This is a genomic window from Streptomyces sp. NPDC096310 (assembly GCF_044763125.1).
Taxonomy (GTDB): domain Bacteria; phylum Actinomycetota; class Actinomycetes; order Streptomycetales; family Streptomycetaceae; genus Streptomyces.
Genome location: NZ_JBIWFO010000005.1, coordinates 1 through 55,291, shown reverse-complemented (window position 1 = coordinate 55,291; position 55,291 = coordinate 1). Strand labels below are relative to the sequence as shown.

The 55,291-nt window shown below is 72.3% G+C and carries 52 protein-coding genes and 1 pseudogene (1 of these 53 cut by a window edge); 24 read left to right on the top strand and 29 right to left on the bottom strand.

Annotated elements, in window-relative coordinates; translation table 11 throughout:
- Window positions 1–114, bottom strand: the beginning of a protein-coding gene (locus tag ACIQ7D_RS13865; protein ID WP_403937103.1) for a carbohydrate ABC transporter permease. It extends 834 nt beyond the left edge of the window; only the first 114 of its 948 coding nucleotides appear in the window; it begins with the start codon at window positions 112–114; its stop codon lies off the left edge, out of view.
- Window positions 115–116: 2 nt separating this feature from the next.
- Entirely contained in the window at window positions 117–1,040 is a 924-nt protein-coding gene (locus ACIQ7D_RS13860) for a carbohydrate ABC transporter permease (RefSeq protein ID WP_403937102.1), read from the bottom strand.
- Between the two features lie 312 nt (window positions 1,041–1,352).
- Here ACIQ7D_RS13860 and ACIQ7D_RS13855 point away from each other — a divergent pair, with 312 nt between their 5' ends.
- Together ACIQ7D_RS13855 and ACIQ7D_RS13850 are read left to right on the top strand one after the other, a co-directional pair.
- A complete protein-coding gene (locus ACIQ7D_RS13855) occupies window positions 1,353–2,348 on the top strand; it encodes a LacI family DNA-binding transcriptional regulator (protein ID WP_403937469.1) in 996 nt (331 codons plus the stop codon).
- Between the two features lie 130 nt (window positions 2,349–2,478).
- On the top strand, window positions 2,479–3,336 hold the full coding sequence (locus tag ACIQ7D_RS13850) for an SMP-30/gluconolactonase/LRE family protein (RefSeq protein ID WP_403937100.1): 858 nt from the start codon (window positions 2,479–2,481) through the stop codon (window positions 3,334–3,336).
- Window positions 3,337–3,339: 3 nt separating this feature from the next.
- Here the strand turns inward: ACIQ7D_RS13850 and ACIQ7D_RS13845 are convergent, their stop codons facing one another.
- Genes ACIQ7D_RS13845 through ACIQ7D_RS13835 form a run of 3 tightly spaced genes read right to left on the bottom strand, consistent with a single transcriptional unit; the run spans window position 3,340 to window position 5,964 of the window.
- A complete protein-coding gene (locus ACIQ7D_RS13845; RefSeq protein WP_403937098.1) occupies window positions 3,340–3,930 on the bottom strand; it encodes a hypothetical protein in 591 nt (196 codons plus the stop codon).
- 29 nt (window positions 3,931–3,959) lie between these two features.
- Entirely contained in the window at window positions 3,960–4,865 is a 906-nt protein-coding gene (htpX, locus tag ACIQ7D_RS13840; RefSeq protein WP_403937096.1) for a zinc metalloprotease HtpX, read from the bottom strand.
- Window positions 4,855–5,964: a hypothetical protein gene (locus ACIQ7D_RS13835; RefSeq protein WP_403937094.1), complete on the bottom strand. Its 1,110-nt coding sequence runs from the start codon at window positions 5,962–5,964 to the stop codon at window positions 4,855–4,857. Before ACIQ7D_RS13835 ends, htpX begins: the two co-directional genes overlap by 11 nt.
- On the opposite strand from ACIQ7D_RS13835, the gene ACIQ7D_RS13830 reads away from it, so the two are divergent.
- Window positions 5,963–6,613, top strand: coding sequence for a hypothetical protein (locus tag ACIQ7D_RS13830; RefSeq protein WP_403937092.1), 651 nt, complete (start codon window positions 5,963–5,965; stop codon window positions 6,611–6,613). The genes ACIQ7D_RS13835 and ACIQ7D_RS13830 overlap by 2 nt on opposite strands.
- Before the next feature lie 355 nt (window positions 6,614–6,968).
- Here the strand turns inward: ACIQ7D_RS13830 and ACIQ7D_RS13825 are convergent, their stop codons facing one another.
- Both ACIQ7D_RS13825 and ACIQ7D_RS13820 read right to left on the bottom strand, forming a co-directional pair.
- A complete protein-coding gene (locus tag ACIQ7D_RS13825) occupies window positions 6,969–8,705 on the bottom strand; it encodes a glycoside hydrolase family 6 protein (RefSeq protein WP_403937090.1) in 1,737 nt (578 codons plus the stop codon).
- The gene (locus ACIQ7D_RS13820; RefSeq protein ID WP_403937088.1) at window positions 8,702–10,195 is read right to left on the bottom strand and encodes a cellulose binding domain-containing protein; all 1,494 of its coding nucleotides are present in this window, start codon (window positions 10,193–10,195) and stop codon (window positions 8,702–8,704) included. Before ACIQ7D_RS13820 ends, ACIQ7D_RS13825 begins: the two co-directional genes overlap by 4 nt.
- Before the next feature lie 348 nt (window positions 10,196–10,543).
- On the opposite strand from ACIQ7D_RS13820, the gene ACIQ7D_RS13815 reads away from it, so the two are divergent.
- The 4 genes from ACIQ7D_RS13815 (at window position 10,544) to ACIQ7D_RS13800 (ending at window position 18,099) form a co-directional block, all read left to right on the top strand.
- A complete protein-coding gene (locus ACIQ7D_RS13815) occupies window positions 10,544–13,423 on the top strand; it encodes a glycoside hydrolase family 48 protein (protein ID WP_403937086.1) in 2,880 nt (959 codons plus the stop codon).
- Between the two features lie 430 nt (window positions 13,424–13,853).
- A complete protein-coding gene (locus ACIQ7D_RS13810) occupies window positions 13,854–15,410 on the top strand; it encodes a M4 family metallopeptidase (RefSeq protein ID WP_403937467.1) in 1,557 nt (518 codons plus the stop codon).
- A gap of 116 nt (window positions 15,411–15,526) precedes the next feature.
- Window positions 15,527–17,074, top strand: a complete 1,548-nt coding sequence (locus tag ACIQ7D_RS13805) for an MFS transporter (RefSeq protein ID WP_403937084.1) — start codon at window positions 15,527–15,529, stop codon at window positions 17,072–17,074.
- Window positions 17,074–18,099: a glutathione S-transferase family protein gene (locus ACIQ7D_RS13800; RefSeq protein WP_403937083.1), complete on the top strand. Its 1,026-nt coding sequence runs from the start codon at window positions 17,074–17,076 to the stop codon at window positions 18,097–18,099. The genes ACIQ7D_RS13805 and ACIQ7D_RS13800 overlap by 1 nt, the downstream gene beginning before the upstream one ends.
- A 57-nt stretch (window positions 18,100–18,156) precedes the next feature.
- On the opposite strand, the gene ACIQ7D_RS13795 is transcribed toward ACIQ7D_RS13800, so the two are convergent.
- The 7 genes from ACIQ7D_RS13795 to ACIQ7D_RS13765 all read right to left on the bottom strand — a co-directional run bounded on the left by ACIQ7D_RS13795 (window position 18,157) and on the right by ACIQ7D_RS13765 (window position 26,135).
- Complete coding sequence (locus ACIQ7D_RS13795) at window positions 18,157–19,350, bottom strand: MFS transporter (protein ID WP_403937081.1); 1,194 nt, start codon at window positions 19,348–19,350, stop codon at window positions 18,157–18,159.
- A 31-nt stretch (window positions 19,351–19,381) separates the two neighbouring features.
- Window positions 19,382–20,311, bottom strand: a complete 930-nt coding sequence (locus ACIQ7D_RS13790) for an ion transporter (RefSeq protein WP_403937079.1) — start codon at window positions 20,309–20,311, stop codon at window positions 19,382–19,384.
- A gap of 190 nt (window positions 20,312–20,501) precedes the next feature.
- A complete protein-coding gene (locus ACIQ7D_RS13785; RefSeq protein ID WP_403937077.1) occupies window positions 20,502–21,536 on the bottom strand; it encodes a hemolysin family protein in 1,035 nt (344 codons plus the stop codon).
- Entirely contained in the window at window positions 21,533–22,867 is a 1,335-nt protein-coding gene (locus ACIQ7D_RS13780; RefSeq protein WP_403937075.1) for a hemolysin family protein, read from the bottom strand. The genes ACIQ7D_RS13785 and ACIQ7D_RS13780 overlap by 4 nt, the downstream gene beginning before the upstream one ends.
- A gap of 247 nt (window positions 22,868–23,114) precedes the next feature.
- On the bottom strand, window positions 23,115–24,422 hold the full coding sequence (locus tag ACIQ7D_RS13775) for an LCP family protein (RefSeq protein ID WP_403937465.1): 1,308 nt from the start codon (window positions 24,420–24,422) through the stop codon (window positions 23,115–23,117).
- A gap of 252 nt (window positions 24,423–24,674) precedes the next feature.
- Complete coding sequence (locus ACIQ7D_RS13770) at window positions 24,675–25,625, bottom strand: M56 family metallopeptidase (protein WP_403937073.1); 951 nt, start codon at window positions 25,623–25,625, stop codon at window positions 24,675–24,677.
- A 3-nt stretch (window positions 25,626–25,628) separates the two neighbouring features.
- Entirely contained in the window at window positions 25,629–26,135 is a 507-nt protein-coding gene (locus ACIQ7D_RS13765) for a BlaI/MecI/CopY family transcriptional regulator (protein WP_403937071.1), read from the bottom strand.
- Window positions 26,136–26,325: 190 nt separating this feature from the next.
- Here ACIQ7D_RS13765 and ACIQ7D_RS13760 point away from each other — a divergent pair, with 190 nt between their 5' ends.
- The 3 genes from ACIQ7D_RS13760 to ACIQ7D_RS13750 all read left to right on the top strand — a co-directional run bounded on the left by ACIQ7D_RS13760 (window position 26,326) and on the right by ACIQ7D_RS13750 (window position 28,114).
- Window positions 26,326–26,901, top strand: a complete 576-nt coding sequence (locus ACIQ7D_RS13760; RefSeq protein WP_403937070.1) for a TerD family protein — start codon at window positions 26,326–26,328, stop codon at window positions 26,899–26,901.
- A 103-nt stretch (window positions 26,902–27,004) separates the two neighbouring features.
- A complete protein-coding gene (locus tag ACIQ7D_RS13755; protein WP_403937069.1) occupies window positions 27,005–27,583 on the top strand; it encodes a TerD family protein in 579 nt (192 codons plus the stop codon).
- Between the two features lie 75 nt (window positions 27,584–27,658).
- Window positions 27,659–28,114 carry a tellurite resistance TerB family protein gene (locus ACIQ7D_RS13750; protein WP_382888223.1) on the top strand — a complete coding sequence of 152 codons (456 nt, stop codon included), beginning with the start codon at window positions 27,659–27,661 and terminating at the stop codon, window positions 28,112–28,114.
- A gap of 70 nt (window positions 28,115–28,184) precedes the next feature.
- Here the strand turns inward: ACIQ7D_RS13750 and ACIQ7D_RS13745 are convergent, their stop codons facing one another.
- Window positions 28,185–29,066: a YhjD/YihY/BrkB family envelope integrity protein gene (locus ACIQ7D_RS13745; RefSeq protein ID WP_403937067.1), complete on the bottom strand. Its 882-nt coding sequence runs from the start codon at window positions 29,064–29,066 to the stop codon at window positions 28,185–28,187.
- Window positions 29,067–29,132: 66 nt separating this feature from the next.
- Window positions 29,133–29,489 carry a PRC-barrel domain-containing protein gene (locus ACIQ7D_RS13740; protein ID WP_403937065.1) on the bottom strand — a complete coding sequence of 119 codons (357 nt, stop codon included), beginning with the start codon at window positions 29,487–29,489 and terminating at the stop codon, window positions 29,133–29,135.
- Window positions 29,490–29,658: 169 nt separating this feature from the next.
- Here ACIQ7D_RS13740 and ACIQ7D_RS13735 point away from each other — a divergent pair, with 169 nt between their 5' ends.
- Window positions 29,659–30,147, top strand: a complete 489-nt coding sequence (locus ACIQ7D_RS13735; RefSeq protein ID WP_403937063.1) for a GNAT family N-acetyltransferase — start codon at window positions 29,659–29,661, stop codon at window positions 30,145–30,147.
- Between the two features lie 39 nt (window positions 30,148–30,186).
- Here ACIQ7D_RS13735 and ACIQ7D_RS13730 read toward each other — a convergent pair whose 3' ends face one another.
- The 4 genes from ACIQ7D_RS13730 to ACIQ7D_RS13715 form a co-directional block, all read right to left on the bottom strand.
- Window positions 30,187–30,558, bottom strand: a complete 372-nt coding sequence (locus ACIQ7D_RS13730; protein ID WP_403937463.1) for a VOC family protein — start codon at window positions 30,556–30,558, stop codon at window positions 30,187–30,189.
- 65 nt (window positions 30,559–30,623) lie between these two features.
- Window positions 30,624–31,349 (bottom strand): phosphatase PAP2 family protein, encoded by a 726-nt coding sequence (locus ACIQ7D_RS13725; protein WP_403937061.1) that lies wholly within the window; start codon window positions 31,347–31,349, stop codon window positions 30,624–30,626.
- Window positions 31,346–31,969 (bottom strand): phosphatase PAP2 family protein, encoded by a 624-nt coding sequence (locus ACIQ7D_RS13720; protein ID WP_403937059.1) that lies wholly within the window; start codon window positions 31,967–31,969, stop codon window positions 31,346–31,348. The genes ACIQ7D_RS13725 and ACIQ7D_RS13720 overlap by 4 nt, the downstream gene beginning before the upstream one ends.
- A complete protein-coding gene (locus ACIQ7D_RS13715; protein WP_403937057.1) occupies window positions 31,966–32,658 on the bottom strand; it encodes a DedA family protein in 693 nt (230 codons plus the stop codon). Before ACIQ7D_RS13715 ends, ACIQ7D_RS13720 begins: the two co-directional genes overlap by 4 nt.
- 114 nt (window positions 32,659–32,772) lie before the next feature.
- On the opposite strand from ACIQ7D_RS13715, the gene ACIQ7D_RS13710 reads away from it, so the two are divergent.
- On the top strand, window positions 32,773–33,144 hold the full coding sequence (locus ACIQ7D_RS13710; protein ID WP_403937055.1) for a BlaI/MecI/CopY family transcriptional regulator: 372 nt from the start codon (window positions 32,773–32,775) through the stop codon (window positions 33,142–33,144).
- Window positions 33,141–34,088, top strand: a complete 948-nt coding sequence (locus tag ACIQ7D_RS13705) for a M48 family metalloprotease (protein ID WP_403937053.1) — start codon at window positions 33,141–33,143, stop codon at window positions 34,086–34,088. Before ACIQ7D_RS13710 ends, ACIQ7D_RS13705 begins: the two co-directional genes overlap by 4 nt.
- 198 nt (window positions 34,089–34,286) lie before the next feature.
- Here the strand turns inward: ACIQ7D_RS13705 and ACIQ7D_RS13700 are convergent.
- Window positions 34,287–34,673, bottom strand: a pseudogene (locus ACIQ7D_RS13700) (hypothetical protein); the annotation flags it as partial.
- 315 nt (window positions 34,674–34,988) lie between these two features.
- Here ACIQ7D_RS13700 and ACIQ7D_RS13695 point away from each other — a divergent pair.
- The 3 genes from ACIQ7D_RS13695 (at window position 34,989) to ACIQ7D_RS13685 (ending at window position 37,457) form a co-directional block, all read left to right on the top strand.
- Complete coding sequence (locus tag ACIQ7D_RS13695) at window positions 34,989–35,306, top strand: ArsR/SmtB family transcription factor (protein ID WP_384926637.1); 318 nt, start codon at window positions 34,989–34,991, stop codon at window positions 35,304–35,306.
- On the top strand, window positions 35,303–36,175 hold the full coding sequence (locus tag ACIQ7D_RS13690) for an SRPBCC family protein (RefSeq protein WP_403937051.1): 873 nt from the start codon (window positions 35,303–35,305) through the stop codon (window positions 36,173–36,175). The genes ACIQ7D_RS13695 and ACIQ7D_RS13690 overlap by 4 nt, the downstream gene beginning before the upstream one ends.
- A gap of 229 nt (window positions 36,176–36,404) precedes the next feature.
- Window positions 36,405–37,457, top strand: a complete 1,053-nt coding sequence (locus tag ACIQ7D_RS13685; protein WP_403937460.1) for an acyltransferase family protein — start codon at window positions 36,405–36,407, stop codon at window positions 37,455–37,457.
- Between the two features lie 94 nt (window positions 37,458–37,551).
- Here the strand turns inward: ACIQ7D_RS13685 and ACIQ7D_RS13680 are convergent, their stop codons facing one another.
- Window positions 37,552–38,007: a tellurite resistance TerB family protein gene (locus ACIQ7D_RS13680; protein WP_403937050.1), complete on the bottom strand. Its 456-nt coding sequence runs from the start codon at window positions 38,005–38,007 to the stop codon at window positions 37,552–37,554.
- Window positions 38,008–38,220: 213 nt separating this feature from the next.
- Between ACIQ7D_RS13680 and ACIQ7D_RS13675 the strand changes: the two genes are divergently transcribed.
- On the top strand, window positions 38,221–38,922 hold the full coding sequence (locus ACIQ7D_RS13675; protein WP_403937048.1) for a dienelactone hydrolase family protein: 702 nt from the start codon (window positions 38,221–38,223) through the stop codon (window positions 38,920–38,922).
- Between the two features lie 51 nt (window positions 38,923–38,973).
- On the opposite strand, the gene ACIQ7D_RS13670 is transcribed toward ACIQ7D_RS13675, so the two are convergent.
- Window positions 38,974–39,852 (bottom strand): UbiA family prenyltransferase, encoded by an 879-nt coding sequence (locus ACIQ7D_RS13670; RefSeq protein WP_403937046.1) that lies wholly within the window; start codon window positions 39,850–39,852, stop codon window positions 38,974–38,976.
- Between the two features lie 157 nt (window positions 39,853–40,009).
- Between ACIQ7D_RS13670 and ACIQ7D_RS13665 the strand changes: the two genes are divergently transcribed.
- The 3 genes from ACIQ7D_RS13665 to ACIQ7D_RS13655 all read left to right on the top strand — a co-directional run bounded on the left by ACIQ7D_RS13665 (window position 40,010) and on the right by ACIQ7D_RS13655 (window position 42,673).
- Window positions 40,010–41,062: a type III polyketide synthase gene (locus ACIQ7D_RS13665; RefSeq protein WP_403937044.1), complete on the top strand. Its 1,053-nt coding sequence runs from the start codon at window positions 40,010–40,012 to the stop codon at window positions 41,060–41,062.
- A gap of 64 nt (window positions 41,063–41,126) precedes the next feature.
- Entirely contained in the window at window positions 41,127–41,651 is a 525-nt protein-coding gene (locus tag ACIQ7D_RS13660) for an isoprenylcysteine carboxyl methyltransferase family protein (protein WP_403937043.1), read from the top strand.
- Window positions 41,648–42,673, top strand: a complete 1,026-nt coding sequence (locus ACIQ7D_RS13655) for an NAD(P)/FAD-dependent oxidoreductase (protein WP_403937041.1) — start codon at window positions 41,648–41,650, stop codon at window positions 42,671–42,673. The genes ACIQ7D_RS13660 and ACIQ7D_RS13655 overlap by 4 nt, the downstream gene beginning before the upstream one ends.
- Before the next feature lie 15 nt (window positions 42,674–42,688).
- Here the strand turns inward: ACIQ7D_RS13655 and ACIQ7D_RS13650 are convergent, their stop codons facing one another.
- Both ACIQ7D_RS13650 and ACIQ7D_RS13645 read right to left on the bottom strand, forming a co-directional pair.
- Window positions 42,689–43,945, bottom strand: coding sequence for a DUF4032 domain-containing protein (locus ACIQ7D_RS13650; RefSeq protein WP_403937040.1), 1,257 nt, complete (start codon window positions 43,943–43,945; stop codon window positions 42,689–42,691).
- A 112-nt stretch (window positions 43,946–44,057) separates the two neighbouring features.
- Complete coding sequence (locus ACIQ7D_RS13645; RefSeq protein WP_403937038.1) at window positions 44,058–45,806, bottom strand: TIGR03767 family metallophosphoesterase; 1,749 nt, start codon at window positions 45,804–45,806, stop codon at window positions 44,058–44,060.
- A 1,259-nt stretch (window positions 45,807–47,065) separates the two neighbouring features.
- On the opposite strand from ACIQ7D_RS13645, the gene ACIQ7D_RS13640 reads away from it, so the two are divergent.
- Window positions 47,066–48,073, top strand: a complete 1,008-nt coding sequence (locus ACIQ7D_RS13640) for a hypothetical protein (RefSeq protein ID WP_403937035.1) — start codon at window positions 47,066–47,068, stop codon at window positions 48,071–48,073.
- 109 nt (window positions 48,074–48,182) lie between these two features.
- Window positions 48,183–49,712, top strand: a complete 1,530-nt coding sequence (locus ACIQ7D_RS13635; RefSeq protein ID WP_403937032.1) for an amino acid permease — start codon at window positions 48,183–48,185, stop codon at window positions 49,710–49,712.
- A 90-nt stretch (window positions 49,713–49,802) separates the two neighbouring features.
- On the opposite strand, the gene ACIQ7D_RS13630 is transcribed toward ACIQ7D_RS13635, so the two are convergent.
- The 3 genes from ACIQ7D_RS13630 to ACIQ7D_RS13620 all read right to left on the bottom strand — a co-directional run bounded on the left by ACIQ7D_RS13630 (window position 49,803) and on the right by ACIQ7D_RS13620 (window position 52,057).
- Entirely contained in the window at window positions 49,803–50,654 is an 852-nt protein-coding gene (locus ACIQ7D_RS13630) for a glycoside hydrolase family 75 protein (protein WP_403937029.1), read from the bottom strand.
- A gap of 153 nt (window positions 50,655–50,807) precedes the next feature.
- Window positions 50,808–51,302 (bottom strand): NUDIX domain-containing protein, encoded by a 495-nt coding sequence (locus ACIQ7D_RS13625; protein ID WP_403937026.1) that lies wholly within the window; start codon window positions 51,300–51,302, stop codon window positions 50,808–50,810.
- Window positions 51,303–51,616: 314 nt separating this feature from the next.
- Window positions 51,617–52,057, bottom strand: a complete 441-nt coding sequence (locus ACIQ7D_RS13620; protein ID WP_403937024.1) for a hypothetical protein — start codon at window positions 52,055–52,057, stop codon at window positions 51,617–51,619.
- Window positions 52,058–52,242: 185 nt separating this feature from the next.
- On the opposite strand from ACIQ7D_RS13620, the gene ACIQ7D_RS13615 reads away from it, so the two are divergent.
- Both ACIQ7D_RS13615 and ACIQ7D_RS13610 read left to right on the top strand, forming a co-directional pair.
- Entirely contained in the window at window positions 52,243–52,923 is a 681-nt protein-coding gene (locus ACIQ7D_RS13615; protein WP_403937022.1) for a GntR family transcriptional regulator, read from the top strand.
- A gap of 30 nt (window positions 52,924–52,953) precedes the next feature.
- Window positions 52,954–53,802 carry a hypothetical protein gene (locus ACIQ7D_RS13610; protein ID WP_403937020.1) on the top strand — a complete coding sequence of 283 codons (849 nt, stop codon included), beginning with the start codon at window positions 52,954–52,956 and terminating at the stop codon, window positions 53,800–53,802.
- 107 nt (window positions 53,803–53,909) lie between these two features.
- Here the strand turns inward: ACIQ7D_RS13610 and ACIQ7D_RS13605 are convergent, their stop codons facing one another.
- Window positions 53,910–54,803 (bottom strand): ABC transporter substrate-binding protein, encoded by an 894-nt coding sequence (locus ACIQ7D_RS13605; RefSeq protein WP_403937018.1) that lies wholly within the window; start codon window positions 54,801–54,803, stop codon window positions 53,910–53,912.
- Window positions 54,804–55,291: the final 488 nt, after the last annotated feature.

Sequence of the window (55,291 nt, the reverse complement as noted above, 5' to 3'; positions counted from 1 at the left end):
GCGCGGGCTGTTGACACTGTGCCGCTGTCCGGACCGGGGGGTGCGCAGCCGGGTGACGGGGCGGGGCGCGCGCTTCTCGCCCGGGGCAACGGGGGCAGGGGCGGTGGCTCCCATCGTCACGCTTCCTTTCGCATGCCGCGGAGCTGTACGGCATACGCGATGATCATGGTGAAGATGCCCATGATGATCGCCACCGTGGCCGCGTAGTTGTGCTGCTGGCCCGAGAAGGCCAGCGAGTAGGTGTAGAAGTTCGGCGTGAAGTCCGTGGTGATCGTGTTGGGCGCCAGATTCCTGAGGATGCTCGGCTCGTTGAAGAGCTGGAAGCTGCCGATGATCGAGAAGATGGTGGCGATGACCAGCGCGCCCCGGATGGCGGGCAGCTTGATCGCGCCGATGATCCGGAGCTGCCCCGCGCCGTCGATCTCCGCCGCCTCGTAGAGCGAGTGCGGGATCACCCGCAGCGCCGAGTAGAAGATCAGCATGTTGTAGCCGACGAACTCCCAGGTCACGATGTTGCCGATGGAGGCCAGCACCAGGCCGGAGGAGAGCGGGTCGGGCAGTGAGACCCCGAGGGCGTCGTTGATGTTGCCGACCAGGCCGAAGCGGGTGCCGTACATGAAGCCCCACATCAGGGCGGCGACCACGGCGGGTACGGCGTACGGCAGGAAGATCGCGATCCGGAAGAAGTTCTTCCCGTAGAGCCTGCCGCTGTCGATGGCCAGCGCGACCAGCAGCGCGATCCCGAGCATGACCGGCACCTGGACGGCGAGGAAGAGGGTCACCCGGCCCAGCGCCGCCCAGAAGTTCGGATCCTCCAGCGCGCGCTGGTAGTTGTCGAACCCGACGAAGGAGGTGCCGCCGACGAGCTGGGTCCGGAAGACGCTCAGATAGATCGAGTAGCAGATCGGCGCGAGGAAGACCAGGGCGAAGACCGCCATGAACGGGCCGATGAAGCCCCAGCCGATCAGGGCCCGCCTGCGTCGTGGGCCCCGTGGCAGGGCGGGGCCTTCCGCTGTGGAGGGCGGTGACAACGTCGTCATGGCTGTTCCTCGCTGGTCGTCGGCACCCGGCCGCCGGGTGGAAACGTCCGTATCGAGCCGTGGCCCGAAGCGGGCACCGGCGCTGATGTTTACGTAAACATCGATGAGTGGGATGCTTGCATCGGCCCGGCGGGGCGTCAAGATTTCGGCTGGTCTCAGTTGAATCAAGCAGGTCGCGGCGGTAACGGCGACGGGAAGCGCGGGCGCGGAGTGGAGGAGACGGTGGACGGCGTTGAGCGGGCGGAGGCGGACGAACGGCCGCCGCCGGCCGAAACGGGCCAGGGGCCCCGGGGCCGGCGGCGCAGGGTGTCCATGGCGGACGTCGCCCGGCGGGCCGGTGTCTCCTCGCAGACCGTCTCCCGGGTCTCCAACGGCCACCCCGGCGTGGTCGACGCGACGCGCCAGGACGTGCTCGCCGCGATGAAGGAGCTGGGCTACCGGCCCAACAGCGCGGCCCGCGCCCTGAAGAGCGGCGAGTTCCGCACCATCGGCATCATCCTGTTCACCCTCTCCACCACCGGCAACGTCCGCACCCTGGAGGCCATCGCCAGCTCGGCGGCGCAGCAGGGGTACGCCACCACGCTGCTCCCGGTCGCCGTGCCGACCCAGGACCAGGTACGGGGCGCCTTCACCCGGCTCGGCGAGCTGGCCGTGGACGCCATCATCGTGATCATGGAGGTCCATCTGCTGGACGCCGCCACCGTCACACTGCCCCCCAACGTCGGTGTGGTGGTGGCCGATTCCAACGCCGGTGACCGCTACAGCGTCGTCGACACCGACCAGGCGGGCGGCGCCCGCGAGGCGGTGAGCCATCTGCTCGGCCTCGGGCACACCACGGTCTGGCATCTCGCCGGACCCGAGGAGTCCTTCGCCGCGCAGCGCCGCGCCGACGCCTGGCGCGCCACCCTGCGCGAGGCGGGCCGCCCGGTGCCGCCGCCGCTGCGCGGCGACTGGTCGGCGGAGTCGGGGTACCGGGCGGGGCTGCGGCTGGCCGCCGAACCGGAGTGCACGGCGGTCTTCGCGGCCAACGACCAGATGGCGCTGGGCCTGCTGCGCGCGCTGCACGAGTCCGGCCGCGCGGTGCCCGGGGAGGTGAGCGTGGTCGGGTTCGACGACATCCCGGACGCCGGTTCGTACATGCCGCCGCTCACCACCGTCCACCAGGACTTCGCGGAGGTCGGACGGCGCTGCGTGGAGGGCGCGCTGCGACAGATCCACACCCACGAGGAGGAGCGCGGCACCACCCTCGTCCCCACCCGGATGGTGATCCGCGGATCCACCGCGCCGCCGCCCCGGCCGGGGGACTGACACGGTGACGACGGGGGAGTCACGGCGCTCGGTCGCCGGACGGGCTCCCCGCGGGCGCCGGACGGGCTCCCGGGGCAGGGATTAGCATGCAGCGATCATCACGGTGATGTGACGAGTGAGAGGGGCGGGCATGCGCGCGGAGCAGTGGACCGGAGTCGTCACCTACCACGGGGAAGGACCCGGATGGGACCCCGGGGCCGGGCGGTTGAAGGTGGTCGACATGCTCGCCGGGGACCTGCTGACCTTCGGCGCCGACGGCACCGAGGCCCCCGGACGCCACCACCTCGGCGAGGTCGCGGCGGCCTGGCGGCCCCGTACCTCCGGCGGCGTCGTGGCGGCGGTCGAGCGCGGCTTCGCGCTCATCGCGCCCGACGGCACGGTCACCCGCGGCGAGGAGCTGTGGAGCGACCCCGCCATCAGGATGAACGAGGGCGGCTGCGACCCGGCCGGAAACTTCTACTGCGGGTCGATGGCGTACGACGCCCGCCCCGGTGCCGGCCGGGTCTTCCGGCTCACCCCCGGCGGCGAGACCTCCGTCGTCCACACCGGCGTGACCATCTCCAACGGCCTGGCCTGGTCCCCGCAGGGCGACTTCGCCTACTACGTCGACACCCCCACCCAGAGCATCGCCCGGGTGACGGTCGACCCGGGGACCGGCCGGTTCGCCACCCCCGAGCCCTGGGTGCGCGTCGACCAGGCCGACGGCGCGCCCGACGGCATCACGGTGGACGCCGATGGCGGCGTGTGGGTCGCGCTCTGGGGCGGCTCCGCCGTCCGCCGCTACACCGACAAGGGCGTGCTCGACACGGTGGTGGAGGTGAACGCCCGCCAGGTCAGCGCCTGCGCGTTCGGCGGCGACGACTACCGGCGGCTCTTCATCACCACCTCGCGCGAGAACGTACCCGACGGCGAGGACCCGGCGGCGGGCGCGGTGTTCACCGTCGAGCCGGGGGTCGCCGGACGCGCGCCGCTGCCGTACGCCGGATAGCGCTCACAGCCCCGGCGCGCCCCAGACGGGGAACCAGCGCGAGAGGTCGGGCTCGATCCGCAGATCGTCCCCGAGCACCGCTCTGACCTGGAGCTCCCGCTGATTGTCCCGCTTCTCGGCGCCGCCGGGGAGCGGGGCGAACGGATAGAACGTGCCTCGCTTGTAGAGATAGACCAGGGCCAGGGGCCGCCCCTCGGCGTCCCGGAAGCCGACCAGCGAACACAGGAGCTGCGGCCCGAATCCCCCGTCCTGGAGCAGGGTGTTGACCGCGTGCAGATCGTTGACCAGCGAGGCGGTGTCGTCGGGGGGCCGCTGCGAGAGCAGCCAGGTGTAGCCGTACGGATCCTGGCTGAACGTGACGGGAACCCCGGCCCTCTCCCGCGCCGTGTCCGCGTCCAGCAGCTCCTGGACGTCCTGCCGGATCCGCGCGAACCCGCCGCCCTCGACGCCCGCGAAGCAGACCGATCCCGACCCGGTGGGCACGTAACCCGCGCCCGCTTCCAGGGTGAGCGCGGCCGACGGGAGGGAGAAGAGCTGATCGAGTTGGGGGCGGACCGGCTTGCTGCGGCCCAGAATGGTGTCGAGAAGGCCCACGGGACCAGCTCCTTCGTGTGCGGGGTCGGTCACGGGCGGGCGAGTTCGGCGGAGATACGGGCGAGCTGTTCGAGCCGCTGTTCGAGCGTCGGGTGCGAGGAGAGCAGCCGGCCGAGGCTCTCCTTCGAGGAGAACGCCGGGACGAAGTAGAAGGCGTTGTACGGCTCCGCCTTCCGCAGGTCCTCGGTGGGTATGCGCGCCATCTGGCCGCTGACCTTGGTCAGCGCGGACGCCAGCGCCGAGGGCCGGCCGGTGAGCAGCGCAGCCGCCCGGTCCGCAGACAGCTCGCGATAGCGGGAAAGCAGCCGGGTCAGCAGAAAGCCGATCGCGTACACCACCGCGCTGACCAGCGGAATCAGCATGATCGCGATCCCGGCGGGGCCGGCGCTGCGGGCGTTCCTGGCCAGCCCGCCCCACAGTGCGATCCGGGTGATCAGCCCCGCCAGCACCCCGAGGAACGAGGCGATGGTCATGACAGCGACATCGCGGTGCGCCACATGGGACATCTCGTGGGCGAGGACGCCCTCCAGCTCCTCGGGCTCCAGCCGGCGCAGCAGCCCGGTCGTGGCGCAGACCAGCGCGGTCCGCTCGCTGCGCCCGGTGGCGAAGGCGTTGGGAAGGTCGCTCCGCGCGATGGCGACCCGGGGCTTGGGCATGTCGGCCAGCGCGCAGATCCGGTCGACGGCGCCGTGCAGGGCGGGCGCCTCCTCGGGCGTCACCTCGCGGGCGCCCATACTGAACGCCGCGATCTTGTCGCTGAACCAGAACTGCGCGACGAACAGACCACCGGCGAAGATCAGGATGATCGGCCAGGCGTGGTTCAGCACCGCGAGCAGCACACCGACCAGGACCACGTACAGCAGACCGATCAGGAACATGGTCGTCACCATGCGCGTGGTCAGACCGCGGTCCGGGGTGTAGCGGTTACGTGTCATTGTCCCTCCACTCACTCTTCTCCCCTGCCATTTTCCTCCTTTCCTCGCCAAACGGGATAAGGGGGGTGTATGGGTGCGGGCGGAGGGGCGCACGGTGGCGCACTGCTGTACAGGGGGGCTCGCGCTGTACGGGAAAGTGCCCCCTGTGCTGCCATGCGGCGTGGTCTCGCGGGTCCAGCACCACCCACAGCCGGGTGCCCGCCGCGCCGAGCGCGGTCATCAGGGTGTGCAGGGCGGGCAGCAACGACTGGACGAGATAGGCCAGCGCCCCCATCAGCGCCCCCGCCGTCACCCCCTGGCGCAGCCGCCAGGGCGTGGCCGCCAGCAGCAGGATCACCGGCAGCTGGCCCGCCACCCCCAGCGTCAGCGTACGGACGGCCGCCCATCGCGCCAGCACGCGCGAGGCCCGCGCGGCCGCCTCGATCAACCGCTCCGCGTGGTCCGCCACCTCCGTCAGCGTCCCGCACGCGACGATGTCGCGCAGCCCCGCGCCGATGGCGCCCGCCCGGTCCGCGACCGCCTCGTCGAGATCGAGGAACGTGCGCTGGGCGGCGGCCATCGGCGCCAGTGCGGCGAGGAACAGGGCGAGCCCCAGGGCCAGCGGCGCGCCCACGATCAGCAGGAACTGCGGGGCGAGGGCCAGCAGCCCGGCCAGCGCGCCGATCGCGGTGAAGACGAACGACCGCGCGGTGAGCACCAGTCCGGCGAAGCTGTCCCGGACGATCTCGCTCTGGTGGGTGAGCCGGGAGACCGCCGTACCGTCCGCGCGGGACGGGTCGGCCACCGCCGCGTCGAGCGACCGCCCGACCGCCCGGCGCACCAGACCGTCCCGCAGCGGCTCCACCAACTCGGCGAGCTGGGCGAAGACGCCCCGCACGAGCGGCCCCCCGACAAGGATCGCGGCCGCCGCCACGGCCAGCCACGCCAGCCCGCGCCCGGTACGGCCCGCGAGGAACCCCTCGTCGAGCGCGCGCGCCAGGCAGTAGCCGCCGAGGAAGGTCTGCGCGGACTCCAGCAGGGACCAGCCGGCAAGCCGGACCAGGACGCCCTTCCTGCGCAGCAGAAAACGCCGGCCGGGCGGAAGGATCCGACGCAGCATGCCCCGGCCCTCGCGCGCCGGCCGCCCCGGCGCCTTCCGGCCCGCCCGCCGTACCGGCGACGGCCGCCGGTCCGTGCCCGGCTGCCGCCGGGTCGCGCAGGATCTCCGCCACGGCCTCGTCGAGGAACGCGCGCTCCACCGGGAACTGCCGCGCCACCACCTCCGCGAGGTGCCGGGCTTTCCCGCGGTCCACCGCGAGGAGACTGGTCAGCGGGATGAACAGGGCGAGGCGCAGACAGGCGAGGGCGTACCGGTCGACATCGAAGCCGCGCCGGCCGGCGGGGGTCACGAAACCGGGGTTGGCCACGGTCTGGCGCGCGTTGTCGTCGATATGCGCGCCCCAGCGGAGATCGCTGAGGATGTACGGTCCCGGCTCGCCGGCCAGCAGGGCGTCGAGGTCCTCGGCGATGGTGCGGCAGTGTGTGTCGTCGACCGGGTAGACGGTGAGGAACTTGCCGCTGGCGGAGCGGTCCGCGTACTTGGCGTTGCGGGGGTGGAGCAGATACCGGCTCGGGACGAACTTGAAGGCGATCCGCCGTGCGACGCAGTACTCCATGACCCGGTCGAGAACGGACTCGGCGTTGCCGAGACAGGCCGACACATGGATCTTCCAGCCCTGCGAGGGCAGGCGGACGTCGAGGGGCCGTAACGCCAGCCAGTCACCGGTGCGATGGCGCTGCCATCCCGTCGGTACGGGCCGGCGGGCGGCCTCGTACAGGGCCTCGCGGTCCGTGGAACCGGCGGTGGACAGCCGGTGCGGTGCGTCGTAGAACTGCCGGTCCGCATCGCAGAACACGGCGTATCCCTTGTTCACACGGACTCCCTCGGACGGCGACAGAGCCCACCGTGTCACGGCCGCCGAAACCCGAAACAGTCGCCGATGTCACCTTCCGGGCGTGGAGTCTGCATGGGTTACCGGTGGGAAAGCAGGGGACCGGCGGGCCCCTGCCGGGGTCCGCCGGTCCTGTTCCGCGTGCGTCGGACGCGGGGTGGTGCGGGGGGTGTTACAGCGCCGGGTAGGCGTTCTTCAGCAGCTCCTGGAACTGCGCGGAGAACCAGTCACCCGAGAGCGGCGCGTTGGGCAGGGCGCCCGACATGTGGTTGTTGTTGCGCGGGTTGCCCGTGTACGTCGGGTCGCACATCTGGTCGAAGCCCTTGCCCTGGTCGTTCGGGATGACCTTGCTCGCACCGTCGGACTCGCCCGGGGGCTTCATCCAGACGTACGCGTCGATCCCGGCGGCGGGGGCGGCCTTCGGCCGTTCACCGAGCCCGGCCCCGGACTGGTTGCACCAGTTGCCCAGGTGGATCCTGCGGTCGTAACGCCCGCCGTCCACATAGGTGTCCACACTGGTCTGCGCGCCGGGCCCGGCGGGCCTGGCGCTGCCGCCCCAGCCGTTGCGCGAGGTGTCGATCAGCATGCCGATGCCCGAGGAGAAGCCGACGCTCACCAGCTCCTGGCGGAACGCCTGCGCGAACGACTGCTCGTCGACGTAGCGGTTCCAGTCCACCCACTTCGACTCACGGACCGACTTGCCGGCCACGCTGTCGTTGATGGTGAAGTTGTTCTCCTTCGTCGCACCGTAGTTGGCGGTGTTGACGATGAAGCCCGCGACCTTGTCGACCGTGCTGCCCTCGGCGGTCGCGGCCTGCTTGAAGATCTGCGCCGAGGCGTTGAAGTTGTCGTCCCAGCCGATCCAGCCGTGGTGTCCGGCGTCCACGTAGTTGTAGACGTTGGCGACGGCGCCCAGCTTGTTCAGGGCGTAGCCGACGCCCTTGATGTAGTTGCCGTTCGCCTTCATCACGTCGCACTGCGGGGTGACGGTCGGCCGCGGCGAGACATTGGTGACGAGGTTGGGCAGGGAGTCGATCTCGACGGTCGTCACGATCCGCAGGTTGGCGTACTTGGCGTCCCCGAGGATCGCGGCGATCGGGTCGATGTACTCCTTCTGGTAGCGGGTGATCTCCGTCGGGCCCAGCTCCCCGTTGGAGGCGAGCGCGGCGCAGTCACGGCCCGGCAGGTTGTAGATCACGAGCTGGACGACGAACGCCTTGCCCGCCGCCTGCGTCAGGGCCGCGTCGAGATGGGCGCGCAGCCCCATCCCGCCGTTCGCGCCGTTGATGGCCGCGATCCGGTCCAGCCAGACCCCCGTGGGCTGGTTGGAGACCTTGGTGCCGCCCGGCTCTGCGGCGGCCTTCGCCGCCCACTCCGGGTTCACGTACACCCCGGCGCCCGCGTACGGGTTGTCGACCCTGGCGGCCGACCCCGGGGGCGGGGTGGTCGGCGGATCCGTGGGGGTGCCGCCGCCCGGCACGTTGCAGGTGACCCCGTTGAGCTTGAACGTGGTGGGGACCGCGTTCGTGCCGCTGACGTCGGCGTTGAAACCGAACGACGTCGAGGCGCCGGAGGCCAGGGTGCCGTTCCAGGAGGTGTTGGAGGCCGAGACCGCCGTACCACTCTGGGTGATGGTGGAGCTCCAGCCCTGGGTCACCTTCTGGTTGCCCGCGAAGCTCCATTCCAGCTTCCAGGAGCTGACCGCGTCACCGGTGTTGGTCACGGCGACGGCCGCGGAGAAGCCGCCGCTCCAGGAGCTCTGGACCTTGTAGTCGACCGTGCAGCCGGCCGCCGCCGCGGCGGCGGGCCCTTCCAGCACGGTCGCCGTGCCGGTCGCGGCGGCGACGAGCGCCAGCGCGGCGAGCACCGCCGTCCGTGCCCGGCGCGGAGGGGAGAGGGTGCGGCTCATGAGAGTCCTTTCAGATGGTCACGCAGTCCTACGCCGAAGGAGGTCGGCGTACCGTTGTAGTCGCTGATCAGAGACGGGCCCGAGGAACAGTCCCAGGTGTTCCAGGTCCAGCCGAGGTAGGAAGCGCCCCGGCCGTCCAGCCAGGCCATGACCCGGTCGATGTACCCGTGCGAGCAGGTGTTCTCGCCGATCTCGCCCGCCACGAGCGGCACTTGGGCGATCACCGGAGCGAGCTGTTCGTTCCAGCAGCTCTCGTTCGAGCAGGTGTTGAAGTTGTACGTGTGCCAGGCGGCCGCCGTGTTGCCCGCGGGATCGGACGGCCGGTACTTCAGCCACTGACGCATGTCGTTCGAGTAGGCGACTCCGGGGATCAGCACCAGGTTCTGCGCGCCGGTCGCCCGTACCGCGTTGAGCAGGGACTGCATCCCCGCGACCTGGAAGTCGATCCCGGGGCAGCTCCCGCCGTCGCGCCAGCAGGTCCACGCGGCGTCCAGGTCGCTGGTGGCACGGTCCGGGAAGGGCTCGTTGAAGAGATCGAAGACCACCGCCCGGTCGTCCTTGAAGGTCTGGGCGACCGAGGACCAGAACGCCGGTGTGTACTGCGCGTTCGGCATCGGCTTCTGACAGGTCGCGTACTCGGTGTCCGGACAGTGGCTGTCACCGCCGGTGTACTTGCCGTGGGACCAGTGCAGTTCGACGACCGGCGTGATGCCGTGCGCCTCCAGCCTGGCCACGTACCCCTTCACCGCCGCGATGTAGTTCGCGCCGGAGTAGGCCGCGTTCACATGCGGGAGTCCGAGCCAGCACTCCTCGTTGAGGGGGACGCGTACGGTGTTCACCTTCCAGTCCGCGATGGCCTGGACGGACGCGTCGTCCACCGGCCCGTCGAAGAAGCCGTAACCCTGGACGCACATGAACTCACCGCCGGAGCGGTTGACGCCGAGCATGCGGCGGGTGGCGCCGTTCTGGTCGACCAGCTTGTTCCCCGAGACGCGGAGCTGGGGCGGTGCGCCGCCCGGAGCGGGCGGGTCGGTCGGTGGATCGGTCGGCGGGTCCGTCGGGTCACCGGGGCCGGTGTTCCCCTCGCACGCCACGCCGTTGACCTTGAAGGCGGTGGGCGCGGGGTTGGACCCCGACCAGGAGGCGGTGAAGCCGGCGCTGACCGAGGAGCCGGTGGGGATCTTGCCGTTCCAGCTCTCGTTGACCGCGGTCACGGTCCTGCCCGACTGCGACCACTTCCCGTTCCAGCCCTGGGTCACCTTCTGCGTACCCGGGAAGTCGAAGGTGAGGGACCAGTTCTCGACCGGCGACCCGTGGTTGGTCAGTGTGACGTCGCCCTGGAAGCCGGCGTCCCACTGACCGGTGGTGCGGTACTCGACGGTGCAGCCGGCCGCGGTTCCCGACGCGGCCGCCTGCGTGGCGACGGCTGTTCCCGCGACGACCAGGGCCGTCGCGGCCAGCAGTGCACAGAGGCGCGGTGGTGCTCGCATGGAGCGACTCCTCGATGGCCCGTACACCGCCTGACACGGCGTACGACTGATGGAAGCGCTCCCACTGGTTGTGTTCGACGGTAGCGCCGAAGTGGCGTGAGTCAACAGCCCAGTTGAATTCTTTTACCTGCCAACTCGCCTGGACGTGCGTCTCGTTCAAAGTCTTGACAGGTGCACGGACCCGCTCGACGCTTGGGAGCGCTCCCACTGGTTCGTATCCCCATCCCCCCACCCGCACCGGACCGCGAGGAGGACCCCTCCATGCTCGGCATGTTCGGCTCACGAGGCTCCCCACCAGGCGCGTCATCCCCGCCCAGAAGGGGCCGCGGGCCGCGCGGCGCCCGTCGGATGCTCATCGCCCTCGCGGCCGCCCTCTCCCTGCCGCTCGGTCTGACGGCGGTCAACAGCACTCCCGCGCACGCCGCCGCGGTCCAGTGCGGCGTCGACTACAAGGCGAACGACTGGGGATCCGGCTTCACCGCCGATCTGACGATCACCAACCGGGGCACGGAGGCCATCTCCGGCTGGACCCTCGCCTACGGGTACGCCGGCAACCAGACGCTCACCAGTGGCTGGAACGGCACCTGGTCGCAGTCCGGCAAGAACGTCACCGTCAAGAACGCCGCGCACAACGGGTCCATCGCGCCCGGCGCCTCGGCCACCGCCGGCGCCAACTTCACCTACAGCGGCGCCAACACCGCGCCCACCGTCTTCGCCGTCAACGGCGTGAGCTGCACCGGCGCCCACCAGCCGCCCATCGCCGTCCTGACCAGCCCGGCCCCCGGCGCGGTGTTCACCGCGGGCGGCACCATCCCGATGGCCGCCACCGCCGCGGCCGCCGACGGCGCGGGCATCACCAAGGTCGAGTTCTACAGCGACACCACGCTGCTGGGCACCGACACCTCCTCGCCGTACACCTTCGACTACACCAACGTCCCGGCGGGCGATCTCTCCCTCTACGCCAAGGCGTACGACGGCCAGGGCGCCGCCGCCGAGTCCACCCCGGTCGGGGTACGGGCCGCCGCCGGCCCCTCCCTCGTCGCGACACCCGGCCAGCTCGGTGTGCAGCAGGGCAAGACGGGCACCTTCGCGGTGAAGCTCTCCGCCCAGCCGAGCGCGAACGTCAGCGTCACCGTGGCCCGCACCGCGGGCAACACCGGACTGACCGTCACCTCGGGCGCCGCCCTCACCTTCACCCCGGCCAACTGGAACACCGCCCAGCAGGTGACCGTCACCGCCGCGGCCACCGGCACCGGCGCGGCCACCTTCACCGCGAGCGCCACCGGACAGGCCAAGGCGGAGGTGACCGTCACCCAGCTCGCGGCGTCGACCACGTACGACGCCCGGTTCCTGGAGTTGTACGGCAAGATCACCGACCCGGCCGCCGGGTACTTCTCGCCCGAGGGCATCCCGTACCACTCGGTCGAGACCCTGATCGTCGAGGCGCCCGACCACGGCCATGAGACGACCTCGGAGGCGTACAGCTATCTGATCTGGCTCCAGGCGATGTACGGCAAGGTCACCGGCGACTGGACCAAGTTCAACGGCGCGTGGGACATCATGGAGAAGTACATGATCCCCACTCACGCCGACCAGCCGACCAACAGCTTCTACAACGCGTCGAAGCCCGCCACCTACGCGCCCGAGCAGGATCTCCCCTCGCAGTACCCCTCACAGCTCAACAGCAACATCCCGGTGGGCAACGACCCCATCGCGGGCGAGCTGAAGAGCGCGTACGGCACCGACGACATCTACGGCATGCACTGGATCCAGGACGTCGACAACGTCTACGGATTCGGCAACGCGCCCGGCAAGTGCGAGGCGGGCCCCGCCGATCAGGGCCCCTCCTACATCAACACCTTCCAGCGCGGACCGCAGGAGTCGGTCTGGGAGACCGTCACCCAGCCCACCTGCGACTCCTTCAAGTACGGTGGCACCAACGGCTACCTGGACCTCTTCACCAAGGACGCCTCGTACGCCAAGCAGTGGAAGTTCACCAACGCCCCCGACGCCGACGCACGCGTGGTCCAGGCCGCCTACTGGGCCTCGGAATGGGCCAAGGAACAGGGCAAGGGCAGCGCGGTCTCGGCCAATGTCGCCAAGGCCGCGAAGATGGGCGACTACCTCCGCTACGCCATGTACGACAAGTACTTCAAGAAGGTCGGCGACTGTGCGGGCGAGACCGCCTGCCCCGCGGGCAGCGGCAAGAACAGCTCGCACTACCTGCTCTCCTGGTACTACGCCTGGGGCGGGGCCACCGACGCCTCGGCCGGCTGGGCCTGGCGCATCGGCTCCAGTTTCAGCCACAGCGGCTACCAGAACCCGATGGCGGCCTGGGCGCTCAGCTCGTACGCCGACCTCAAGCCGAAGTCGGCCACCGGCCAGCAGGACTGGTCCACCAGTCTCAAGCGCCAGGTGGAGTTCTACCGCTGGCTCCAGTCCTCCGAGGGCGGGATCGCGGGCGGCGCCACCAACAGCTGGCAGGGCCGGTACGCGACGCCCCCGGCCGGGACGCCGACGTTCTACGGCATGTACTACGACGAGGCCCCCGTTTACCACGACCCGCCGTCCAACCAGTGGTTCGGCTTCCAGGCGTGGTCCATGGAGCGCGTTGCGGAGTACTACAACCGTACGGGTGATGCCGCCGCCAAGGCGGTGCTGGACAAGTGGGTCACCTGGGCCCTGTCCAAGACCACCGTCAACCCCGACGGGACGTATCTGATCCCCTCCACCCTCCAGTGGTCCGGCAAGCCCGACACCTGGAACGCCACCAGCCCCGGCGCCAACACCGGGCTGCACGTCACCGTCGCGGACTACACCAACGACGTGGGTGTGGCCGCCGCGTACGCCAAGACCCTCTCGTACTACGCGGCGAAGTCCGGCCACGCGGCGGCGAAGACCACCGCCAAGGCGCTGCTGGACGGCATGTGGGACCACCACCAGGACACCCTGGGCATCGCGGTCCCCGAGACCCGCGCGGACTACAGCCGGTTCGACGACCCGGTCTACATCCCGAGCGGGTGGACCGGCGTCATGCCGGGCGGCGACCGGATCGACTCGAACTCCACCTTCGCCTCGATCCGCTCCTTCTACCGGAGCGACCCGGCCTGGTCGAAGGTCGAGGCGTACCTCAAGGGCGGCGCGGCGCCGACCTTCACGTACCACCGGTTCTGGGCACAGGCGGACATCGCACTGGCCCTCGGCTCGTACGCGGATCTCTTCGAGTAGCGCTGTCCCATGACCGCGGAGGGTCCCGGCTGTCGCCCGCCGGGGCTCTCCGCTCCATGGGCGAGCCCGCGCCCGCTTTACGCGGGCCTCAAGTTCCGTTCCCTTAAGACCGTTTGATGTATTTATGGCGTACAGAATTGACAACACAAGGTCAAATCCTGGTTTCTGATCTGTCGGAACGAGTCCCTTGAGTGCCACTCTCTGGACGGCTCACCGCGCGTAGATCACGTGGTGAGTCAGCTCTGTGGCACTCGCGCACCTCTCAGCACTTCGGGCGGCGGCTTCACCCACGGCCGTCGCTTCCCCACAGGGGACCGCTCACCGGCGGTCCGACACTCTTGGAGACTGAGTGAGACTCGTAGCTTCCACCCCCCGCGTCACCACCCCCCGCAAGGCCCTGCGCGTCGCGGCGCTCGTCGCGTCCGCCGCCATGGTCGTCGTCGGTGTCCAGTCGGGCCCGGCGAGCGCCCAGCCCGACCCCACCCGGGAGAGCGGCGCCACCGCGCTGCAACTGACCCCCGCCCAGCGCGTCGACGCCATCAAGTCCGCCCAGGCGGACACCGCGAGCGAGGCGAGGACCCTGGGTCTCGGCGCCGCGGAGAAGCTGGTCGTCAGGGATGTCGTCAAGGACGCCGACGGCACGGTCCACACCCGGTACGAGCGGACCTACCAGGGCCTGCCCGTGCTCGGCGGTGACCTCGTCGTCCACGAGACCCCGGCCGGCGAGCAGGACGTCACCAAGGCGACCACCGCCCGCATAGCCGTGGCCTCCACCGACGCCGCGGTCGCCTCGTCCACCGCGAAGTCGAAGGCCCTGAAGGCCGCCTCGGCGGAGAAGACCACCGGCGCGGCGGCAAAGGAAGCGCCCCGCAAGGTGATCTGGGCCGCCTCCGGCACGCCCGTGCTCGCCTGGGAGACCGTCGTCAAGGGCGTCCAGCCCGACGGCACCCCGAGTGAACTGCACGTCGTCACCGACGCGGCCACCGGCGCCGAGCTGTTCCGGCACGAGGCCATCGAGACCGGCACCGGAACCGGCAAGTACAACGGCACCGTCACGCTCGGCACCACCAAGAGCGGCACCACGTACAACCTGACCGACGGCGGGCGCGGCGGCCACAAGACGTACGACCTGAACCAGGGCACCTCCGGCACCGGCACGCTCTTCACCGACGCCGACGACGTCTGGGCCGGCGGCCGGCAGACCGCGGGTGTCGACGCGCACTACGGCGCCGCCGAGACCTGGGACTTCTACAAGAACGTCGTGGGCCGCAACGGCATCAAGAACAACGGCGTGGCCTCCTACTCCCGCGTCCACTACGGCAACAGCTATGTCAACGCGTTCTGGAGCGACTCCTGCTTCTGCATGACGTACGGGGACGGCTCGGGCAACGCCAACCCGCTCACCTCGCTCGACGTGGCCGCCCACGAGATGACCCACGGCGTCACCGCGGCCACCGCCAACCTGAACTACAGCGGCGAGTCCGGCGGCCTCAACGAGGCCACCTCGGACATCTTCGCCACCGCGGTCGAGTTCTACTCCAACACCGCGAGCGACCCGGGCGACTACCTCATCGGCGAGAAGATCAACATCAACGGTGACGGCACCCCGCTGCGCTACCAGGACAAGCCCAGCAAGGACGGCGCCTCCAAGGACTACTGGTCGTCCACCCTGGGCAACCTCGACGTCCACTACTCGTCGGGCCCGGCGAACCACTTCTTCTACCTGCTGTCCGAGGGCAGCGGCGCGAAGACCATCAACGGCGTGAGCTACAACAGCCCCACGTACAACGGCGCCGCGGTCACCGGCATCGGCCGCGACAAGGCCATCCAGATCTGGTACAAGGCGCTCACCACGTACATGACGTCCACCACCAACTACGCGCGGGCGCGCACCGCGACGCTCAGCGCGGCGGGCGCTCTGTACGGCACCACCAGCACCGAGTACAAGGCGGTGGCGGCCGCCTGGACCGCCATCAACGTCGCCTGACGGCGGCCCGCACGGTCCCGCGGCATGGGTAGCCCGGTGACCGGGCGGTGATCGAGGGGCACGGCCCGCGCGTTCCTCCCGCGCGGACCGTGCCCCTTCGCCGTAGGGTGCGGTCCATGGCCGGACACAACGGGCGGGACGCAGGCGCCCCCGCCGACCCGACGGGCCCCGCCGACCCCGCGGGCCCCGCCGCTGCCGCCGCGCCGGACCCGCGGCGCTGGAAGGCGCTGGCGGTCTGCCTGGTGGCCGGGTTCATGACGCTGCTGGACGTCTCCATCGTCAACGTCGCCCTGCCCTCCATCCGCGAGGGGCTCAGCACTCCGGTCTCCGACCTCCAGTGGGTCGTCTCCGGGTACGCCCTCGCCTTCGGGCTCTTCCTGATCCCCGCCGGCCGGCTCGGGGACGCCCGAGGGCGGCGCCCGGTCTTCATGTGGGGGCTCACCCTCTTCGTCCTCGCCTCCGCCGCCTGCGGAGCCGCGCAGTCCAGCCTCTGGCTGGTGCTCGCCCGGCTGGTGCAGGGGTTCGCGGGCGGACTGGTCTCCCCGCAGATCTCCGCCCTCATCCAGCAGCTCTTCGCCGGCCGGGAACGGGGCCGGGCCTTCGGCATGTTCGGCACGGTCGTGGGTATCTCGACCGCGGTCGGTCCCCTGCTGGGTGGTCTGATCATCCAGGTCGCCGGAGCGGACGAGGGCTGGCGGTGGGTCTTCTACGTCAACCTGCCGCTCGGCGTCGTCTGTCTGCTCCTGGCCCACCGGCTGCTGCCGGACACCCCGGCGGCCGGCCGGGTCACCCCACGCGATCTCGACCCCGTCGGGGTCCTGCTGCTCGGCGGCGGCGTACTGGCGCTGCTGCTGCCCCTCGTCCAGTCGGAGCAGTGGCACGGCGACGGCAAGTGGCTGCTGCTGGTGGTCGCCGCCGCGCTGCTGGCCGGTTTCGTACGGTGGGAGTCCCGGTGCCGTAAGGGCGCCACCCAACCCGTCCTGGACCTCTCCCTCTTCCGCGTCCGCTCCTTCCGGCTGGGCTGCCTGCTGATCCTGCTGTACTTCGCCGGATTCACCACCGTCTTCTTCATCAGCACGCTCTACCTCCAGAACGGACTGCACTACACCGCCCTCCAGGCGGGGCTGGCCATCACCCCCTTCGCGCTCGGCTCGGGAGCGGCGGCCGCCCTCGGCGGGCGGCTGGTGGGACGCTTCGGGCGGCCGCTCGTCGCCGTCGGGCTGGTCATGGTGGCGGCCGGCCTGGGGCTCACCGCCCTCGCCGTGCACCTGGTGCCTGGACGCGGCGTGGGGTGGGCGGCGGCGGCGCCGCTGCTCCTGGCCGGGGTGGGCAGCGGCCTGGTCATCTCGCCCAACCAGACCCTCACCCTCGCCGAGGTGCCCGTGGTCATGGCCGGCAGCGCCGGGGGCACACTCCAGACGAGCCAGCGAGTGGGTTCCGCGATCGGGATCGCCGCCGTGGGCTCGGTGTTCTTCGCCCAGGTGGCGGTGGACGGCTATGCCGCGGCGTTCGACCACGGACTCGTCGTCGCGGCCGCGTTCGTGATCGCGGCGCTGCTGGTCGCGCTCGCCGACATCGCCGTCGCCCACCGCGCGGCGAAGCGGCTCCGTACGGCGGACCGGCCCCGTACGGAGGGAACCCGACGACCAGGAAGGAACCAGTGATGAACCGACCCACCGAGACCGAGGGCAACGCCGCCTACGGGAAGAAGCCGTTCAAGCGGTCCCGGAGCCACTTCGCGGACCGGATCACGGCCGACGGCGCCGACGGCTGGCCCGTCGAGGCGGGCCGCTACCGGCTCGTGGTCAGCCGCGCCTGCCCCTGGGCGAGCCGCGCCCTCGTCTCGCGCCGTCTGCTCGGCCTGGAGGGCGCGCTCTCGCTCGCCGTCGCCGATCCCGTCCAGGACGACCGGAGCTGGCGCTTCACCCTCGACCCGGACGGCCGGGACCCCGTCCTGGGCATCCGCTACCTCGCCGAGGCGTACGACGCGCGCGAGCAGGGCTACCCGGGCGGGGTCAGCGTCCCCGCGATCGTGGACGTGCCCAGCGGCCGGCTCGTCACCAACGATTTCCAGCAGATCACGCTGGACCTCGCCACCGAATGGACGGCGCTGCACCGCGACGGCGCGCCCGACCTCTACCCCGAGCCGCTGCGCGACGAGATCGACGAGGTCATGGAAGGCGTCTACCGCGATGTCAACAACGGCGTGTACCGCGCCGGGTTCGCGTCCGGGCAGAGCGAGTACGAGGACGCCTGCCGCGCCGTGTTCCACCGGCTCGGGCTGCTCTCCGAACGGCTCGCCGACCGCCGCTACCTGGTGGGGGACGCCCTCACCGAGGCGGACATCCGGCTCTTCACCACGCTCGTGCGCTTCGACGCCGTCTACCACGGGCACTTCAAGTGCAACCGCTCCAAGCTGACCGAGGACCCGGTCCTCTGGGCCTATGTCAGGGACCTCTACCAGACCCCCGGTTTCGGCGACACCGTCGACTTCGACCACATCAAGCGCCACTACTACCAGGTGCACACCGGGATCAACCCGACCCGGATCGTGCCGCTCGGCCCCGACCTCTCCGGCTGGCTGACGCCGCACCACCGCGCGGAGCTGGGCGGCCGGCCGTTCGGCGACGGCACCCCGCCGGGGCCGGTGCCGCCGGGCGAGGAGATCCCCCCGGCGGGACGCCCCTGAGGGGTACGGGCCCCTGGCGCGGCCCCTGGCGCGGCCCCCGGCGCGGTCCGCGGCGCGTCAGCCCCCGGCGCCCCCGCCGGGGGGACGGCGCAGCACGTACACCCCGACGCAGGCCGCGAGCACCACCACACAGGCCGAGAACGCCAGCCCCGCGCCCCTGAGCCCCAGCCACAGTGTCAGCGCGCCCACCCCGACGACCGGCAGCGAGATACCCGTGTAGGCGACGACGAAGAAGGCGGAGAGCGTGGCGCCCCGGTGTTCCGGCGGCGCCGCGCCGCTGACCGCGGTCAGGGCGGCGCGGAAGGCCAGCCCCTGACCGAGCCCGCCGCAGAGCGCGCCGACCACCAGCAGCGGCAGCGACCGCCCCGCCAGCGAGGCGGCCACCAGCAGCAGCCCCACCACCAGGACCAGACAGCCGCCGGGCAGCGCCGCGCGCGCCCCCAGACGCTCCATCAGCGCCTGTCCGGCCGTCGAGGCGAGAAAGACGGAGAAGACGACCGCGCCCGTCACCGCCAGATTGTCCACCGCCAGGGTCCGGGCCAGAAAGCTCGGCGCGACCGCCGTGAAGAGCCCCAGCAGCGCGAACCCGGCGAACGCGGCCAGCGCCGAGGGCACGAACACCCCGCGGATCCCGGGCGGCAGCGAGAGCCCCCGGGGGCGCGGCCGTGGCCGCCGCCGGTCCACGACGGTTTCCGACAGGAACCAGGTCAGTACGGAGGCGATCGCCACCAGCGCGAGATGTGCCAGGAACGGCAGGCGCAGCGGCCACGGCGCGTACTGCGCGAGCACCCCGGACAGCAGCGGACCGCAGCCGAGCCCGCCCATGTTCGCCGCCGTGGCGGCCAGCCCGGCGCGCGCCTGGCGCCCCGGCGGGGCCAGCTCCAGCACATACGCGGTGGCCGTACCGCTCAGCAGACCGGCGGCGAAGCCGGACAGCAGCCGCCCCGCGAACAGCGCCGGCAGACCGCCCTCGAAGAGGAAGCACAGGGCGCTGCCCGCCGAGAGCCCCAGCGCGCAGAGCAGCACGGGCCGCCGCCCCACCTGGTCGGAGAGGTCACCGGCCAGCAGCAGTACGGCGATCACCCCGAAGGCGTAGACGGCGAACACCACCGTCACCATCAGCTCGGAGAAACCGAGTTGCTCCCGGTAGAGCCCGTACAGCGGCGTGGGCAGGGTCGTACCCGCCATCCCGACGGCGAACACCCCCGCCGCCACCGGATATCCCAGGTGCCGGTGCTCGCGAACCGCCATACGACCCTCCGCCCGAACGGACGCCTTCCCCCTATGAAGGGCCATGGCGGACGGACGCGCCAGACGGGGACGGCTGTCGGAGGGGACGGTCCCGCTCCGCGGCGCTCGCGAGTCCCGCCTCGACCTCGTCCAGCGCCCGGCGCGCGGCGGCGATCCGCGCGAGCAGCACGGCCCGCGCCTCCTCCGGGCCGCCCTGCGGCGCTGCCGCCATCTCGTGCGTCCGCTCTTCCTCCTCCAGTTCGCGCGCCTCCTCCAGGGAGTTGATGACCACCCCGATCAACAGGTTGACCAGCAGGAACGACCCAAGCAGCACGAACGAGGCGAAGTAGACGATGGTCCAGCGGGAGACCTCAAGACCGCCGCGCACCGCGTCGCCGAGCCCGTCGAGCGTGATCAGCAGGAAGAGCGTGAGGGCGGCACGGCCGAGCGAGCCGTAGTGCTCGGGGTCGGCGCGCGCGAAGAAGACCCAGCCGAGCATGGCGTACACATACAGCAGCAGCGCGCCCACCAGCACGAAGCTCGCGGTGCCCGGCAGGCTCTTGCCCACCGCGACGATCACGATACGGAGCTGCGGCAGGAAGCGGGCCGCGCGCAGCACCCGGGCGAGCCGGAGCAGCCGCAGGAGGGTCGTGTTCTCCCGGGCGAAGGGTGTGAGGGCCAGGGCGACGACCGCCAGGTCGAAGAGGTTCCACGGGTCGCGGAAGAACTCCCTGGGGCGGTCCGCGCAGGCGGCGGCGCGCAGCAGGATCTCCGCGGTGAAGGCGGCGAGGAACAGGTGCTCGGCGAGCTTCAGTTCGTCGCGCCACTGGTGTACGGCGCCGGTGTACGTCTCGATGCCGAGCAGGCACGCGTTACCGACGATCAGACAGAACACCGCGCTGCTGAAGGCGGTGGATTCCACGATGCGCCGGCTGTGCGCGGCGAGAGCCACCGGCTCTAATCGACTCGTCCCGTCGGACATCGGAGGACACTCGTTTTCTCTTGCGCGTACCGGTACGAACGTAAAAGGGTGGGCGGGTGCGAAGGGTGAGGGGACCGTCGGGAGCGGCCGGTGCCCGGGGCGGGACACCGGCCGCTTTCGCACCGTCCGGCCGCAGGGAATCGGCCGGAGCGGGCGGTCCGCGGGGTGGTGCGGTCCGTGCGGCCCGCCGCTACACGGCGGCGGTCGGCGGGCCCGTGGCGGGGCCGACCAGTTCCTCCAGGACGTCCTCCATGGTGACGAAGCCGATGACGGTGCCCTTGTCCCCGGCGACGGCGGCGAGGTGCGTACCCGCGGCGCGCATGGCCGTCATCGTGTCGTCGAGCGGGGTGTCGATCTCGACCCGGATCACCGTGTGCAGCGCGCCGCGCGGGAACGGCTCGGTGCGCTCGACGACGCCGAGGGCGTCCTTGATGTGCAGATAGCCGAGGATCGTGTCGTCGGGCCCGGTCACCGGCAGCCGGGAGAAGCCGGACGACGCGGCGGCGCGCTCCAGTTCCCGCGGGGTGACCCGGTGGTCGACGGTGACCGTCCGGTTCAGCGGGACCATCACCTCGCCCACCGGCCGGGTACCCAGCTCCAGCGCGTCGCGCAGCCGCTCGCCGTCCGCCGGGTCGAGCAGCCCCGCCTCACTGGAGTCCTTGACCAGCCGGGCGAGTTCGTCGTCGGTGAAGACGGAGGCGACCTCGTCCTTCGGCTCGACCTTCAGCAGCCGCAGGATGGAGTTGGCGAACGCGTTGATCCCGAAGATCACCGGGCGCAGCGCGCGGGTCAGCCAGACCAGCGCGGGCCCGAGCGCGAGCGCGGTGGGCGCCGGGGCGGCCAGCGCGATGTTCTTCGGCACCATCTCGCCGACCAGCATGTGCAGATACGTCGCCAGGGTCAGCGCGATCACGAACGCGATGGGGTGGATCAGCGCCTCGGGCACCCCGATCGCCTCGAACGGCGGCTCCAGCAGATGCGCGATCGCCGGTTCCGCGACGGCGCCCAGCACCAGCGAGGAGATGGTGATGCCGAGCTGCGCGGTGGCCATCGCCGCCGAGAGGTGTTCCAGACCCCACAGGGTGTTCTTCGCACGCCTGCTGCCCTTGACGGCCAGGGGCTCGATCTGGCTGCGCCGTACGGAGATGAGCGCGAACTCGGCCCCGACGAAGAACGCGTTGGTGAACAGGGTGAGCACGCCGATGGCGAGCTGCAGGCCGGTCATCGGGCATCCTCCGTGAGCTGTGCGGCCGGGGCGGGCGCGGTGACGCCCACCCGGTCCGCGCGATGGTGCTCGACCCGCAGGACGGTGAACCGCCAGCCGTCGATCTCCAGGGTGTCGTCGCGTACGGGCAGCCGTTCCAGCCGCGTCGCCAGCAGCCCGGCGAGGGTTTCGTAGGGCCCCTCCGGCGCGGCGAAGCCGATCGCCTGGAGCTGGTCGAGCCGGACGGATCCGTCGGCCTCCCACACGTCACGGCCGTCGGCGTCCGGCCGTCCTGGCGCCAGGTCCGGGGTCTCGTGCGGGTCGTGTTCGTCGCGTACCTCTCCGACGACCTCCTCCACGATGTCCTCCACCGTGGCGACGCCGGCGGTGCCGCCGTACTCGTCGATGACGACGGCCATCGTCCGCGACGCGCGCAGGCGGCGCAGCAGCCGGTCCACCGGGAGCGAGTCGGGCACCAGCAGAGGGCCGGTCGCCAGCTCGGTGACGGGGGTGTGGTCCCGCCGGTCCTCGTCCAGGGCCAGCACGTCACGGATGTGGATCGTGCCGATGACCTCGTCGAGGCTGTCCCGGTAGACGGGGAAGCGCGACAGGCCGGTGGCCAGGGTGAGGTGGGCGGCGTCCGTGGCGGTGGCGTGCGCCTCCAGGGCCCGGACGTCCACCCGCGGGGTCATCACGTTCTCCGCGGTCAGCTCGGCGAGGTGCAGGGTCCGTACGAACAGCTCCGCGGAGTCCGCCTCGATGGCGCCCTCCCGCGCGGAGTGCCGGGCCAGCGCGACCAGCTCCTCGGGGGTGCGGGCGGACGCCAGTTCCTCCGCGGGTTCCAGGCCGAAGCGCCGGACCAGCCGGTTCGCCGTGTTGTTGAGGTGCCGGATCAGCGGGGCGAACGCGGCGGTGAAGCCGCGCTGCGGCCCGGCCACGACCTTGGCGACCGCGAGCGGGCTGGAGATCGCCCAGTTCTTCGGGACCAGCTCGCCGACGACCATCAGGACGACGGTGGAGAGCGAGACACCGAGCAGGGTGGCGACCGTGGGGACCGCGCCGCCCGGCAGGCCGACGGCCTCCAGCGGGCCGCGCAGCAGCACGGCCAGCGACGGCTCGGCGAGCATGCCGATGACCAGGGAGGTCACCGTGATGCCGAGCTGGGCCCCGGAGAGCTGGAAGGTGAGCCGCTTGGCCGCCTCCAGGGCGCCGGCGGCCCCGCGCTCACCGGCGGCGGCGGCGCGCTCCAGCTCGCCCCGCTCGATCGTGGTCAGGGAGAACTCGGCCGCCACGAACACCGCACAGGCGAGGGTGAGCGCGAGGGCGAGGAGCAGCAGGAGCACTTCGGTCACCGTGCCACCTCCGTCCCATGGCTCGACGGGACGGGAATGGCACGGTTCGTACTGGGAGGCTCACCCATTGCGGGACCGTAGCTCCTTCTTGGATCAGTTGGTTCGGTTCGTGCGGCGGACGCTGGGACGACGGGGGAGTGGACCCCCGTCGCTCAATGGTAAAGGAATCGCAAAGAAGCGCAATGTGGCGTGCGACACCAGTGGGGGCGCCTGCCACGGCCGGCGCGCGCCCGCCCGGACGTGGAGATCATCGCAGGGCCTTGAAATCCTCGCCCACGGTCAGGGTCACCACACCCGGCGTGGCCGCCGCGTCCTGCTCGGCGGTGCTGCCCGGCAGCCGGGAGGACAGCACCGCGGCCGCCGCCCGGAGGTCCTGCGGGTACCCCACCGTGGTCTTCTCCGCCGACTCGGGCGCGTTCCCGACCGAGGAGACGGTGAAACCGGCGCTGCGCAGGGTGTCGGCGACGTCCGCCGCGCGCCCCTGGGTGCCGGTGCCGTTGAGCACCTGGACCCGCACCGTGTTCGCGAAGACCGGGTTCTCGCTGTCGGCCTCCAGCTTCTCCTTGTCGGTCTCCTTGTCCCGCGCCATCGCGGTGAACAGGTTCCCGGCCTGCGGATACTGCCAGACGACATTGGCCCTGTCGGTCGGTACGTCGGCCTCGCGCGGGTAGTTCGGCACGGTCAGGAACGTCAGCCGGTCGCTCGGGACGGCCTTGATCTCGTTGGCGAGGGAGGTGAGCGGCTTGATGCCCGCCAGCTCCTCGTCCGTGGTGAGGGACTTGGTCGCCGAGTCGAGGAACCCGTACAGCGCGTTCGGGCTGGTCAGCTTCGCCTGCGCCTTGGCCGCCACGGCCTCCATGAACTCCTGCTGGCGCCCGATGCGCCCGAGGTCGGAGCCGTCCCCGACGCTGTAGCGGGTACGTACGTAGCCCAGGGCCTGCTCGTCCCTGACCGTCTGGCAGCCCGCCTCCAGGTCGAGATGGGCCTTCTTGTCATGGATCGCCGTCTCGGGGCAGACCTCGATGCCGTCCAGCGCGTTGACCATGCCCTTGAAACCCTGGAAGTCCACCGACATGAAGTGGTCGATGCGCAGCCCGGTGTTCTGCTCCACGGTCCTGATGGTGCAGGCGGCGGCGTCCGCGACCTCCCCGGTCGACCCGCCGATCGCGAACGATTCGTTGATCTTGAAGTGGTGCGGCTTCGACATGGTCCCGTCGCCCTGCTCGCAGGACGGGATGTTCACCCAGGAGTCGCGGGGGAGCGAGACCACCGTGGCCCACTTCCGGTCGGCGGCCAGATGCATCACCATCAGCGTGTCCGACTGCATGGTGGTCAGGCCCTTGCCGTACTTGCCGTTGTCGCCGTCGCGCGAGTCGGAGCCGACGACCAGGATGTTCTTCGAGCCCGGACTGGAGTTGACCGGGCGGTCACCGCCGATCTTCCCGTCGATGTCCGCACCGTGGATGTTGCCGTCGAGACTCTGGTAGACCCAGGCTCCCGCGCCCGTCACGCCGATCAGCGCCACGGCGAGCACCCCGCCGGTCCACAGGGCTATTCGCCCCCGCCGGGTGAGCCTGGTCCGGTCCGCCTCCCGGGCGGCACGTCGGCCGCCGCCCGCCGGCGGGCGGGCGCGCCGCCCCCTGGATTGACTGCCCACGCTGGTCCTCCGTGCCCCGTACCCGGCCCCGCCCACCCATCGGACGCGCCGGTTCGCCGCACTGTGCGACGCGTGCACTCTACTGGTTCTACAGACGTGTAGAGGACGCCGGGTGGATCAGGCCGGGCGCCGGCCCACGCGTCAGGGCCGTCACAGCGGTGTCGCCGCTTCGAGGACGAGGAAGAGCGCGGACGCCGCGTTGAGCGCGGAGACGGTGGACGCGGCGGTCCCCGCCGCGGCGATGTACGCGGCCATCCCCGCCCGGGTCAGCGCGGGCGGCCAGCTCCTGCGCGGCGGTACGGGGCCGAGCAGCGCCGCCACCCTGCGCGGCACCGGGCCCGCCGAGGCGAACGCCGCGAACCCCGGGGGCGGCGCCTGGTGCGAGAACAGCGCGGCCTTGCCCACCGCCCGCGCCGTCGTGCGCCGGTCACCCGTGACGGCCGCGGCCTCCTCGTCCGCCCACCGCTCGGTGCTGTACGTCACCGCCCCCGCCAGCGGGCGGAGGAACGGATTGGCGCACCCCGCCAGCCGTACGGCCAGCAGCAGCCGGTGGTGGCGCCCGGCGAGATGGGCGTGCTCATGGGCGAGCAGGGCGGCCCGTTCCCCCCGGTCGAGGCAGGAGAGCAGGCCCGTGGAGACGACGATCCGCCCGGGCGAGCCGGGCAGGGCGTACGCGTACGGCAGTTCGTCGTCCAGCACCGCGAGCCCGGACACCGCGCGGTACGCCGGCGCCTCGGGCAGCCCGGCCAGCGCACGGTGGGCGCGCGAACGGAAACGCAGATGGCGCCGTACGGTCCTGCCGCACGCCACGACGACCAGGAGCAGCGCCACGATCGCGGTCTTGCCGGCCACCTCGTCGTACGGCACGGCCGCGCGCACCTCCGGATCCGACCAGCTGTCCGGCAGCGGGTTGCCGGGGAGCTGCGCGGTCCCGACCACCACCAGCAGCCCGAGACAGAAGGTGCTGCACGCCGCGAGGACCACCGCGACGGAGGTCAGCAGCCACGCGGCGCTGCGCGGATGGAGATGCTGCTCGGCCAGGCGTGCGATGGGCAGCGCGGTCAGCGGCAGGACCAGGGGGAGGAAGACGAAGACACCCATCGGTCAACCCTCCGCCGCGTCCGCGGCCCGCGGCACCGCCCCGGCGCCGTCCGCGCCGTCGGCCTCGTCCGCGGCGCTGAGCAGCGAGCGGAGCACCCGCTCGTCGTGCGGCGAGAGGGCGGACACAAAGCTGGAGAGCACCGCGTCGCGGTCGTCGCGTTCGTCGAGCAGCCGGCGCATGCGCAGCGCCGTGAGCCCCGCCTCGTCCGCCACCGGAGTCCACAGGAACGAGCGGCCGGAGCGGGTTCGGGTCACCGCCTGCTTGCCGAGGAGCCGCGTCAGGATCGTGATCACGGTGGTGTAGGCCAGCTCCCCGTCGAGCCGTTCCTGCACCCAGGTCGCCGCCACCGGGCCGCTCGCCGAGCCGAGGACCGCCAGCACCTGCGCCTCCAGCTGTCCCTGGCCACGCCTGCGGGTACGGGAGCCCCGCCCGCCGTCATCGTCGTCATCGCCGTGCCCGAGGCGCCCGACGTGCCCGGTTTTTCTGGTGTTCCCGGCGTTTCCGACCACGGAAGTGGCCTCCTCCCACGCTGCCGCCCCAGACGCCCTGGCGCCGGGGCATCCTAACCACCAGCTCATTTCTACAGTGTTGTAGATTTACGATGGTGTCACACGGCGCCATGGCCGCCGGTACGTCCCGTACGTCCGGTGTGCCCGGCTCCGGACGCCCGCCGGATCCGCACGGACGAAAGGAAGCAACATGGGTGTGAGCCTCGCCAAGGGCGGCAATGTCTCGCTCAGCAAGGAGGCCCCGGGCCTGACCGCCGTTCTGGTCGCTCTCGGCTGGGACGTGCGGACCACCACCGGCGCCGACCACGATCTGGACGCCAGCGCCCTGCTGTGCGACGGCTCCGGCAAGGTCGTCTCCGACCAGCACTTCGTCTTCTACAACAACCTGAAGAGCCCGGACGGTTCCGTCGAGCACACCGGCGACAACCTGACCGGCGAGGGCGACGGCGACGACGAGACCGTCAAGGTCGACCTCTCGGCCGTGCCCGCCTCCATCTCGAAGATCGTCTTCCCGGTGTCGATCCACGACGCCGAGTCCCGGGGCCAGAGCTTCGGCCAGGTGCGCAACGCGTACATCCGGGTGGTCAACCAGGCGGGCGGCGCCGAACTGGCCCGCTACGACCTGAGCGAGGACGCCTCGACCGAGACCGCGATGGTCTTCGGCGAGCTGTACCGCAACGGTGCCGAGTGGAAGTTCCGCGCGATCGGCCAGGGGTACGCCTCCGGGCTCGCCGGGATCGCCTCCGACTACGGCGTCAACGTCTGACCCACGCGTCCGGCCGAGCCCCCGCCACCCGGCCCCGCCCTCCGGCGACCGCGCCAGGTCCCCGCGCCGGGGCCGGGCCGGCACCAACCATCAGGAGTGAACGATGAGCGTCAACCTTGCCAAGGGCCAGCAGATCAGCCTGACCAAGTCCGGCGGGGGTGAACTCACCGTCGTCCGCATGGGACTCGGCTGGCAGGCCGCCAAGAAGGGGTTCTTCGCCCGGCTGACCGCCCGCGAGATCGACCTCGACGCCTCGGCGCTGCTCTTCGCCGGCAAGGAGGCCGTCGACGTCGTCTTCTTCCAGCATCTGACCAGCGACGACGGCTCCGTACGGCACACCGGTGACAACCGGGTCGGCGGCGCCGGCCAGGGCGGCGACGACGAGTCGATCATCGTGGACCTCCAGCGGGTCCCCGTCCACGTCGAGCAGATCGTCTTCACGGTCAACTCCTTCACGGGACAGACCTTCGAAGAGGTCGAGAACGCCTTCTGCCGGCTGGTCGACGAGACCAACGGCCAGGAACTGGCCCGCTACACGCTCACCGGAGGCGGCCACCACACCGCCCAGATCATGGCCAAGGTGTACCGCTCCGGGGGCGGCTGGCAGATGGCCGCCATCGGCACCCCCGCCGAGGGGCGCACCTTCCAGGACCTGATGCCGGCCGTCACGCCGCACCTCTGACCCCGGCGGTCCGGCCGACCGGACCGCCGGCACCACCCCGTCCGACCCGCCCCCCGACCGACCAGGAGAAGCCACGTGGCCCTGTGGGACCGCATCAAGGATTCCGCGTCATCGATGCAGACGCAGCTCAACGCGAAGAAGAACGACCTCAAGAGCGGCGCCTTCCGTGACGCCAGCATGGCCATGTGCGCGCTGGTCGCCGCCGCGGACGGCTCCATCGACGCCTCGGAGCGCCAGCGCGTCGCCGCGCTGATCATGAGCAACGACGTGCTCCAGAACTTCCCCGCGGAAGACCTCCAGGCACGGTTCAACGACTACTGCCAGAAGCTCACCACCGACTTCGACTTCGGCAAGGTCGGCATCCTCCAGACCATCGGCAAGGTCGCCAAGAAGCCCACCGAGGCCCGCGCGGTCATCCAGATCGGCATCGTCATCGGCGGCGCCGACGGCGACTTCGACAAGACGGAGCAGGCCGTGGTCCGCGAGGCGTGCTTCGCCGTGGGCATCGCGCCGAGCGAGTTCGACCTCTGACGGTCGCTCTCCCCGGGCGCCGCTCAGGACCAGGGGCGTGCCGGACCTCCGGCACGCCCCCGCGCCGCCGTCACATGTCCTCCGCACCGGAGTCCGGTACGGGTCCCCGCTCCGCGGCGGGTGCGCGGCCCAGCCGCCGATGGGTGTGGTGCTCATGGACGAGACGGCCCACCAGCGCGCCGCCGTAGACGACGAAGCCGACGCCGACGAGCCAGGACTGGAGCACCAGCACCGTTCCGAACGGGCCGTACGTGACGGCGTTCGAGGCGATCAGCGGTGAGAAGACGACCCGGGAGAACACCCGCAGCCCGAGCAGTCCCAGTGCGATCGCGACGGCGCCGGGTGCCAGCGCCCGCCAGCGCACCCGCCCGGCGAGCAGCACATGCTGGGACCACCAGAAGAAGAGAAACGTCAGGATCAGATCGCCGGTCGTGACGAGCGTCAGCTCGACGACCGAGTCCGAGGTCACCGGTGTGTTGACGAACACCACCAGGAACGCGACGAGCACCGCCAGCCACACCACATGGCGCCACATCGTGTGCCAGCGGGCCGTCGGCAGCTCCCAGACCCGCTCGTACCCCGTCTGCACGGCCCCGCCGAACGTCAGCCCGAACACCGCGAGCGCGGCGAGTCCGAACGCCGTCGTCCGCTGCAGCGCCTGCCCCGGCCGGCCGAACAGCTCCTGGATCTGCTGCTGGGACGAGGCGGAGACCCCGAGCCCCTGCCCCAGCCAGCGGGCGAACCCCTGCCCGCTCGCCGGGTCCGTCGCGGCGACCAGGATCAGCAGCGGCACCAGCGTCAGAAAGCCCAGCGCCGCGAAGCTCATGGCCCGGTGCATCAGCTCCATCTCACGGCCTCGGTTCCAGACGAGCGCGGTGGACGACGCGATCCCGCGGGGCAGCACCGTGAGCCGGTGCCAGGCCTCCGGCCCACCGAAACATCGACGGGTCATGTCATGTCCCTACCCGATTGCGGGCAGGGCGGTGCGGCGCCACGCGGACGGCCCCCGGATGGCTCCTCAGCGGCGGCCGAGCCTGCGCTCGCCGCCCGCGCCGGTGCTGTACGGAAGCCCGTAATGGGCGAAGATCTCCGGCTCGTTCTCCGCGAGCAGTTCGCCGTCCGTGTCGATCGAGGGGGCTTCCTTGACCAGCTTCCGGTCCCACGGGACCTTCAGATACGCCGGTCCGACCGTGGCATGGTCCAGCGGTACGAAGACGAGGCGCCGCTTGGTCGGCAGTCCGATGGTGACCGTGGCGAACGACGGGGCGTCCGTCGCCGTGTCGACGTAGACCGCCTCCAGAGAGCCGATCTTCCGCTTCCCGGCGTCCACCACGTCGTGGCCCCGCCACTCCCGGATGTCATCAGCTTCGAACATGTCCGTCCTGTCTCCTCGTCCGCCGGCCCGCCCGGTGGGTGCGGCGCACGCCGCCCGGCTCCCGGGTACCCCAGATTTCCAGGACCAGCGCCGGACCAGCGGCGCGAACCGCCGATGCCCGTGCGAAAAGTACTGGTGGCGGCGGGGGCGGTACGGGCATCCTGTCGCCATGTTGATCAGGGAGACCACCACCGAGGACTGGCCCGCCGTCTGGCCGTTCTTCCATGAGATCGTCGCGGCCGGGGAGACCTTCACCTATCCGACCGGGCTCACCGAGACCGAGGGCCGCGACTGGTGGCTCCAGGTGGCGCCGAACCGTTCCGTCGTCGCCGTGGACGAGGCCGGTACGGTCGTGGGCACGGCGAAGATGAACGTCAACCACCTGGGCAACGGCTCGCACATCGCCGGGGCCAGCTACATGGTCGACCCGGCGCACGCGGGGCGCGGGGTGGGCCGGGCACTCTGTACGTACTCCATCGACTGGGCCCGCGCGGCCGGTTTCCGCGCGATGCAGTTCAACGCCGTCGTCGAGACCAACACGTACGCGGTGAAGCTGTACCGGTCGCTCGGCTTCGACATCCTCGGCACGCTCCCCGAGGGGTTCCGCCACCCCACGGAGGGCTATGTGGGCCTGCACATCATGCACCTCAAGCTCTGACCCGGCGGCGGGACGGGCCCTCCCGGGGCCCCGGGGCGATCAGCGTTCCTGGAGGACGGAGAGGATGTTCCCCGCCGGGTCCGTGAACCACGCGATGTACGGACCGCCGCCCCGGAAGACACCCTGGTCGTCCGCGTCCATCCCGGGGTAGCGCTCCAGGCGCACGCCCCGGCCGGTCAGCTCGCCGACGGCCGCGTCGATGTCGTCCACCGGGAAGTTGAGGACCGTGAACGTCGCCGGGGTGTGGTCCGGCTTGGGGTAGACGAGCACGCTCGTCCCGCCCGCCAGCCGCAGGTGGAGCAGGCCGTACTCCTCGGTGACCTCCAGCCCCAGCGTCTCGCCGTAGAAACGCCGGGCCTTGTCGATGTCGTCGACGGCGAATCCGCTGAACGCCTTGCTCCTGCCGAACATGGCCATGTCCTTCCCTCGCACGCTTCGCTCCCTCTCCAGGGGTAGACACTGCCGGTCGCCAGGACTCATCGGCCGCCGGCGCGCCGCTCGCCAGGACCGGGGAACCGTCCCCGCACGAGGACGGCCCCGAGGCCGAGCCAGACACCCGCGAAGAGCCATCCGCCGAGCACATCGGTCGCCCAGTGCACCCCCAGATAGACCCGGCTGAGCCCCACGGCCACCGCCCAGCAGCCGAGGAGCACCATGAGCGGGTACGCCGCGGGCAGATACCCGGCGGTCCGCCGGCCCTTACGGGCCGCTCGGTGGCTCGCCCGGGCCACGCCCCAGATCAGCACCCCCGCCACCAGCGCCGATGTCGTGGTGTGCCCGGAGGGGAAGGCGTAGCCGGAGGCGTGTGTGGCCCAGTCCTCCACCGGGGGCCGGGGACGGGCGATCGTCTCCACCAGGCCGTACCGTACGGCCTGGCCCGCGAGCAGGAACAGCAGCGCGCAGGCCGCCCCGTACAGCCCCCGCCGGGTGCCGCTCCCGGCGAGCGCCCCGCCGATCACGGCGCCCAGATAGGGCAGGACCCCGGTGCCGCTCGCGGTGACCGCCCTGGCCAGCGCCTTCGCCAGCGGGGGTCGGTGGCCCACCGACCAGTCGAGCGCGCTCCGGTCCACCGGGAACGGCACGCCGTGGCGGCCGGTCACCGCCACGGCCAGCAGGGCGAAGGCCACGGCGCAGACCACCACGACGACGATCGCCGGCGCCCGCCGCCGGGCCCGCCGGACCGCCGTCGCCGGTCCGCTCACCGCCTCGCCACCAGCGGACGCAACCGGGTGGCGTGCAGCCGCTCGGCCACCGGTGCGACGGCGTGGCGCGCCCCCGCCGTCAGGGCCCCGGCCACGACCGCCCCCACGACCAGCCCGAGGACCACGTCGTGCGGATAGTGCGCCCCGACCCAGACCCGCGAGGCCGCCATCGCCACGGCCGCCGGTACCGCGAGCGCGGCGAGCCGGCGGTCCGTGAACAGCAGGGTGACGGCGACCGCCGCCGCCAGCACGGCGTGGTTGCTGGGCAGTGACCAGTCGCCCAGCGGGGGACATGTCTCGACGGTGACGGTGCGCAGGGTCTGACAGGGCCGCTGCTCGTGCAGCAGCGCCTTGAGCCCCGTACTGACGACGAAGGCCGCCAGGACGACCAGGGGCGCGGCCAGCGCCAGGGCCGCCCGGGCCGAGCCCGCCGGGCGGGCGCGCCACCACGCGGCCAGCAGAAGCGCGCCGAGAAGGAGAAGGCCGTACGTCGACCAGAGGGAGATCGCGGTGTCCAGCCAGCCGGGGGAGCGGTGGGCCAGTTCGTTGACGGAGGTGTACAGCCCGTCGTCGAACCAGCGGTCGCCGCCGGGCAGGGCGGGGGAGGCGAGCGCCGTCACCGTGCCTCCTCCCGCGCCGCGCGGCTCGCGGGCGTCCCCTCCGCGGCCGTCCGCCGGGAGCGCCGCACCTCCAGGGCCACCGGGATCAGGGAGACCAGCACCACGAGCGCCACGAGGGGCAGCAGATAGCGGTCGACATGGGGTACGGACGAGCCGAGCGCGTACCCGCCGAGGACGAGACCGACGGTCCAGAGCAGCCCGCCGGTGACCTGCCAGAGGGTGAAGACCCGGGCGGGCACGTTCAGCGCGCCCGCGAGCGGATTGAGCACGGTCCGCACGACCGGGACGAAGCGGGCCAGCACGACGGCCTTCGCGTGGCCGTACCGGTCGAGCAGTTCCTCGGCGCGCGCCGCCGCCTGGTGCAGCTTGCGGGCCCGGCTGCGCGCGAGCAGCGCCCGCCCGCCGCGCCGGCCGATCCAGTAACCGGTCTGCGCGCCGATCAGCGCTCCGGCGACGGAGGCGACGAGGACCTGCCCCAGGGCGAGGTGCGCGGAGCCGCCCGTACCGGGGACGCTGAGCAGCCCGGCGGTGAACAGGAGCGAGTCGCCGGGGAGGAAGAAGCCGATCAGGAGACCTGTCTCGGCGAAGAGGACGACGGCGATGCCGAGGGCGCCGAACGCGGAGAGCAGGGATCCCGCGTCGAGGAGGTTCACGGCCTGCGGCATGGTCGCGAGCACGGATACGGCCATAGAGGGGCTGCTCCCATAATGGTGGCAGGGATGTCCTGCATGACGATCTGATTGACTACAGATCTGTAGACGGTCTACTTCACTGTAGACGAAAGAAGTGGGAGGAGCGTTCCGATGGGCGAGGAGAGCCCGGAGCGGCGTCCGGCGGGCGAGCTGGAAGCCGGGGTGCTGGCGGCGCTGTGGGCCGCGGACGGGCCGCTCACGCCGGGCAGGGTCCAGCAGGAGCTGGGCGGGTCGCTCGCCCGTACCACCGTCACCACCATCCTGACCCGGCTGTACGAGAAGGGCGCCCTCACCCGGGTCAGGGCCGGGCGCGGCTACGCGTACACCCCGACCGAGGACGCGCCCGGGCTCACCGCCCGCCGGATGCACTCCGAACTGGCGAAGGACGAGGACCGCGGCGCCGTCCTCGCCCGGTTCGTCTCCCAGCTCAACGACGAGGACGAACAGCTCCTGCGCTCCCTCCTGGACGACGGCGCCGCATGATCTCCGTCATCTGGGTGCCCCTGCTGATGCCCTTCCTCGCGGTGCCCGCCGCCCGCCGGGCCGCGGCCCTCCTCGCCCCGCGCGCCGCCGCCCGGCTGCTCACCGTCACCGCGCTCGTCCTCGCCGCGAGCAGTACGGCCGCCCTGGCGCTGCTCGTCGTCCCGGGCGCGTCGTACCTCCCCGCCGTGGCCGTCCTCGGGGAGCTGGTCCGCCCGCTGGCGGAAGGGCCGCCCGCCGTGACCGTCGCGCTCGCCTCGGCCGCCGCCGGTCTGCTGCTGTGGCGTACCGCACTCCTCGGCGCCGCGCTCCGCCGGGGCCGCGCCGAGCTGCGCCGGGCCAGGGCCGCCGCGGGCGCCGGGGGCGTGGAGCTGGCGGTCCTGCGGGACGAGCTGCCCGACGCGTACGCGCTGCCCGGCCGCCCCGGCCGGATCGTCGTGACCACCGGCATGCTGCGCGCCCTCGAACCGGCCGAGCGCGAGGCGCTGTTCGCCCACGAACGCGCGCATCTGCGCGGCCGTCACCATCTCCACCTCCAGGCCGTGGAGCTGGCCGCCCTCTGCCACCCGGCGCTGCGCGCCCTGCGCGAGCCCCTCGGTTACGCGCTGGAGCGCGCCGCGGACGAGGCCGCCGCCGCGGCCGTCGGCGACCGGCGTCTCGCGGCCCGCGCCATCGGCCGCGCCGCCCTGGCCACCCGGAGCGCCCCGGCCCCGGCGGCGGGCAGGCCGCGCACCGCCCTGGCCGCCGCCGAGGGCCCGGTGCCCCGGCGGGTCGCCGCGCTGCTCGGCCCCACCGGGAGCGGCGCGCCGGGCCTGCCCGCGGCAGGACGGCTCGTCGCGGGCGCGCTGCTGGTCTGTCTCGCGGTGTCCGGCGCCACGGCGGTGGGGGCGGCGGACGAGCTGCACACGCATATCGAGATCGCCCAGGGGGAGCTCCCCGCGCGCTGACCGGCCCGATCCGTCCCACGCGCCGCCGTCAGGGGTCAGGGGTCAGGGGTCAGGGGTCAGGGGTCAGCCGAACGGTCTCCCCAGTTGGAGGGTGTCGCCCGGGGAGCGGTACTCGTGCAGCGCCGCCGGCTGCGGGGACCAGAACGCCGGCTCCAGGGGCGCCGGTCTCTCCGGCACCGGCTCGTGCGCGCCCGGCGTCGGCAGCGCCCGGTCCATCCGCAGCGCGTCGACCGACTCGGCGAGCAGTTCGTACTCCGTCGTGTCGTCGCGGGTGGCCACCCGGATCAGCCGGCCCGCGGCGAGATGCTCCGCGATCATGTCCTGGTGCGCCACGTCGTCCCGCCAGGCGCGGAGCGTCGTCGGTACGTCCGGCACCCCCCGGGCCACCGGCGCGAGCGCCTCGGCCGGAAAGTGATGGCTCTCGGGGCTGGGATCGAGCCTCTCCGCGATCCAGGTCGCGCGATCCCGCAACCACCACAGTGCAAGTGCCAGAGTGGGGGCGCGATAGGTGCCCAGAGGAACGCCGATACGCTGTCCGCCGCATATTCCGTACGCGGTGACATGGCACAGGAATTCGTCATGCACGGCCGCTCTCCTTGCGCCGTTCTGTGGGGCCGGGTGGCCTGGGCCGCAGTGCTGGGGAGGTGCTCGGGCGGTGCTGAGGGTGGTGTCGGGGCGGTGCTGGGGGGCGTGCGCGGGCGGAGCGCCGGGCGCGTCCACGGGGCCGTTCTCCCCCGATGGGGGAGGTGCCCCTTCCGTGGCTCTCGTGCCCGAACTTCCAACTATGCGTGGTCTGTTGACAGGTTGTCACCATGTGGTTCCGGACAGAATCCGCGGCCGTGCGTGGCGAAGCCCATACATAACCATGCGGCTATATGCCTGGAGGGGTATATTGGGTTCATGCCCATACCGTTCGATGTCCTCGCAGAGCCGAACCGGCGGAAGATCCTGGACCTCCTTCTGGAGCGCCCGTACACGGTGGGCCAGCTCACGGAGCGTCTCGGGCTGAGCCAGCCGGGTACCTCGAAGCATCTGCGCGCGCTCCGCGAGGCCGGACTCGTCCGGGTCCGGCAGGAGGCCCAGCGCCGCTGGTACGAGCTGCGCCCCGAGCCCCTCGCGGAGCTCGACGCCTGGCTCGCCCACTACCGGCATCTGTGGGCCGGCGCGTTCGACGCGCTCGAACGGCATCTCGACGCGATGGAGGACGACCCCTCATGAACACGACCCCGCACGACACCACGCTGACCACGGCCGACGGTCGCAGCGCCCTGCGGATGGAGCGCAGACTGCCCCACCCCCCGCAGAAGGTCTGGGCCGCGCTCACCGATCCGGCCGCCCTCGGCCGGTGGTTCCCCTCGGAGGTCACGGTGGACCTCACCCCGGGCGGCGCGATGGGCTTCCGCTTCCCCGGCGCCGCGCCCGGCGACCCGGGGATGACCGGTACGGTCACGGATGTCGAGGAGCCCCGCCTCTTCGCCTTCACCTGGGGGACGGACCATCTGAGCTGGACCGTCACCCCGGACGGCGAAGGATCGCTTCTCACGCTCGTCCACACCTTCGGCGACCGGCCGGGCGCCGCGAGCTTCGCCTCCGGCTGGCACCTCTGCGTCGGAGCCCTCGCCCGGTTCCTCGACGGCGCCCCGGCCGACGCCGGCCGGGACAGGGGCGGCCTCCACGAGTCGTACATCAGCCGGTTCGGTCTCGACCGGGGGACGGCCGAGCCGGTCGGTCCTGACGGCTCCGAGGGGTGGCGGGTCCGCTTCGAGCGGCAGCTCGTCCGGCCGGCCGAGACGGTCTGGGCGGTGCTCTCGGCCGGGATCGAGCCGGTGGCCGGCCTGCCCGTCCCGGAGGGCTTCACCGTGGCCGGCGCCCCGGCGGGCCCGGTCACGGAGGTACGGGCGCCCCGGTCGCTGACGTACGCCGTCGAGCCGCACTCCTCGGTGACCTGGGAGCTCGGCGAGGGTACCGGGCACGGCGCCCGTCTCGTCCTCACCCAGACCGGGCCGGTGGGCTGGGACACGGACGCCGCGCTCGCCGCGTGGCGGGCCCGGATCGAACAGCTCGCGGCCGCGCTCGTGGACGCGTGACGCGTCCCGCCGTGCTCCGGCCGCGCGCCGCCCGAACCCCCGGCACCCACCCGATTGGAGAGAGTGCGGTGCGCCTGGTTAGGGTGCCTTGAATGTTTGCTCCGCGGTTTCCCCCCACGAACATGTCAAGAGGCGTGCGCGCCGCCCCGAGTTCCCCCGGGGAGGCAGTGTGACGCAAGCGACCGGACAACTCGCAGATCAGACACGGGATGCGCCCTCCCGGCCGGACGTGGAGGCGGCTCCGGCCGCGCCGCCTCCACCGGCCCGAAAGCGGGACGCCTTCTTCGACAATGCGAAGTACCTGGCGATCGTGCTGGTCGCCATGGGGCACGCGTGGGAACCGCTGCGGGACGGCAGCCGGGCGGTGTCGGCGCTGTACATCGTCGTCTACGCCTTCCACATGCCGGCCTTCATCATCATCTCCGGCTACTTCTCCCGCAGTTTCGACTTCCGCCCCGACCGGGTGCGCCGACTGCTCACCGGCGTCGTCGTGCCGTACGTCGTCTTCGAAACCGCGTACAGCCTCTTCCACCGATGGGCCGCGGACGACCCGTCCATGCCGATCAGCCTGCTCGACCCGTGGTATCTGACCTGGTTCCTGCTCGCCCTGTTCGTCTGGCGGATCACGGCGCCGATCTGGCGGCTCGTCCGATGGCCCGTCCCGGTCGCGCTGTGCGTCGCGGCGCTCGCGACCACCTCGCCGAACATCGGTGACGACTTCGACCTCCAGCGGGTCCTGCAGTTCCTGCCGTTCTTCGTGCTCGGTCTGCGGCTCAAACCCGAGCACTTCCAGCTCGTCCGCCGGCGCGAGGCGCGGATCCTGGCCGTTCCCGTCGCCGCGCTGACCGTGGTCTTCGCGTACTGGGCCGTCACCCGGATGAACATGGGGTGGTTCTTCCACCGCGACAGCGCGCAGGAACTGGGCTCTCCGTGGTGGGCCGGCATCCTGATGACCTTCGCGCTGTTCGGCTGCTCGCTCGTGCTGACCGCCTGCTTCTACGCCTGGATCCCGGGCCGCCGCATGTGGTTCACCGCACTGGGCGCGGGCACGCTCTGCGGCTACCTGCTGCACGGATTCCTCGCCCAGGCCGCGTCCACCTGGGGCTGGTACGGCGCCGGGTGGCTGCACACCCCGCTCGGCGCGGTCTTCGTGACGCTCCTCGCCGGAGCCGTCGTCACCCTGCTCTGCACGGCGCCGGTCCAGCGGCTCTTCCGCTTCGCCCTGGAGCCCCGGATGGAATGGGCCTTCGAGAAGGACCCCGTGGAGCGGCACGGGAAGTAGCCACCCTGGGGAACAGCCCGGCGGGGGGGGGGGGGGGGCCCCCCCCCCCCCCCCCCCCGCCGCCGCGCTCAAGCACGCTCGGGACCGGGTGGTCTCAGAGGTCGAACTCGTGCGGCGGTAGGTCCAGCGCGAAGCACGCCTCGCGGACCACGGCCCGCTCCGTCGCGTCGAAGTCGCCGTCGGCGCCCCCGATGACGATGCCGATCTGGACGACCGCCCGCGCCTCCTCGGGCTTCTTCTTGGCCTTGGCGATCTCCTGGAGAACGTTGACCTTACCGAACGCGAAGTCGGCCGTGAGCTTGTTCAGATAGTCGTCGAAGCGCCGCTGAAGGTCCTCCGCCGGGAAGTTCTGAAGTACCTCGTTGGAGGCGATCAGCGAAGCGACCCGCTGCCGCTCCACCGGGTCGACGGAGCCGTCGGCGGCGGCGACCAGGGCGCACATGGCCATGCTCGCGTCGCGGAAGGCGCCGCTCTTGAGATCGTTCTTCTTCGCCATGAGCTGCGTCTGCATCGTCGCGGCGGATTCCTTGAACCGGTCCCACAGGGCCATTCGTTCATCTCTCCTCAGGTGTCACACAGAACAATCCGACAACGTGCGGGAGCGCCGTCGCGTGCCCGTGCGGGCGAGCCGGTTCATTTCCGTACCGCCGGGGGCTCATGTCCGTGCCGGTACGGCACTCTCCACGCCGGTCCGGGGTAACGTGCCCGCCGACCACCGACCGCACCGGCACCACCGACCTACAGCCCGCTGGGAGCACCCGTCATGCCGACCGAGCCCACCCTCCAGAACGTCTCCTTCCCGAGCGCCGGGACCACCGCGTACGGCTATCTCGCCGTTCCGCCCGCCGGACACGGCCCCGGCATCATCGTCATCCAGGAGTGGTGGGGCCTGACCGCCCACATCAAGGACATCGCCGACCGCTTCGCCCAGGCCGGCTATGTCGCGCTCGCCCCCGACCTGTACGGCGGCCAGGTCGCCCACGACTCCGGCGAAGCGCTGCGGATGATGAGCGAACTGCCCACCGCCCGGGGCGTCGAACTGCTCTCCGGGGCCGTGGACTATCTGCTGGACCGGCCGGAGACGGAGGGCGCCACGGTCGGCGGCGTCGGTTTCTGCATGGGCGGCGGCTTCGTCCTCAGCCTCGCCGCCGCGGACCCCCGGGTCTCCGCAGCAGTGCCGTTCTACGGCGTCAACAAGGACGGTGTGCCGGACTTCTCCGGGCTCAAGGCGGACATCCTCGGCCACTACGGGGAGCGGGACGAGAGCGTGCCCCCGCAGAGCCTCGACGAACTGAAGGCGACCATCGAGGCGCAGTCCGGCATCATCCCGGTCTTCCATCTCTACCCGGGGGCCGGCCACGCCTTCTTCAACGACGACCGCCCCGAGGCGTACCACGCCGAGGCGGCCGGGCAGGCGTGGGACCGTACGCTCGCCTTCCTCGGCGCCCGGCTCGGCTCCGCCTGACGCGCGCCCGCCCGGCACCCGCCGGGCGGGGGAGCGGGGGGCGGCGGGCTCTCAGGCGAGCGCCGTCCCCCGCCCCAGCAGCAGCGCCACATTGACCCCCGCGACCAGAACGGCCGCCAGGAACGCCGCCCTCGGCCGGTGCCGCCCCAGCAGCGCGCCACCGGCCCCGGCGACCAGCGCCACCGCCAGGGCGAGCGCCCCCGCGCCGCCCGGGGCGCCCCGCGCCAGCAGCGCCGTGGCCGCCACCAGCGGGGCCGGCAGCAGCATCCGTACCCCCGCCGGGCCCAGCCGCTGCGGCCAGCCGCGCACCCCCGCCGCCAGGTCGTCCGCGATGTCCGGCAGAACATTGCCGAGATGCGCCCCCACCCCCACCAGCGCCGCCGCGGCCACCACCCACCAGGCGGGCAGGGGCCGCCCCGGCAGACCCAGCGTCACGAAGGCGGGCAGGGAGGCGAACCCGATCGCGTACGGCAGCCAGGACGCCGCCGTCGACTTCACCCCCAGGTTGTACGCCCAGCCCGCCGCCACGCCCACCAGATGCACCGCCCCGGCGAGCGCCCCGTACAGCAGCGAGAGCGGTACGCACAGGGCCAGCGCGGCCAGCGCCGCGCCCCGTACGGCGCGCGCGGTCACCGCCCCGCCCGCCACGGGCTTGGCCCGCCGGCCCGCCGCGCCGTCCCGCGCCGCGTCGACCGCGTCGTTGCCCCAGCCGATGGAGAGCTGCCCCGCCAGCACGGCCGTGGTCGCCAGGACGCAGCCGGGACCGTCCTGCCCGGCGGCCACCGCGAGCCCGGCCACCACCAGCGTCACCACGGCCGTCGGCCCCGGATGACACGCCCTCAGCAGCCCGCCCGTGGACCGCGGCCACCGCCCCGGCAACCCGCCGAGCGGCCCGCCGACCGCGACGTCCGATTCGTCCCTCGCCTCCACGGACCCATCGTAGGGCCGCTCGTCCGCCGGGGCCGCATGGCGTCGGGCCCGGTGCACCGGTCCGCCACCCGAGGGCCGTACAGGCGACTTCGCGTGTGGCGCGGCGGTGCGGGGGCAGGGATTGCACGTCAGTTCGCCCTCCGACCCCGGACCGCAGATGACTCGCATCGCAGCCGTCCACGGAGCCCTGGCTCCGCATCAGCACCGCCAGCAGGACCTCACGGACACCGTCGCCAGGAGCTGTCTGCCCGCCGGGGCCGACCGTCGGATCCTCGACCGGCTGCACCGCGCCGCCCGTGTGACCACGCGTCATACGGCCCTGCCGCTCGACCGGTACGGCGCACTCGAAGACTTCGGCGCGGTCAACGACGCCTTCATCGAGACGGCCGTCCCACTGGGCGCCGAGGCGATCGGCGGCGCGCTGGACGCGGCGGGGCTCTCCCCGCGCGATGTCGACCTGCTGATGTTCACGTCCGTCACCGGTATCGCCGCGCCCTCCGTGGACGCGCGCCTGGTCGCGCGGCTCGGGCTGCGCCCCGACGTCAAGAGAGTGCCCGTCTTCGGCCTCGGCTGTGTCGCCGGAGCGGCCGGGATCGCCCGGCTCCACGATTACCTGCTGGGCCACCCCGGGGACGTCGCCGTCCTGCTCTCGGTGGAGCTGTGCTCCCTCACCTTCCAGAGGGACGACGCCTCCACCGCCAACCTCGTGGCCTCCGGGCTCTTCGGCGACGGCGCGGCGGCGGTCGTCGCCTGCGGCGCCCGGCGCCGCGCCACGGGCCCCGCCGTCGTCTCCACCCGCAGCCATCTCTACCCGGACACCGAACACGTGATGGGATGGGACATCACCGGCTCCGGCTTCCGGATCGTCCTGGACGCCGGCGTCCCCGACGTCGTACGGAAGAACCTCGCCGCCGACGTGGACGGCTTCCTCGCCGGCCACGGGCTGGCGCGCGAGGACATCACCGCCTGGGTGTGCCACCCCGGCGGGCCGAAGGTCCTGGAGGTCGTCGAGGAGGTCCTCGCCCTGCCGCCCGGCGCCCTCGACCTCACCTGGCGCTCGCTGGCCGCCGTGGGCAACCTGTCCTCGTCCTCGGTCCTGCACGTCCTGCGCGACACCCTGGCGGAGCGCCCGCCACCGGCCGGTACGGCGGGGCTGCTGCTCGCGATGGGGCCCGGATTCTGTTCCGAACTGGTCCTGCTCCGCTGGTAGCCGCGGTACCACGAGGACAGAAGGGACGGAAGAGACAGAAAGGGCAGAGAGGTAGGGGATGGAGATGATCTGGTACACCGTGCTCGTCCTGGCGGTGGCCGCGGAGCGCGTCGCCGAACTGGCCGTCGCCCGCCGCAACGCCCGCTGGAGCCTGGCGCGCGGCGCCGTCGAACGCGGGCGGGGACACTATCCGCCCATGGTCGTCCTGCACACCGGCCTGCTGGTCGGCTGCCTCGCCGAAGTGGCGCTCGCCGGCCGGCCGTTCGTGCCCGCGCTCGGCTGGACGATGCTCGCGGTCTTGGTCGCCGCGCAGGCGCTGCGCTGGTGGTGCATCCGCACCCTGGGACCGCGCTGGAACACCCGGGTCCTGGTCGTGCCGGGGCTGCCCCTGGTGACGGGCGGCCCGTACCGGCTGCTGCGCCACCCCAACTACGTGGCGGTCGTGGCCGAGGGCGTCGCGCTGCCCCTCGTGCACGGGGCCTGGCTGACCGCACTGGTGTTCACCGTGCTCGACGCCGCTCTGCTGACCGTCCGGATACGGTGCGAGAACGGCGCGCTGCGGACGGCCGTGACAGGCGCCCGGCCGTGATCGATCTGCTGGTGGCCGGCGGCGGACCGGCCGGACTCGCCACCGCCGTGCACGCCGCCCTGGCCGGTCTGGAGACCGTGGTGATCGAGCCGCGCCCCACCCCGGTCGACAAGGCGTGCGGCGAGGGCGTGATGCCCGCGGGCGTCCGCGCGCTGGCGGCCCTCGGCCTCGAAGGACCGGACGGCCACGCCCTGCGCGGGATCCGGTACGTCCACGGCGCGCACCGCGCGGAGGCCGCCTTCGACGCGGGCCCCGGCCTCGGCGTACGCCGCACGGCCCTGCACGCGGCGCTGGCGCGGCGGGCCGAGGAGACCGGCGTACGGACCGTCACCGGCCGGGTCGGGGACATCGACCAGAGCGCCGACGTGGTGACGGCCGCCGGGCTGCGGGCGCGCTGGCTGGTGGCCGCGGACGGGCTGCACTCACCGGTACGGCGCGGCCTCGGCCTGGAGCTGCCAGGACGGGGCCCCCGGCGCTACGGGCAGCGCAGGCACTACCGGCTCGCGCCGTGGACGGACTTCGTCGAGGTGCACTGGTCGGCGACCGGTGAGGACGGTGAGGCGTATGTGACGCCGGTGGCCGGTGATCTGGTGGGCGTGGCCGTACTGAGCACGGTCCGGCGCGGTTACGACGACCACCTCGCCGCCTTCCCCGACCTGCGGGCCCGGCTCGCGGGCGCGCCCGCCGGAGCCGTACGCGGCGCGGGCCCGCTGCGCCGCCGCGTGCGCCACAGGTCGGCGGGGCGGGTGCTGCTCGTGGGCGACGCGGCCGGCTATGTCGACGCGCTCACCGGCGAGGGCATCGCGCTCGCCCTGGCGTCGGCCCGGGCGGCGGTGCGCTGTCTGCGGGCCGGGCGGCCCCAGGAGTACGAGGGGGCCTGGCGCGCGCTGACCCGCCGCCACCGGCTGCTGACGGAAGGCCTGCTGCGGGTCACGGGCCGTCCGGCGGGCGCCCGGCTGCTGGTCCCGGCGGCGGCGCGGGCCCCGTCGCTCTTCCGGACGGTGGTACGCGCCCTCCAGTGACCGCCCGCCCGCGGTTCAGGGGGACAGGTCGGCGGACGGGTCCGGCACCGGCGGGGCCAGCGCGGCCACCGAGTGCGGCAGGACATGCGCGAGATAGTCCTCGATCGCCGCCTCCAGACCGATGTCGCGCCCGGCCCCCTCCGACAGGTACCAGCGGTGCTCCAGCACCTCGTGGTAGATCTGCGCCGCGTCCATCTCCCCGCGCAGCTCCCGCGGCACCGCCCGTACGGTCGGCCGGAACACATCCCGCACCCAGCGGTGCGCCAGCACCTCGGGCCTGGCACCCAGCGGATCGCCCGGGGCGTAGTCGTCCTCGCCCGCCATCCAGCTCTCCAGGTCGTTGAGCAGCCGCCGCGCCTGGTTCTCCTCGGCGTCAAGACCGGTCAGCCGCAGAAGCTGGCGCTGGTGGTGGCCCGCGTCCACCACCTTGGGCAGGAACGTGACGGTGTCGCCCTGGGGGGAGCGCTCGATCTGCATCTCCGCCACGTCGAAGCCGAGATCGTTGAGACGGCGGATCCGCCGGTCGATGTAGTGGCGCTTGTCCACCGGGTACACCGACTCGCGCGTCACCTCGTGCCACAGGTCCTCGTACCGCCGTACGATCGCCGTGCCGAACGGCACGGGGTCGACCGACGGGTGCAGCGCGCCCGACGCCTCCAGGTCCATCAGCTCACCGGCGATGTTGACCCGGGCCAGCTCGATGTCGTACTCGCGCTGCCCCCGGCTGAGGTTCTGCTGGAGCTGACCGGTCTCGGCGTCCACCAGATAGGCGGCGTACGCCCCGGCGTCCCGCCGGAACAGCGCGTTGGACAGCGAGCAGTCGCCCCAGGCGAACCCGGCCAGATGCAGCCGGACGAGCAGCACGGCCAGTGCGTCCATCAGCCGCTTCACGGTGGTCGGACGCATCGTCGACTCGAACATCGAGCGGTACGGCAGCGAGCCCTTGAGATGGCGGGTGATCAGCGTCGGCTCCAGCGGCGCGCCGTCCGCGTCCGTCCGGCCGGTCACCACCGCCACCGGGTCCACGGCGGGAATGCCCAGGCGGTGCAGATCGCGCAGCAGCCCGAACTCGCGCACCGCGCCCCGCTCGGATATCTCCTTGACCGCCACGACCTCGGGACCGGCCGAGGCGAAGCGGACCACATGGCGCGAGATCCCGCGCGGGAGCGCGACCAGGCACGCGTCGGGCCAACGGTCGAGCGGAAGGTTCCAGGGCAGGTCCAGGAGTACGGCCGGCTGCTCCGGGTTGGTCGCGCTGATCTGGAGCGCCATGGTGCCTCCCACTGCGGTCGTCGGACGGGCACCGGGTCCCCGGCCGCCGGGGACCGTGTGCCGGGTCGGATTGTGCCACCCCGGCGCCGTCACGCGTACCGCCCCCATGGTGTCAGCGGGTCAGCAGAAGTTCGGTGTTGCGGTCCGTGGACGTACCCGCCGGAGCCGTGGTGGAGCCCGGCGCGTTGTGCGACAGCTCCCGGTAGAGCGCCGCGAGCCCGGTCTGCGAGAGGTCCGCGAAGTCGGTGCGGTGCGGCGCGGACGACTCGATCAGAGTGGTGAACAGCGACAGTGTGCCGTCGTTGTTGTCCGCGATCTCGATGACCCGGGCGAGCTGGGGGAAGTCGATGTGCGACGCCGTGGAGATCTCCCAGAAGCCCCCGCGCGGCGCTACCGCGTTGCGGTGGCTGTGCCCGTTCACCCAGGCCAGCACCTGTGGACTGCGCCCCAGCAGCTCCAGCACCTCGTCGCCGCTGTGGCGCGCCTCGCCGGGGTGTGCCGGGTCGGGGTGGGTGTTGGTCATCGTCCAGCTGTTGTGGTGGCTGAAGACCACGACGTAGTTGTCCTTGTGCTCCTTGAGCGTCCGCTTCAGCCAGGTGAACTGGGCGGTGTTGAGCGAGCCCGTGTAGTGTCCGCCCCGGTCGGTGGTGTCGAGGCTGATCCCGGTGACGTTCTCGCCCATCGGGAACGTGTAGTAGAGCGTGTCGCCGTCGAGATTGGCCGCCGTGTAGCCGTGCCCGGCCGGGCCGGCCCCGGCACGCGCCGGATCGAGGTGCGCCTTCAGATAGTCGCGCGGACCGAAGGGCGCTCGGCCCGGGTCGGGCGTGATGGTGCGCATCCGCCGCTTCGAGCGGCGCAGCAGGTCGATCAGCTTGGCGCCGGAGGGGTCGCCGCCCTTCGAGAGCAGCTTCAGCATCTCCTTGGCCTCGGCGTCCGGGATCCCGTACAGCTTCTTCGCCCCGACGGCGAACTCCGCGAGGAATCCGCTCCGGTCGGCCATCGCGCCGCTCGCCAGACCGTCGTGGTTGCCGACGGTCGAGTACCACGGGATCCGCAACCCCGGGCTGTTCACCGAGCGGATCGCGGCGTCGAGGAATCCGTCGATACGGGGGTAGCCGAGCCGCTTGTCGGTGTCGCGCAGGGCGTCCTCGGGGTGCCAGAAGAGCCGTTCGCCGGAGTTCTGCACGCCCTCGTAGCGGCGCGGGTCGCCGGTGTTGGGGGAGACGCGGCCGCCGCTCATCACCGTGAGGAACCAGGCGAGTTCCGCGTGCGAGTTGTTGTCGGTGTTGTCGCCGGTCGTCACCGCGAAGGAGAGCGGCGCCTCCGTGGCCGGCCCCTTCCTGAGCGCGTTGATCTGCTCGATCAGGGCCACCGCGCCCGGCACCGTCAGCGCCTCCTGCGGGCGCCATCCCGAGAGCTGCTGCGAGCGCAGGTACTCGGTGCGCACGGGGTGCTGCACATCCACCAGATGCAGATCGGTGAGCTGTACGAAGGAGGTGAGTACGGTGCGCCGCATGGCGCGCCCGGCCCGCGGGGCGGCGAGCTGCTCCCGTACGACCCGGCGCCACCCGGGGCCGTCGCCGAGCCGGCGGTAGGCCGCGGCCGTGTCGCGCGGCGCTGCGACCGTGTCCAGGGTCGTACGGGCGGGCACGGCGGGGGTACGGACCGGGGCCGCCGTGGCCGTGGGGGCCACCGGGCCGCGCGGGCCGGGAACGGCGGACGAGGACGCGGCGGAAGCCTCCCCGGAGTTGCCGCCCGCGCCGAGGGCCAGCCCGATCCCCGCCGACACACCGACCGCTCCGGTCGCGGTGAGGAAGGAACGGCGGTCGACGGCGGTGACTGCGGAGCGTATGCGTGTCATGGTCCGGTCTCCCGAGTGCGAGCGCGTCAGCAAGCGCGCCGGGGGACGGCCCCCTGGCTGCTCCTTTGATGCTTGACACCGGGCGTGGCCTGCGCGTGAACGACGTTCCAACGTCCGACACCCATCTCCACACAGGGATCACCGCGGCGGCCAAGCGTCGCCGTACCCTCGGCCGCAGGACCGGAAGAGGTCACTCACCGTTCACCGCACGGGGAAGGGGGCGGAGCGGCACCCGGCCGGCGGGGGCCGGAAAACCTGGCCCGCGCCGGACGCATAGGTCGCGGGAGAGCGGGCACACGCATCATCGAGCCATGCTCACGGCCCTTCCCCCTCGGCCGCCTGAGCCTTCCCGGCCCCACCGGCGCACCCCCTCGCCGGTGGGGCCGTCCCCTTTCTTCGTACGCGGTCCCCTTTTGTGCGCGGCCTCCTTTTGTACGCGGTCCCGCGCGCCGTGGCCGTCCGCCGGACGCCGGCGGGGAGGAGACCGGAGGCATGTGCCGTCGTGTGCGCCTGCAATGCCCGGGCCGGGGACGGTCGTCCCAGGTCGTCCCAGGTCGGCGGGGGGAGCGACGGACCGCCGGCCACCCGCCCCTGCCCCATGTCCCCTGCGTAGATTCCGGTTGGGTCACAGTTCCACCCCGACGGCGCGGCCTGTTCGCCCTGCGCGGACGGACCGTGCGTCCGCACCGTGGGACACCCACCGGACCGAGGACGGACGCCGGGACCGGGCCGGGCGTGGCGCAGATCACTGCGATGCAGGTCAGAGGGGGAGAGCGGGCTCGGCGGGACCGGAGGCTCCCGGTGCGGACCGATCCGTACCGTGAGCGTCGAAGTGCTCCCGTTACGTCACCGTCACGCGCGGCCCGGAGAGCCTTCGCGGGACACAGGCGTAACCTCGCTTGATCAACGGAGAGTTGCGAAAGATCAGCAAAGTGTTCGAAGGGCCGTACCGGGGCCCCTACACTGATCGCCGCAGCGGCAGGGTGTGCTCGATCAGTTCGCCCGGCCGGTGGGCGTGGTACGACCGCGTCTTCGCATGACCCAGCCGGAACGTTTCACCCCCCACTGTCCTTGAGGATCTATGTCGACCATCCACTCATCCGGGCGCCTCTTCGGCGGTCTCCTGGACCATGGCACCGCCCGTCATCTCCGGGTCCCGGGACCACCAGGGGCGGGGGCGGAGAGCCGGTGCTAGCCCCTGACGCACCTCAGTTCCCCTGCGCACGGACGGAGCCCAACCGGCGGACGGAGCACCACTGATGGCGAGTGAGAACTTCCGACCCGTCTACCACCCGGCCGGCCACGACAACGATCTGCGCGCGGCCGTGCAGGAGTTGCGCACCGGGCGCTGGGTCTCGATGCGCAACCTCCTCGACGGGACCCGCGACTGGTCCCTGTGGACCCAGCGCACCCAGGTGCTGGCCGCCGTGGCCGCCGGCTCCGACGCCGTACAGGCGTGGCGGAGCGAGGAGCCCGGCAGCGTCGCCGCGAGCGTTATGCACACCCGCGTCCTGGTCGAACGCGCCGTACGCGCCCACCGCGAGGGCCACGCGCGCACCCAGGAGCTGTGGCAGCAGGCGTGGGAGGCGTGCGGCACCTCCGCCCGGCAGGCCCCCGCCGACCCGGTGCCCTGGGTGTGTCTGCTGGCGCTGTCCCAACTCGACACCAAGCAGCGGCTGGAGGAGCACCGGCTGCCGCCTCCGGGGCCGATGCTGTTCCCCGGCCCGTGGGCCCTGCTCGCCGAGGTGGACAAGCGCGATCCGTACAACCGCGAGGCGTACCACCGGATGCTGCAGTTCGTGTACGCGCGCCGGTCCGACGGCTCCCTCTCGGAAGCGGTCAACTTCGTCCAGTGGGCCGCCTCCGCCGCCCCCGAGGGCTCGCCGCTGCACGCCATGCCGCTGTTCGTCAGGGCGGAGCGCTACCGCCGCGACAACGGCCACGAGAAGGCCCTCGACCTGCACTGGGTCACCGAGGACGCCACCCGCGACGCCCTGCGGGCCCTGAACCTCTGGTTCGACCACGCCGTTCTGCCCGAGGCGTCCCTGCTCGACCTCAACCACCTCGCGCACGCCCTGTGGGGCGCCCTCCAATTCGGCGAGGCGGCCCGGGTGTTCGAAGCGCTCGGCCCGTACTACGTCTCGGTGCCCTGGGCGTACCGTACGCGCAGACCCGGCGACGCCGCCGAGGCCGAGGACGTCTTCCTGCGGGCCAGGAGCCGCTGTCTCAGCGCCGCGCGCGAATCCCGTAAGGGCTCGCCCGGCTGAGCCGCGCCCGTACCGCTCATGACCCTCTCCCCGCGGCCGTCCCCCTCCGTCCGCCCCGCTCTCTCCCCCGTCCCCGCCTTTTCGTGTGTCCCGTTCCGGAGGTAGTTCCATGTCCGTTTCCCCGCCGACCTGGTCGAAGACCGATCCCGCGCCAGCGGTCGACGAAGAGAAGCGGTTGCGTGAGCTGGGATATCAGCCGGTGCTCGCCCGACGTATGGGCGGCTTCGGCAACTTCGCCATCAGCTTCTCCGTCATATCCGTCCTCTCCGGCTGCATGACGCTCTACGGCTTCGGCATGGGCACCGGCGGTCCGGCCGTGATGATGTGGGGCTGGGCGGGTGTCGGACTCTTCGTCCTGTGCGTCGGCATGGCGCTGGCCGAGGTCACCAGCGCGTACCCGACCTCGGGCGCCCTCTACTACATGGCGGACCGGCTCGGCGGGCGCAAGTGGGGCTGGTACACCGGCTGGCTCAACCTGCTCGGACTGCTCGGCGCGATCGCCGGAATCGACTACGGCGCCGCGCTGTTCACCGGGGCGTTCCTCAACCTCCAGTTCGGATTCAGCCCCACCCCCGGCTGGACCTTCGTCATATTCCTCTGCATCCTCCTCCTGCACGCCGTGCTGAACCTCTTCGGCGTACGGCTGGTCAGTGTGCTCAACTCGATCAGCGTGTGGTGGCACCTGATCGGTGTCGCGGTCATCGTCGGCGTCCTCGCGATCATCCCGGACAGCCACCAGTCGCCCTCCTTCGTCTTCACCGAATTCGTCAACGACACCGGCTGGCAGAACCCCCTCTACGTCGCGGCCATCGGCCTGCTCCTCGCCCAGTACACCTTCTGCGGCTACGACGCCTCCGCCCACCTCTCGGAGGAGACCTCGAACGCCTCCGTCACGGCGGCGCGCGGCATCGTCCGGGCCATCTGGGTCTCCTGGATCGCCGGCTTCGCCCTGCTGGCCGGCCTCACCTTCGCGATCCAGGACTACGCCGGCGCCCAGAACAGCTCCACCGGCGTGCCGCCCGCGCAGATCTTCATCGATGCCCTGGGCACCAGCGGCGCGACGGCGCTGCTGCTGCTCGTCATCGTCGCGCAGCTCTTCTGCGGCAACGCCGAGGTCGCCGCGGCCAGCCGGATGGTGTTCGCCTTCAGCCGTGACAACGCGCTCCCGGGCTCGGCGCTGTGGCGCCGCGTCAGCGGCCGTACGCAGACACCGGTGCCCGCGGTCTGGCTGTCGGTCATCGTCGCCGGTGTGCTCGCCGTCCCCTCCCTCTACTCCGCGACCGCGTACGGCGCCGTGACGGCCATCAATGTCATCGGCATCACGCCCGCCTACGCCATCCCGATCTTCCTGAAGCTGCGGGCCAAGGACCGCTTCGAGCCGGGCCCGTGGAGCCTGGGCCGATGGAGCAGGCCGATCGGCTGGATCGCCGTGGTGTGGGTGGCCGTGGTCACCGTGCTCTTCTGCCTGCCCCAGAGCAACCCGGTGACCGTCGACTCGATGAACTACGCGGTGATCGCGCTGGCCGTCGTCCTGGCGCTGGCGACCATCTGGTGGTACGTCGCGCGCGGCTCGTACAGCACCCCGCAGGCGTACGGCAACGCCCGCGAGCAGTCGGAGATCTCCGAAGGCATCGTCTGACCGAGGGGCGTCCCTCCGGGGTGGTGGGTACGGGCCGCGGCCCGTACCCACCACCCCCTTTTTTTCTCTCTCCCTGTGGGGCGCGGCCGCTCAGTTCTCCCTGAGGAACTTGTTCGCCAGCTCGTTGCCGAGCCGTACGGCGGCGTCGTGGTCCTCCAAGGGGGAGACCTGGGAGTGCTTGAAGACGATGTACGTGACCCCGGAGGGCACCCCGCCCCCGGCCGGATCGGTCAGGATGCCGAGACCGCGCGCCGCGGCGTGCGACGCCTCCCCGATGATTCCGGGCGGCCCGATGTCCCCGACCACGGCGTACTGCACCTTGTCGGCGTGGATGACGGCCGCGACGGACCCGCCGTGGATCCCCGACGCGGAGTGGTCCCAGATCGAACTCGTCATCGGTACGACGATGTACGGCAGCTTCTCCGCGTTGAGATGGCGGCCGTCGCTCTGGGTGAAGGCGGTCTGCTCCTGGAAGTACGGGTCCGCCTCGTGGTTGCACCGCGCCGTGAGCTGGCCGTCGCAGTCGATGTCCATGTCGGCCTTCCAGAACACCGCGCCCTTCGTGTCGCAGACGGCCACGGTGGGCGGCGTGTCGTCGCGGGTGCGGTAGAGCCCGCTGGAGATCGGGTCGCACTCCCCGGCCCGGGCGAGCAGCGCCGCCGCGCTCGCCGTGCCCTCGGCGGCGGGAGGCCCGGCGGCGCCGCGCCGTACGGGCGCACGCGCGGCGGACGGTTCCGCGGCGGCCGGCGTGGCGGCGAAGGGCGCGGTGGTGGACGGCGCGGTGGCGGACCGGGGGGCGGCGGTGGCGGGTTCCGCGGTGGGCGGCGGGGCGGGCAGCGGGCCCGTGGGGACGGCGAGGGCGGGCAGCACGGTGGCGGGGACCACGGCCGCGGCCAGCAGCGCGGTGCCGGCGGTGAGGAAGACATGCGTGCGTGAGTGCACGGAGAAGTTCCCTTTCCTGGGTGTCCGGGGAGGGCGGGGGACGGGCGGAGGCGCGCGAACGGCGCCGGGCCCGCCGGCGCGGAGCGCCATGGGGCCGTACGCGTCCGGGCGCGGGCCTCGTCGCGGGCCCGGCGGTCCGCTCGGGGAGGCGGCTCAGCCGCCGGGCCGGGACGGCGGACGGCCGTCGGCTATGTACCGGCGCAGCCGGTCGAGGAAGACGCGCTGCCCCGTCACCAGCGGCCGCACGGCGTCCGCCAGGGAGAACCAGCGGAAACGGTCCAGCTCGGGGAACTCCCGCAGAACGCCGGAGCCCCGGGGCCATTCCATGGTGAAGGTGCCGGGCACGGCCAGGTCCGGGTCGAGATCTCCCTCGACGGCCCAGACGGTGACCGTCTTGCCGCCCCGCTGCCGGGACTCGCCCAGCGGGATCCAGGGCCCCACGGGCACCGGCAGCCCCAGCTCCTCCCGGAACTCCCGGCGCGCCGCCGCCTCGGGCGCCTCGCCGGCCTCGTACTCCCGCTTGGGGATCGTCCAGGCCGCGTCGTCACGGCCGGACCAGAACGGCCCGCCCATGTGTCCGAGAAGCACGGCGGCACCGGAGTCCGTGACCCGGTGGAGCAGCAGTCCCGCGCTTCGTTTGCCCGACATGCCGTCAAGTCTGTGCACCCGCAAACCGGGTCGCCATGCGAACACCATGCCGAGGACGCAGGTGCGGGCGCACATGGCTCGGGCATGTCGTGTGCGTTTCCCAGGCGTGACGCGGTAAAGAAGGGCCCGGCGGTGGGGGAGAGGGTGGGGTGGTGCCGGAGCGACACCACCGGGCCGATCGTATGAACGGTTGCGCCGTACGGGGGCACCGCTGGCCGCGTCCGGCGGGGAGGAAGAGGCGGTCGGTGTTACGGGACGGCTCCCTCCTCCTCCCCTCCTGGGCCCGGTTCAGCCGAAGTCCGGTGTCACGCCGGTCAGCCGCGCCGACACCTCCCACCGCCTCCCGGCCGTCGCCTCGTCCCGCGCCCGGGCCGAGGACACCGCGCGATCCCGGGGGCGCCCCATACCTTCAGCGGCCCGCGCGGCCCGTAGTACTGCCCGCCCCGCGCGGCCGGATCGGTGGCCGCCCGCAGCACCGGGAGCGCGCCCGCGGAGGCGAACTGGGTGAACAGGCGAGTGAGCCGCTCCGCCCTAGGGCCTCTCGTTTGGATCTTGCTGGGCTCGCGGGCTGTGGTGCCGCGCCTGGCGGCCACGGGCTTGCCCGCCATGAGCGGCCCCGCCCGGCCGAGCACGGTCAGCGCGCCGGCCCACGCGAGGGCGAGCGAGACCGCCGCGCCGATCCCGCTGTTGGCGCCGGTGACCACCGCGCCGGTGCCGGTCAGGTCGGGGATGTCGGCCGTACTCCAGACTCGCATGCCTCCTTCTTACTCCAGGGAATGGAACGAATACACGAAGGGCGCACCCCGGAGCGGCTGTCGGCGTCCACATGTGACGCGTTCGGACGACGCCGTCGCGGGCCACCGCCACCGGGGCGGCACCGGGAAAGCGACTCATGAATCGATTATGAGATGAATAATCGATTATCTGTTACCGTGGGTCCATGGCGGAACGGCGATCACCCTCGGAGCGGCTTTACGCCACGCTGCGCACGGCCATCCTGCGGGGGGAGTTCGCGCCGGAGCAGGCGCTCAAACCGCAGGAGCTGGCGAACGCCGGGAAGGTCAGCCTCGCCGTCGCACGCGAGGCCCTGCTCCGCCTGGTGGGCGAGGGGCTGGCGGCCCGGCTGCCGAACCGCGGGTTCGCGGTCCCGGCGGTCGGCGCCGAGCGATGGCAGCAGATCGCGGAGGCGCGCGCCCTCACCGAGCCGGCGATGCTCCGGCTGTCGATCGAACGGGGCGGCATCGACTGGGAGGCAGGCGTCCGGGCCGCCCACCACCACCTCGCCCGCACGCCGCCCTGGGAACCGGGCGGTACGTACGTCCGCGACGCGTGGTCCGAGGCGCACCGCCGGTTCCACCGCGCGCTGCTCGAAGGCTGCGGCAACCCGGTCCTCCTGGACGGCTTCGACCGCCTGTGGACGGCGAGCGAGCTGGCCCGGCGCTGGTCGGGCGCCATCGTCCCGGAACGGGACGGCGCACGGGAGCACGCCGACCTGGAGGAGGCCGCCCTGAGCCGGGACGCCGAACGCGCCGCCGGCCTGCTCGCCCAGCACGTACGGCACACCGCCGAGAACCTGACCGTACGCACACCCTACGCACAGCCCGACCCCCGCCACCTCTGACCGACCCACACACTCAGGAGCCCCGTGGACATGACCGCAGGCCGCCGCTGCCACAACGCCGTCAACCCCCTGCACTCGGCCATGTACTTCGCACCGGAGCCGGCGGACGCGTTCGCCTCGCTCGGCCTGGAGCGGGGAGCCATGGCCTACTTCGCGGGCCGCGCGGCCCCGCTCGGGCCGGTCGGCGCCGGCACGGTCACGGCGACGTTCTACAACTTCAACCACGAGCACGTGGCCCGCCACATACCCGCGGCATGGACGGTGACCACACCGGAGGCGGTGCTCGCGGCGCGGCTGCGCGGCGCCGACGGGGCGCTGGGCCGACTGCTCGGGGCGGACGCGCTCGCATCGAAGGAGATGGCCGAGGCGGCCGAGCTGGCCCTGTGCGCCACGGAGGCGTGTCGCCGTGAGGCACGTCCCCTGTACGCCGCGAACGCCGGCCTGCCCGTGCCGGAGGAACCGCACCTGGCCCTGTGGCACGCCGCGACACTCCTGCGCGAGCACCGGGGCGACGGCCACCTCGCCGCGCTGACGGTGGCCGGTCTCTCCGGGATCGAGGCGCTGGTCCTGCACAACGCCACCGGCAAGGCCGTGACCTCGGCCGTCCTCATGCGGACCCGTGGCTGGTCCGCGGAGCAGTGGGCCGCGGCCCAGGACCGGCTGCGCGAGCGCGGACTGCTGGACGAGGGCGGGGACGTCACGGCGGCCGGGACGGCCCTGCGCGGCGAGGCCGAGGCGCTCACCGACCGCCTCGACACCGCCCCGTACGACCACCTCGGCGCGGTCGCCACCGCGCGCCTCACCGAGCTGGGGGAGGGCTTCACCCGGACCGCGAAGGCCGCGGGCGCCTTTCCCGCGCAGCTCTTCGGCAAGGGCTGAGACACCCGGCCGCGCCGCCCGCGGCAGGCGCCCGCGGCCCCGCACCGGAGACGGCCGGGGCGGGGACGCTCGGTGCCGACCGTCGCCGCGCGCCGCGCGCCGTGGGCCTACGCGTCGTGCGCCGGGTCCGCTCCGACCGCCGCCAGCGCGTCCGTGACCGTGTCGAGCGTGCGGGCGTGCGCGCGGTGGCTGGACGGCGCCTCCGGGTTCCACGGCACGACCCGCGCGCGCTCCTCGACGGCCCGCCAGTGCGCGTTGCCCCGGAGCACCTCACGCGGCGCCGCGTTGGCCCGTACGTCCGCGAGGACGATGTCCGGCGCCAGCGCGGCGGCCTCGGCCCAGTCGACCGTACGCCAGTTGGCCCCGCCGCCCTCCTCCGGCGAGATGAGGTCGACGCCCAGCTCCGCCAGCGCCCGCAGGTCGGGCCAGGTGTCGGGGCGGGCCAGGTACGCCGTCTCGGGCCCGGCCGCGGAGAGCGCCAGCACTCGGGGGCGCGCGGCCCCCGCCGCCCGCGCCCTCAGCCGCGCCTCCGCGCGCTCCAGCTCTGCCACCGCGGGCTCCAGCGGCGCCCGCAGCGAGCGCGCCAGCTCCGAGAACCGGTCCCTGATGGAGCCGAGCGACCGGTCCTTGCCCACCTCGATCACGACGACCGGGACCTGCTCCTCCAGGTGCTTGGCGGCCTCCGGGTCGATGCCGTACACCTGCCCCGTGCCGTAGCCCACGGCGATCACCAGGTCCGCGCCCGCGGCGTGCACGGCCTCCCCGTCGAAGGCGCTGCCCGCGCCGAAGGAGCGCAGCTCGGCGAGGGGCAGTTCGCCCGCCTTCGCCGGGTCCTGAGCCTCGCCGTCATGGTGGGAACCGAAGATCCCCAGGGGGCGCACTCCGTGGTCCCACAGCGTCGCGCCGGCCTGTATGTAGGCCACCACCCGTGTCGGACGGTCGGCGGCCGTGGTGAGCCGGCCCCGATCGTCCGTGAACTCCCAGCCACTGCCCGGGTCCATGCCTCGCCTCGTTCCGCTCGTGTCGGTGCGGTGCCCGGGGCGCCGTGTCCGTACGCGGGTTCGTACGGGACACCCCCCAACTCTCTGCCCAGCACGGGGCGCGCGGACTCCCCGCACGCACCGGAAACGCTCCGGACCATGCCCTGGACGGGTCATTCCGGAGTCCCGTCTGCGGGGAGGTGCCATGCACGCACATCCGCGGCGTTGTCGGTGATGTCGGGGGAACCGACGCTCCCGCGTCGCTTCCCTCCTGCGCCTTGCGGCTGCGCTCGGCATCCGAAGGACCGTTCAGTGCGCCGAGACGGAGCGAGCGCGGCGAGTGCGGTGCACCTGTCACCTCCCCGCCCGCCCCAAGGGGCGGACGACGCTCCTTCGGAATGACTCGTCTAGGGTCAATACCGGTGACTTTGCTGGTACTGGCTCGTTGAGTTGGTGTGCCAAGGCCGGGACAGTTGAAGGCAGTTGAGAGTGATCGGTTTTCGGATCGC

Coding starts and splice junctions, on each gene's coding strand:
- ACIQ7D_RS13665 (WP_403937044.1), top strand. CDS start 40,010: ATGACTCGCATCGCAGCCGTCCACGGAGCCCTGGCTCCGCATCAGCAC.
- ACIQ7D_RS13760 (WP_403937070.1), top strand. CDS start 26,326: ATGGGTGTGAGCCTCGCCAAGGGCGGCAATGTCTCGCTCAGCAAGGAG.
- ACIQ7D_RS13605 (WP_403937018.1), bottom strand. CDS start 54,803: ATGGACCCGGGCAGTGGCTGGGAGTTCACGGACGATCGGGGCCGGCTC.
- ACIQ7D_RS13710 (WP_403937055.1), top strand. CDS start 32,773: ATGGGCGAGGAGAGCCCGGAGCGGCGTCCGGCGGGCGAGCTGGAAGCC.
- ACIQ7D_RS13820 (WP_403937088.1), bottom strand. CDS start 10,195: ATGCGAGCACCACCGCGCCTCTGTGCACTGCTGGCCGCGACGGCCCTG.
- ACIQ7D_RS13835 (WP_403937094.1), bottom strand. CDS start 5,964: ATGCTGCGTCGGATCCTTCCGCCCGGCCGGCGTTTTCTGCTGCGCAGG.
- ACIQ7D_RS13625 (WP_403937026.1), bottom strand. CDS start 51,302: ATGTCGGGCAAACGAAGCGCGGGACTGCTGCTCCACCGGGTCACGGAC.
- ACIQ7D_RS13800 (WP_403937083.1), top strand. CDS start 17,074: ATGAACCGACCCACCGAGACCGAGGGCAACGCCGCCTACGGGAAGAAG.
- ACIQ7D_RS13645 (WP_403937038.1), bottom strand. CDS start 45,806: ATGACACGCATACGCTCCGCAGTCACCGCCGTCGACCGCCGTTCCTTC.
- ACIQ7D_RS13805 (WP_403937084.1), top strand. CDS start 15,527: ATGGCCGGACACAACGGGCGGGACGCAGGCGCCCCCGCCGACCCGACG.
- ACIQ7D_RS13815 (WP_403937086.1), top strand. CDS start 10,544: ATGCTCATCGCCCTCGCGGCCGCCCTCTCCCTGCCGCTCGGTCTGACG.
- ACIQ7D_RS13675 (WP_403937048.1), top strand. CDS start 38,221: ATGCCGACCGAGCCCACCCTCCAGAACGTCTCCTTCCCGAGCGCCGGG.
- ACIQ7D_RS13715 (WP_403937057.1), bottom strand. CDS start 32,658: ATGGCCGTATCCGTGCTCGCGACCATGCCGCAGGCCGTGAACCTCCTC.
- ACIQ7D_RS13730 (WP_403937463.1), bottom strand. CDS start 30,558: ATGTTCGGCAGGAGCAAGGCGTTCAGCGGATTCGCCGTCGACGACATC.
- ACIQ7D_RS13855 (WP_403937469.1), top strand. CDS start 1,353: ATGGCGGACGTCGCCCGGCGGGCCGGTGTCTCCTCGCAGACCGTCTCC.
- ACIQ7D_RS13785 (WP_403937077.1), bottom strand. CDS start 21,536: ATGACCGGCCTGCAGCTCGCCATCGGCGTGCTCACCCTGTTCACCAAC.
- ACIQ7D_RS13705 (WP_403937053.1), top strand. CDS start 33,141: ATGATCTCCGTCATCTGGGTGCCCCTGCTGATGCCCTTCCTCGCGGTG.
- ACIQ7D_RS13795 (WP_403937081.1), bottom strand. CDS start 19,350: ATGGCGGTTCGCGAGCACCGGCACCTGGGATATCCGGTGGCGGCGGGG.
- ACIQ7D_RS13660 (WP_403937043.1), top strand. CDS start 41,127: ATGATCTGGTACACCGTGCTCGTCCTGGCGGTGGCCGCGGAGCGCGTC.
- ACIQ7D_RS13650 (WP_403937040.1), bottom strand. CDS start 43,945: ATGGCGCTCCAGATCAGCGCGACCAACCCGGAGCAGCCGGCCGTACTC.
- ACIQ7D_RS13615 (WP_403937022.1), top strand. CDS start 52,243: ATGGCGGAACGGCGATCACCCTCGGAGCGGCTTTACGCCACGCTGCGC.
- ACIQ7D_RS13755 (WP_403937069.1), top strand. CDS start 27,005: ATGAGCGTCAACCTTGCCAAGGGCCAGCAGATCAGCCTGACCAAGTCC.
- ACIQ7D_RS13850 (WP_403937100.1), top strand. CDS start 2,479: ATGCGCGCGGAGCAGTGGACCGGAGTCGTCACCTACCACGGGGAAGGA.
- ACIQ7D_RS13680 (WP_403937050.1), bottom strand. CDS start 38,007: ATGGCCCTGTGGGACCGGTTCAAGGAATCCGCCGCGACGATGCAGACG.
- ACIQ7D_RS13640 (WP_403937035.1), top strand. CDS start 47,066: ATGGCGAGTGAGAACTTCCGACCCGTCTACCACCCGGCCGGCCACGAC.
- htpX (WP_403937096.1), bottom strand. CDS start 4,865: ATGACACGTAACCGCTACACCCCGGACCGCGGTCTGACCACGCGCATG.
- ACIQ7D_RS13690 (WP_403937051.1), top strand. CDS start 35,303: ATGAACACGACCCCGCACGACACCACGCTGACCACGGCCGACGGTCGC.
- ACIQ7D_RS13860 (WP_403937102.1), bottom strand. CDS start 1,040: ATGACGACGTTGTCACCGCCCTCCACAGCGGAAGGCCCCGCCCTGCCA.
- ACIQ7D_RS13735 (WP_403937063.1), top strand. CDS start 29,659: ATGTTGATCAGGGAGACCACCACCGAGGACTGGCCCGCCGTCTGGCCG.
- ACIQ7D_RS13740 (WP_403937065.1), bottom strand. CDS start 29,489: ATGTTCGAAGCTGATGACATCCGGGAGTGGCGGGGCCACGACGTGGTG.
- ACIQ7D_RS13620 (WP_403937024.1), bottom strand. CDS start 52,057: ATGCGAGTCTGGAGTACGGCCGACATCCCCGACCTGACCGGCACCGGC.
- ACIQ7D_RS13770 (WP_403937073.1), bottom strand. CDS start 25,625: ATGGGTGTCTTCGTCTTCCTCCCCCTGGTCCTGCCGCTGACCGCGCTG.
- ACIQ7D_RS13790 (WP_403937079.1), bottom strand. CDS start 20,311: ATGTCCGACGGGACGAGTCGATTAGAGCCGGTGGCTCTCGCCGCGCAC.
- ACIQ7D_RS13830 (WP_403937092.1), top strand. CDS start 5,963: ATGCCCCGGCCCTCGCGCGCCGGCCGCCCCGGCGCCTTCCGGCCCGCC.
- ACIQ7D_RS13695 (WP_384926637.1), top strand. CDS start 34,989: ATGCCCATACCGTTCGATGTCCTCGCAGAGCCGAACCGGCGGAAGATC.
- ACIQ7D_RS13610 (WP_403937020.1), top strand. CDS start 52,954: ATGACCGCAGGCCGCCGCTGCCACAACGCCGTCAACCCCCTGCACTCG.
- ACIQ7D_RS13810 (WP_403937467.1), top strand. CDS start 13,854: ATGGTCGTCGTCGGTGTCCAGTCGGGCCCGGCGAGCGCCCAGCCCGAC.
- ACIQ7D_RS13745 (WP_403937067.1), bottom strand. CDS start 29,066: ATGACCCGTCGATGTTTCGGTGGGCCGGAGGCCTGGCACCGGCTCACG.
- ACIQ7D_RS13825 (WP_403937090.1), bottom strand. CDS start 8,705: ATGAGCCGCACCCTCTCCCCTCCGCGCCGGGCACGGACGGCGGTGCTC.
- ACIQ7D_RS13635 (WP_403937032.1), top strand. CDS start 48,183: ATGTCCGTTTCCCCGCCGACCTGGTCGAAGACCGATCCCGCGCCAGCG.